The sequence below is a fragment of the Helicobacter sp. 'house sparrow 1' genome (genome assembly GCF_900199585.1).
GTDB lineage: Bacteria > Campylobacterota > Campylobacteria > Campylobacterales > Helicobacteraceae > Helicobacter_H.
Window position 1 is genome coordinate 1 of sequence record NZ_FZQY01000001.1, and the last position, 57,671, is coordinate 57,671.

The window sequence follows — 57,671 nt, forward strand, 5'->3', positions numbered from 1 at the left end:
CTTTAAAATAAAGAGAAAACTTTCTTTCTCTTGCCACCACTTAATTTCTCTTTTTTTCAAAGATTTTTTATAAAACAAATCTTTAACAAGTTACACAACAAACTATACAACAAAATATGCTTTTTTTGAAAGTTTTAGCATATTCATAATGAACTCCTATTAAGTGGTGGTAGGAGAGGGAATTTAGTTTATAAAAAAATTATTATAGGGTTGAAAAAAGGAGGGTGTGTACATAAACTTGTTAGGATGTTAAAAGATAAGTAAGTAATTTAAAATTATTTGATACAAGTGATGTTTAGAATTAAATCCCTTAATTCTTCAAAGGCTTTATAAAGTTTTTCATCTTTGCAGTTGTTTTTAAAATTACCTAAGGATTTTTCCTCAAAAGTTTTTATGGCAACAATAGTTGTATCGTCATTTTGTTTTTTTAATAAATTTAGAGGGACATATCCTTTTATGTTAAAGTTTTGAGGTAAAGAAGAGAAAAAATCTTTATGCTCCTGGATAGATTTTTCAAGATTTTTGGTAAGATATCTATTAAATTCGTTACAAACTACAGGGTTCTTAAAGGCAAAAAGGATTTGATTGTGTTTTATGGTGATAAATAATAAGGCCATTTTTATATTTTTAGGTAAAAAGACTTTTAGCCTTTCAAGCTCATAAAACTGACTTAGTTTTGCTAAGTGAGGTATTTTTGATGCAATGGAGATAAAATTTTGAAAATTTTTCATTTGGTTATTTTAGCATATTTCCTAGTTAGTATTTTTGGCTGCGGTTTTAAGGCTGATCCTTTTTATGGAAGTCTTGATGATTCAATAATAGTTTTACAATGCAAGAAAAGTGTAAATTCTTAATTTTATTTCATAATATAAGAGAAAGATTAGTTGGTTATATAAATATTTATGATCCTGGATATCTAGCACTATTTTATTCCCTTAAGACTTTATTTGCTTCAATTTTAAGCCTTTATATTTGTGTCTATCTCTTTGGTCCAAAAATAGCAATTTGGGCTGGTTTAATGCCTATATATCTGTATTTTCTTAATGTGGCTTTGGTAGAGCAAAAGCAGAGTTTAAGATATTTTATCTTTTTTATTTTTCTTTCAATGCTTTTGTGTATTGTTTTTTCGCTTTTGATTCCATATGGTTTATGGTTGGTGATACCTTTGGCAATCATTGGGTTTTGTGCAGGTTTGGTTGGAAGCTATGATTTAGATTTGCAAAAAGTCTTTAATATGGCAATTTTAAATGGATTGATTGCTTGTATTTATGCAGATTCAAGGACAGGTGTATCGCTAGTTGATGAAGTATTAACTATTTTTATAGGTGGAGTTATTGGTCTGATAGTGTTGTTTTTTATGTCCTTTAAGAAGTATGGAAAGTTTGTTAGAAAGTATTTTCCTGATCTTTTGCTTGATCTTGAACTGATGATAAAAAATTTACATAGAACTAAAAATTTTGTAGTAATAAGAAATCAAACTTCTATGCAAATAGAATCTATTAAAAAGATTCTTAATTCTAAGTCAGGAAACATTAAAGATCCTCATATTATGAAAAATACCAAGCGCGCTTTGTTTTATCTTTACAGAATCGAGGAAATATATCAATGTATTAATGCCATTCATAATGACAAAACAAGAGATAAGCAAACCTTTTCTTTACTAAAGCGTGAAATTATTTTTAATCTAAGAGAAGTTTCAAAAATGCTTGAAGGACATATGCCAAGGCTAAAAACTAGCACTTTGGAAAAAATTTCTACCTCACAAGATTTTGATAAGTCTTTTGTAAATACGATAAAAATTATTTATAACAAGATTGATAATTTTCGCAGGGGAGGTCAGGAAGAGAGCTATTTTATTGAGGCAAAAAAGAAAAAGAGTCTCAATGTAATTTTTAAGTCTTTGCATTTTACTAATGGTTTTTTTCGTTATGGAGTGAAATATAGCTTTGCACTAAGTTTTGCAATTCTTATTGCACAAATGTTTCATCTTGATCATGGGGTTTGGATTGCAATGGCATGTGTTGCAATTATTCGACCAAACTTTGGCGGAGTGCAATATATAGGAAAAGAATATATTATTGGTGTAACTTGTGGTTTAGTTGCTGGTCTTTTGCTCATTGTCTTGACAAAAGAAACATTATTTTTTTATCCCATTTTTATGATTGTAATGTTTTTGTTTGTTTACCTTAAGGTTTATCCTTATGGTGTTTGGGCAAGTTTTATGATGATGGCTTTTATTATGATGTTTTTTGCCGCTTATGGCATCAATTATCTATTAATCTTTGATAGATTTATGGATATATTCTTGGCTTTTGTAATTGTGCTTTTGACATTTCTATTTTGGCCTAAGTATAGTGGGAATGACATTTTGCCAAATATTCAAAAAAGTCTAGATATTCTTTATGATCTTTATGATTTTATTATGAAAGATATAATGGTTTTGCAGAATCATCACCAAAACTTTTATGAAAAACAGAAGCAATTTTTTGATTGCTATAATACTTTGGATCTAGCTATTAGAGAAGCTAAAAAAGAAAAAAACATCATTAGTGATTTAAGATCTGCAAGAGATAGTTTAAAGTTTCTGGATTTTTTAAATCAAGAAGCACTAAAGATTTTTTATTTTTTAATGGAATTGGATCCAAAAATATTACAGGATCAAAAAGAGCTTTATCTTAATGATTTGAATTTGATAAAAACGCGATATGAGATGATGAATAGGGCTCTACAAGGGAGTTCTTTTTATTTTAAAAAAGAAAAGGATGATAGATTCTTGTCACAAGACAATGTATTTTCTGAAATTACAAATTCATCTTTTGAGGTACAAAATCAGCTTTTTGTAAGCTTGCAAGCAAATGTAAAAATAGGAGAGTAGAGGCAATGAAACAATTAGATAAAGAAAAGAAGATTGCACTGTTTATAGATTGTGAAAATATACCGTGCAAATGGATTGATAATATTTTTGAAAGTTTGTTGGATATAGGAGATGTTTGCATCAAAAAAGCCTATGGAGATTGGAGAAATAGATCCTTAAAATCTTGGGATAAAGAACTTATTAGATATTCCATACAACCTGTGCATATTATTACAGGAAATCATCATAAAAGTAATAAGGGAGTTGGAAAAAACTCTTCAGATATTCAACTTGTAATTGATGTAATGAATTGTTTGTATGATGGTATTGTTGATTGCATAGCAATTGCAAGTAGTGATAGTGACTTTGCCCCTTTGGCGCAGGAGATTAGATCAAGAGGAATGCAGGCAATTGGATTTGGTGAAATAAAATCAAGGGAGGATTATCAAAATGCTTTCACAAGCTTTGAGATGTTAAAGAAGCAAAATAGCAAAGAAGATGAAGTTGAAGAATTAGAAAACAATAAGACACTTATTAGAATGCTAAAAAAAGCCATTGATGAAACTTCAAACCAAACGGGCTTATCTTTAGTTTCAGATATTGGAATTTGGATTAAAAAAAATTACTCTCAAAGTGCTAGAACCTATGGAAAAAAAACTTGGGGAGATATCTTTAAAGAGCTAAAAAAGGAATTTAGCATCCACTATGGAGACAAGAATATAATGATGGTAGAGTATAACTATTGGTAATTTAGAGATAATTTACTAAAGACATTTGGTTGATTTTGCTTGTTGAATTTAATACAGCATTGTAATTATTATTGAGGTTGGAAAATTTATTATAAGTTTCTGCAACATCAATACCGATATTTTCTGCCTTCATACTTTCAACCTGTGTTTTTAAAATTTCATTGCGTCTAATGATATTTCCAAAAGTTCTTCCGTGAGAACCATTAAGAGCAATCATTTTTTCTATGTGGTCACTTAAATGATCAAAGGTAAGAATACCATTTTGGATTCCTAGGTTTCTCATATCTGAGTTGTAAGTATCAAATGCACCAGGTCGATAGATATTCCTATCCACCGCATCAATAATTTCATCAATTTGTGCAAAAAAATTGATCTGAGGTTGATCAATAGTGATTGCATTATTGGCATTAAGAGTTAGGGATTTTTTAGCATTTTTAATACCTTTGATAGAAAAATCATCACTATCATCATTGCTAAACATGACTTTCATTTTTGTGTTTGAAGCCATTTTGTCTTGAACAACTACTTTCCCTTGTTGATCAAGATTGATATTTAATCTTGCATTAGATTTATCTAAAAGATCTTCATACGCTTCTTTTGCTTCTTGAGTGATTGTTTTGTGTACCTTCTCTAATTCTTTTGAATTTTGATTGCTGTAGTTAAGTGCGATTGTAATTACATCCATTAATTGCCTATAAGTCACATCATTTGCTTTTGTAGCAGTAACAGTAGGGGGTTCATCATGTGGATCAAAAATTGGAATAATATAATCCTCTTGTTTAGGGTCCTTGTTTGGCAGACTTAAATAAGATCCCTTAGAATCAAGTGTGATTGTTGCATCAAGATCAATACCATTGTGATCTCTTAGTGTTAATTTAAAGCTCTTTTTATCCATATCTGTGCCTGTAACTTCAGACAATTTTGTATCTTCATTTGCAACATCAATACCATCTGCAATACTCTGTACAACATTTCCTACAAGCTTTGAGCCTTGATTTGTAAAGAAGGTTTGATCATATTGTGTTCTAAAGTCTGATGCAAAACCTTTTATGATGTTGCCATTAGAATCTAGGGTTTCAAGGTCGAAAAAAAGATTTGTCTCTCTTTCTTCTTCTTGTGCTTCCTTGTCAATTAAAACCAACTTCCCATTGGTAAATTCTGCATTAACTTCGCTTCCATAAAAATCTTGAATTTGCTTGACAAAATCTTTTATATTTGTATCTTTTGTGCTTACTTTTAGGACATTTTCACTTTGATCACCACTTTTTTTCAAAACAATAAAATCTGTATCATTAGAAACAATATCCCTAAGCATTGTGTTTCTATCTGCTAATGTATTTTTATTTGTAATAAAGGTTGCATTAAAGTCTAGCTGTGCGTGATTATAATAGTTCTTTGTAGAGCGAATTTTATCTAGAACATAATTTGTCATAAAAGGACTTTGAACATAGTTTGTAATTCTTGCTCCAGTTGTGTAAAGCTGTGTGATATCATCAACTTCCGTATCACTAGAAATCATATGAAATTGAATAGAAGAACTTCCAGCTCTTAAGTCTTTGATTTCTATTTGTCCCCAATCATTTAAAGATACATCTACAACCTTGTTTTGAGAAGTATTTCCAAATTCTTCCCCAATTTTATTAAGCAAATCTCTTATTGTTGTAGCACTATTTCTATCTCCATATCCCTTATCAAATGCAAATCTCGATTTAAAAGCGACACCATCAGCTCCTACGCCTCTAATATAAAAATATTCTTTCCCATCATTAGTTGTATCGTTATCATTATCACCAACTAAATCTCTGATTGTATCATTAGCGGTAAGATAGACTTCTTGTGATGGAATAGCATTATTTGGAGCTTCCATTACATTTGGGTGAAGTTTTGATTGATTTAGAAGTTTGATATTTGTTGTAATATGCTTGGAAGTATCCGCATCTCTACTTAAGAATAATTGTTCTCCTGTAATATTATAAGGAACTAAATTGTTTGAACTAATGAGTGCAGATAAGGTTTCATTGTTACCATAATAATTGCCATTAGAATCAAAGGGGATTTTATCAACCTTGCTCCCAGCAAAAATATACTCTCCACCCACAGAGGTATTGGCAAGATTTAGCATATGATGTTTAATACCTCTTAAATCTGAGGCAATTGCTTTTCGTGAGGTTTCTGATTGAACATTATTTGCTGCTTGTAATAATTTTGTCTTAAATTGCACCATTGCTTGAGAAAGTTCACTAAGAGTCTTATCTGTATTTAAGGTTTTTATTTCTGCGTTCTTGGCAACATCAATACTTTGCCCTAGAGTTGCAGTTTCATAATCAAGTTTTAGATCCTGATTATATACACTACTATCCTCATATCCCTGCTGTATTTTTAGGCCAGAGGCGATTTTATTATTCGCACTATTGAGCTTATTTTGAAGGGTATTTTGATGGTAGTTCATCTGATTGTATTTGGTTCCAAAAGTAACTCTCATAAAGCTAAACTTAACTCCAAAATTTATATTGATTTCTAAACCATATGTTTAATTTAGAATTTTTATTCATTTAAGGTAAAAGCAAAAATAATTCCAAAAATACTTTTTCTGTTTATACTTAGAGATTTTTGCTTTCCCTTAGTTTAATAAAACCGCCCAGCAAAATCGTCAAAATTTTATTTTATTTTAATCGGTATAAAAAAAATTGCTAAAATTATGCTTTTAGTTATAAAGCTACTAGAAATTTCAGAAAAAGGATATTTATGAAAATAGTTAATACTTTAAACGCACCTCAAGCAATAGGACCTTATTCACAGGCAATTGAGCTTAATGGATTACTTTATACTTCTGGTCAAATTCCACTTGATAAAGATGGTAATTTTGTGGAAGGGGATATAAAGGTTCAAACAAAGCAAGTATTGCATAATTTAGGAGAGGTTTTAAAAGAAGCAGGAAGTAGTTTTAATAGCGTGATTAAAACAACTGTTTTTCTTTCAAATATGGATGATTTTGTTGCATTTAATGAAGTTTATGCAAGCTTTTTTGGCGACCATAAACCTGCTAGAAGCACAATTGCTGTAAAGACTTTACCAAAAAATGCACTAGTAGAGATTGAGTGCATCGCAAGAATTGGTTAATTTTTAAAGTTTTATGATAAAATAGCGACTTTGTTTCGCGTTACGCGTTTCAATTAGATTTTTTAATGTCTTAATTTAAGGAAAAGCTATGTATGCAGTGTTTAAGAATGGAGGCAAACAATACAAGGTCCAAGAAGGAAGCATTGTTCTTCTTGATAAAATGAGCCTTGAGCCAAAGTCAAAAATAAAGTTTGAGGAAGTTTTAGCTATTTCTAAAGATAGTGATCTTGTGGTTGGAAAACCTTTTATTAATGGTGCTGTGATTGAAGCAGAAGTCATTAATGAGGGTCGTGGTAGAAAGGTTATAACTTTTAAGAAGAGAAGAAGAAAAGATAGTAAAACCAAGAGAGGTTTTAGACGCGACTTTACAAGAGTGCGTATTTTGAAGATTGTAGGATAAGGAGCAGTATATGGCACACAAGAAAGGTCAGGGAAGTACTCAGAATAATAGAGATTCTGCAGGTAGAAGACTTGGTATTAAGAAGTTTGGTTCGCAGTTTGTGCGCGCTGGAAATATTATTGTTCGCCAGAGAGGGACAAAGGTTCATTTGGGTGAAAATGTAGGGATGGGAAAAGACCATACAATTTTTGCACTCATTGATGGGATTGTAAAGTTCCAACAAAAAACAAAAGACAGAAAGAAAGTTTCTGTTATTCCTGCTTAATTTTGCTTCTATCTTCTAGATTCCTCAAATATATGGAATCTAGGAGTTTTGTGAATGATCAAACATAAAGGGAGCTTTTTATCATCTCGCTGGAAAATTTTTAGAGCCAATAGGCGTGCTTATTTTTCGCTTTGGATTTTTTGTATTCTACTTTTTTTATCTACCTTTGCTAATTTTATTGCAAATGACAAACCCATTTTAATCTATAAGAATCAAAAGTTTTATTTTCCTGTAATTTTTCAATACTCTGAAAGAGAGTTTGGGGGATTTTTTGAAACAGAGGCTCAATATAGTGATGGATATTTTAAAAAAGATCTTTTACAAGATTCTTTTGTAGTCTGGCCACTGATTAAATACTCCTATGATAGTATTATTTGGGATCTTCAAGAACCAGCACCAATATCCCCTAGCTTAAAACATTTGCTTGGTACTGATGATCAAGCAAGAGATGTTTTGGCAAGACTTATTTATGCATATAGAGTCTCTTTGTGGTTTGGTATTTTACTTTGCATTTCTAGCGTTACTGTAGGAGTTTTCATCGGTGCTATACAGGGGTTTTATGGAGGTAGGATTGATTTATTTACGCAAAGATTAGTGGAAATATGGAGTGGCATACCATTGCTTTTTTTAATGATGATTCTCTCAAGTTTTGTAACCCCAAGTTTTTGGTGGATTTTAATGATTGTTTTATTGTTTAGTTGGATGGGAATTGTTGGTGTTGTAAGAGCTGAGTTTTTGCGTGGTAGGAATATGGATTACATTAAGATAGCAAAAACCTTGGGTGTTAGTGATTTGAGCATTATTTTTAAACATCTCTTGCCTAATGCAATGGTTGCGACAATTACTTATATTCCTTTTATTATCACAGGTAGTATTGCAACTTTAATTAGTTTGGATTTTTTAGGTTTTGGGATGCCTGTTGGGAGTGCTTCTCTTGGAGAACTTTTACAACAAGGAAAAAATAATCTTTATGCTCCACATCTTGCAATTATTTCATTTTTTGCTGTTGCAATTTTACTATCTATCTTGGTTTTTATTGGAGAGGGAGTAAGAGATGCTTTTAACCCCAAGAAAAATAAAAGATAGCCTAATGATTGAATTTAAAAATTTTACCGCTGGTTTTAGTAAGGGATTTGTATTGCAAGATATTAATCTTTCAATAAACTCTGGAGAATTTCTTGCCCTTGTTGGAGAATCTGGAAGTGGTAAAAGTCTTTTGGCTAGTATGATGTTGGGTTTGTGGAGCGAATTTAGTTATGAAATTTTTAATGGAGATTTATTGATTGATGGAGTGAGTATCAAATCTCAATCACAAAGATTTTTTCATCAAAAAAGGAGAGAATTCTTTGGTTATATCCCACAAAATCCTCTTGAAGCCTTAAATCCTTTGCAGAAGATTTCCAAGCAAATGTTAGAAACTCTAAAACTCTCATTTCCATTTTTAACAAAAATGCAGATCAAGGATAAGATACAAAAAGCTTTCTTATCAGCAAATCTTAGTTTAGATCTATTAGATTCCTACCCATATGAATTAAGTGGAGGACAAAATCAAAGAGTTTTGATATTGCAAAATGTGCTAAAAAATCCTAAGATTTTGATTTGTGATGAACCTACTACTGCTCTAGATAGCAATATCCAAAAACAGGTTTTGGAATTTTTATTTCAAGAATGTCGTGAGAAGAATATCGCACTTTTGCTAATTAGCCATGACTTAAATATTGTGCGCTCTTTTGTAGAAAAGATTTGTGTGATGCATCTTGGTAAGATTGTAGAAATTTCTCAGACAAAAGATTTGTTTGAGACTCCAAAACACTCTTATACAAAAGAATTAATTGACGCATTAAAGTTACCCCAAAAGATTATGGAATCTAATACAAAAAAGATTTTAAAACTTGAAGATTTTGGAGTTTTTGTTTCTAAAAAAAGTTTTTTTAGAAACAAAAAGATTGATTTAATCAAGCCTCTAAGTTTTGAAGTATTTGAAAATGAAATTTTGGGAGTTGTGGGAGAATCTGGCAGTGGGAAGACAAGTCTGATTTTAGGAATAATGAAACTCTTAAAATCTACAGGAAGTTTAGAAGTTTTGGATTGTAGAAAAAGTTTTTATGAAAACTTACAAATTGTGTTGCAAAATCCTTTTGCCTCTCTTAATCCAAGATGGAGAATCAATGAAATTTTAAATGAAACAAAAAAGATTCATAATCAAGAGATTGACTATAATGATATTTTGTCTCAAGTGGGTTTAGAGAGTAGTATTTTAGATTCCTACCCATATGAATTAAGTGGAGGACAAAACCAAAGAATAGCTATTGCAAGGGCATTGCTAGTAAAGCCCAAAATTTTGATTTTAGATGAGCCTACTTCAGCATTAGATAAGAAAAATCAAAAGAATATCTTAAATCTATTATTATCTTTACAAGCAAGGTATCAAATGAGTTATATTTTTGTAACTCATGATTTGGACATAGTTGAGGCTATATGTGACAGAGTGCTATTTATCCATCAAGGAAAGTTGCTTAAAACTTTAAATAAAAATGATTTTTTTACTTCTGATATTCCAGAGATTAAAAGAATGTTGGATTCAAGGCTATGAAAGTATTTTTAATTTGGTTTATTGGGTTACAAACTTTATTTGGATATGTAGTCAAAGACTTTAAGAGTGATGTAGAAATTTCTTCTAGAGAAAAAAAGATAAAAAATCAGTTTATTCTTGAAGTACAAAAAAGTAATAAAAAATTAGATTTTAGCTATCCCATTATGGAAGATTTTGAAGTTTTACCTATCCTATTTAGCATTAAAGATAAGGTCTATAGAGTCTATCTTAAAAATAAGAGGGTTTTTTTTAGTATCTTTGATGTGAAACAAGGGGAAAAATTAGAGATAAAGGTGCAATATAAAACCTTAAATAATCAAAAGTTTTTTCAAACACAGAGAGTTTATATTCCTAAGATGTCAAATGCTTTTAATGCAAAAATTAAAGTTGATATAGATAAAGATTGGGAATTAATTTCTCAAAGTAATTTTTTTAGGAAGAAAGATGGTTTATTTTTGTGGGAAGGGAGAGTGCAAGAAGGTTTTAATGATTATTTATGGCTAAGTGTTAAAAAAGCAAATTGGGATATTTCTATTAAAAATTATATTTATACTTCAGATAAAATTAATAATCTCAATGTATTTCTCCCTAAATATTTTAAAGATAGTGATATTAAAGTTAAAAAAATTGATTTTGATATCAATAGCAAACAGGCTCAGATCTTACAAAAACAAAACAATACTTCAGTTATATTTCGTAATGCTCAAATGCAAGATTTCATTTTAAAGATGAATGCACAGGTTTCTAATACATTAGAGTATTCTTATAAGAATCTTAATCCAAAAGATTTTGTATCAAAACAAAAAACACCAGGATTAAAAAAAATTGCTCAAAAAATTATTAAGGAAAATGCAAAAGAACCTCCTCATATAGCTATTGCACAATGGGTATTTCAACATATAAAATACAATGAGAAATATACCAATATACACATGAATAGTGATCAAATCTTAAGGGTTAAAAGTGGAGTATGTGAGCATTATGCACAACTTTATAATGATCTTTTACAAGCCCTTGATATCCCTAGTGTCTTTGTTACTGGAGTTGGTTTTAATCCCACTAAGAGGGCTTTTGAATACCATGCTTGGAATCTTGTTTATGTTGATAAAGAGTGGAAATCTATAGATACCACTTGGGGACTTTTTGGAGGTAAGTTGCCTATATCACACATCTTCTTTTATATAGGCTATCAACCTTTATTGATGTATGAAACATATGATATTCCCATAGAAAGGACACATACAGAAGTAGAACAAAAAATACGCTTTATTCCTTAATCTTTAATAAAAAATAAAGTAATTTTATTGTAGAATCTGCCTATTATTTTTTTATAAAAGGGTAGAAAATGAAAAAAGATATTCATCCTCAATATGTTCCTTGTAAAGTTACTTGTGTAACAAGTGGTAAAGAAATTGAAGTGATGAGCACAAAGAGCGAATTAAGAATTGATATTTCGAGTTTTTGTCATCCTTTCTATACAGGGAGTGATAAGATTGCTGATGCAACAGGTAGGGTTGAAAGATTTAAGCAAAAATATAATATGAAGTAATCGTGATTACCTTATTGCCAACTCCTATAGGGAATCTAAAGGATATAAGCTTTAGAACTTTGGAGGCCTTGGCAAAGAGTGAAGTTGTGTTGTGTGAAGACACAAGAGTCACAAAAAAACTACTAACTTTATTACAGAGAGATTCTATCATTACTCAGAATTTTCCTAAAATTTTTGAGGAAAAGGTTTTCTTTTCTTTCCATTCTCATAATCAAGAAGAGTTTTTAAGGAAGCAAGATAAGAGTTTTTTTGCAAGGGATGTTGTATTTTTAAGTGATGCGGGTATGCCCTGTATTAGCGATCCTGGGGCATTGCTTGTAAAATATGCACAAGAAAATAATATTGCCTATGATGTCTTGCCAGGCAGTAATGCTTGCTTGCTTGCTTATTGTATGAGTGGAAATATTGACGATGGGTTTATTTTTGGAGGATTTTTACCACACAAGCAACAAGATCGTAGAAAATGTTTGCAAGATTTTTTCTATTCACAATCATTTTTGCAAAAAAAATTAAGCATTATTTTCTATGAGAGTCCTCATAGAATCTTGGAGGCTTTAAAAGATATAGTTTTTGTGGATAGCCAGTGTGAGGTTTTTGCTATAAAAGAAATGAGTAAAAAAAATCAAAAATTTTTTTATTCAACTGCAATAGAAGTTTTAGAAAAACTACAAACAGAGAATCTAAAAGGGGAGTGGGTGTTGATTTTAAAATCAAAAAGACAAAATGATTACAAAAGTTTGAGTTTTGAAGATATATCTAATATGGAAATACCTCCTAAAATAAAAGCAAAACTACTGGCAAAAATGAGCAATCAAGATGTAAAAAAAATCTATGAGAGCTTGATAAAAGGATAGTAATGATTGTTTTTGGAAAACAGAGTGTATGTTATATTCTAGAGAATTTTCCTCATCTAATACAAGAAATCTATTTTTCTAAAGAAATTGATAAAAAGCTTTTTGTAAAATTTTCTCAACTAAAAAAACCTATTTTAAGAATTGATAATAAAAAAGCACAAAGTCTCGCAAAAAATGGTAACCATCAGGGATTTTTTTTAAAAATTACTCCCATATCTTCCACATCTTTTAAAGAAATTAAAACAATGAAAAAGATACTGGTTTTATGCGGTCTGACAGATGTAGGAAATATAGGAAGTATTTTTCGAAGTGCGTATTGTTTTGGGATTGATGCAGTGATATTATCTGGTATTAAGAGCTTTTCAGTTGAGGGGGTAATACGAAGTAGTGTAGGAGCAATTTTACAGATACCTTTTTGTATTATTGAAAATACAATGGATCTCATTCATGAGTTAAAAAGCAAAGGATTTTTTCTATACGGTGCAGATATGAGTGGAAAAGATATTACAGAGTGCGCTATAGCTCAAAAGTATGCCCTATTTTTGGGTAATGAAGCAAACGGTTTAGGAGGTAAAATTTTATCAAAACTTGATACAATAACTTCAATTAGGATGCATAGTGGGTTTGATTCTTTAAATGTTGCAGTTGCAGCAGGTATTTTAATGCATAGAATGTAAAAAATTAGGATATAACTAGGATATAACATGGAAGCTATAGAAAAACTAAAACAAATTGGAATAAAAAGGATCAATCAAGATACAAAGATTTCTGTAAGTGTGATTGAAAATATTCTTGAAAAAAGATTTGACAAAATTCAAAGAGTATGGATTGTTGGATTTTTGCCAATTTTAGAGAGGGAATATAATGTTGATCTTAAGGAATGGTTAGAAGAATATGATACTTATCTTTTTGAAAATCAACAAAAAAATATAGATGATGCTTATCAGATAAGAGAGTTGGAATTAGATACGCAAAAACAAAAATATGATAGCTTTAAAAGAAGCATTTTTAGAGATTCTGCTAAACAGGTTTTTTACACATGTTTAGGTGTATTTTTAGTTGCAGTGATTTACACATCCTTTAAGTTTTATAATTCCTTTAAAAATGCAAGTGGAGAGTATGATGTTGTTGAAAAACCACTGTCTTCTGAAATAGAAGAAAGTCAAGGTATTTATACCAATCTTGGTTTTCAGCAGATAGATGGAAAGAAAGAGATTGATATTGATAAACTTGTAGCTGATAATGAGATAGAAGTTAAAGATGGTGAAGTGTTAATCATCCCAAGAGGAGAATTGTGGTTTCAAGTTTTAAATCTTGAGACAAGACAAAAGCAGGATAGAACCATTAGGGATCCTTATCTTTTGAAGATGCCAGCTCAAAAATCTGTAATTATTTTTGGTCATAAGGGATTTGAGTTAAAGTATAAAGATAGAACACAGAAGTATGATGGGGGTGATCCAATTAGATTTGTGATCCAAGATAATACATTAAAATATGTAAGATATGCAGATTACCTTAAGCTTCTAGGAGTACAAAAAAAGGACGAGCAGGCTACAAAGCAAGAAGCGTTAACAAGTGATAATGCTGATGAAGTACAAGATGAAAAACAACAAGAGCAACAAGGGGATTTGGATTAAGCTTGCAAAAGATTAGACTTTTTATTTTTATCTTTGTTTTTCTTAATATCTGCTATGGTGATTATTTAAGCGATAAAATTAAGAATTTTGTTGGTGAGAATACCTACAGAGTTAATAGAAACTTTATTGAAAAGATTTTTGTCAATAGGCAGGATTTTTTTCAAAATGGTATTGTTGATAGCAAAAAAGTTTTAGAAACATTAAAGAGTAATGGCTTGCTAAGCCTGAAGTTTGACTCTCCAAAGGAAGTAAATATCATTTTTTCTTCCCAGACAAGTCCTATCTTTTTGCTAAGAACCGTAAATAGTGTTTTGGCTTCAATGGGGTATTCCTACTTTGAAGTAAAAAAGGCAGATTATGATAATGGGTTTGCTAGCATTATTTTTGGTTTCACAAGTGAGTATATGATTGACCCTTTGATTGTGCTAGAGGAGATGAATAAAAGGGGATATATTTTTAATGATGTAAGAAAGATTAATGAACAAGCTTGGGAATATGATGTAACACTTTTTGATTCTAGATTGCTTAATGCAAGAAATATAGATTTAGGTGATAGTCTTGAGCTTAGAGAAGTGAGTGGGGAATACTGGCTTCAAATTTCTGATACAAGTGGAAATATTAGTATAGTTGCAAACAGTGCAGAGTGGAAACCAAAAATTGTATTTTTTGATAAAAATTTGCATATTATAGATATTTTAAAAAAACAAACAAGCATTAATAATATTACATTTAATGTTTTAAAGGATGTCAGGTTTATCCTAATTTCTGATCTTAGAAGTCCTACTATTTTAAGAAGTGGAATCCGGGTTGAATTTAGTGAATTTTCAGAGGAAAATTAAGTAGCTTTTTATTCTTATAAGCTTTATGACAGGATTTTTTTGGTTTATTTTTTTATTGGATAGCAAGTCTTTTTAATGTTAAAAATTTTAAATAAATGACATTTTAATCAAGGATTTTATTCTCTTATAAGGTTTAATAGTTTCTTTATTGTAATGGAATTTAATAAAAGTTCTAAGAAAAAAACTTAGAACTTTTTAAAGATCTTTGCAAAGAGCAAGAAATCATCAGACTATCAATGATAGTCTGATGGTATTAGAAACTATAAGAAAGTAGCATCATAGCATGACTTCTATCTTCTTTTATAGATTTTTCAAGGACAGGAGAACCTCTACCTTCAGCTATAGACGCAGGACTTCCAGTAGTGTTTGTCGCTACAATATAGCCAGCATGTGTGGTAACATTTTGCCATTCTAGTTTTAGCCACAATTTAATGTTATAAGGGAAACTATAGCTAAAGCTAACTAATGCAGCTTGCTCATCTGCTCTTGGTGAGAAAGTCATTCTACCAAAAGTTTCCCATTCAAACTTCCCATGCGCTGCACCAAGGAAAATATAGCCTGTTTTTGCATCTTTTGTAATGGCATTTGTTAGAGCACCAAAATCATAGGCAGTATTTGTCCAAAAATCCCAACCGCCAATTGCTGCGTTTCCATAAGTTCCTACATGTGCATTTGCATTTCCAAAATTTTGATACCAGCCTCCACCAAAGTGAAAATTATTTATGTCAAATTGTTGCCTAATCGCAATTGTTTGACCACCTTTTCCAGATAATGATTGATAGCGGTATATATTTTGAACATTAGAGGTATGGAAAGGGGACATAAAGAAAACCTTGGTTGTGGATCTAAAACCCTGACCATCAAATTTTTTATTACTATCAAATCCAAGCTCTAGCATTGGTGCAACATAGAAATCTGGCGAGAAATATACAAATGGTGAAATATATAAACCAGAATCAAAGCTGTATGAAGGCTTGAATGCGTGAATTCCATAATTCCCATTCTTATCAAATGACTTAGGGGTATAGAAAGAATAAATCCACTCTGCATTTGCAAACCCTCTTCCATAAGAACTAAACCACCAAAGGTCAAAATTTTTGTAAGTATATTTCGCTTCAAACCCTTGAGTAAAGCCACTCATAAATTGAGCCTGGCTTGCATACCTACCAATTTTCACTTCAAAATTATGATCATTTTTTTTGGCAGTGTAATCTATATAAGCATTATAGAGCACAAAATTAGCTGTAACATATTGCCCGCCAGATCCATGAATGATAGAATTTCCAGTATGTCTTGAGGAGTCTAAAATGGTTCCCCCTGCCAATGCTCCAACACTTCCTGTAAGTTTTTTGTTTTCATCGTCAATAAAAACCATATCAGTTTGTAAAGTTCCTACAATATTCATAAAACTATCTGTGGGATAGCGATTTGCATTTTTATCAATACTTTGATTGTTAAACCCTACCTTTGAGAATGTTTGTAAACTTCCTGATACTTTATACTCAAAAGCTTGGGCTCCAGTTCCCAGTAATGTCAGTAATACAAAAGAGCTATATACCTTTTTCACATTCTATCCTTAATTTCTTAAAGTTGTAAAAGACCAATCCTGTCTTTGAAACTTATAATATCGTATCATTTACTTTTTGTTAGCTTTTCTAAAAACAAAAAATAAACTAACGTGTAAAAAATACACAATAAGGAAGTAAAAAAGTATCACAATACGCTCTTGTTTATTACTAATTAAAGAAGCAATATTATGTTTATCCACCTAGCCAAAGATACAATGTTCAATTACAGCCATTCTAATTAGTACACCATTTGATACCTGTTCTAAAATCTTGCACCTAGGATCTTTTAAAACTTCATCTGCAATATCAATATTGTGATGAACTGGTCCTGGGTGCAATATAATAATATCTTGGTCTTTTAAAATGTCTTGAGTGATGCAAAAATGCTTTGCATAATCTTGTAGTGACCCATAGACTTGGTAGCTATGTCTTTCAGTTTGTGTCCTTAAACTAATGACAATATCAAGATTCTTAATAGTCTCTTTAAGATTTTGAGTTGTTTTTAGATGTGTTTTAGGTAAAAAATGGGGAGGAGCAATAAGGGTAATATCTAGTCCAAACCTCTCAAGTAGCTCAATGTTACTGTTAGCAACGCGAGAGTTTCTAATATCTCCAACAATACCCACCTTTTTTCCCTTAATATTGCCATCAAAGTGATTATGGATAGTTAGAAGATCTAAGAGTGCTTGAGTAGGATGAGCATGTGCTCCATCTCCACCATTGATAATAGGACAATCAACATGCTGTGCAAGATGCTCTCCTGCTCCTGCATTTTTATGGCGAATAATAATTGCGTGGGGTTTCATTGCATTAAGATTAGCAGCTGTATCCGCCATTGTTTCGCCTTTAGAGGTGGAGCTTTTTGCAATATCTAGTTTAATTACTTCAGCTCCTAAGGTTTTTGCAGCAATTTCAAAACTACTTAATGTTCTAGTAGAATTTTCAAAAAAAGCGGTTATGATAATTTTATCTTTTAGTGATTTTGGTGGAGTGTTGATACGATAAAAATTTGCCTGGTTGAGTATCTTTTGAATTGCTGGTATAGTTAGATCGCTAGTTTGAAACAAGTGCTGCATAATCTCTATGTTCTCCCTTAAAAATTTTGTTATTATTTTAACTAATTAATCAAGATTCCTAAAGAAGTAAATTGAAAAAGATTATTGTATTTTGCTTTCCATTGTTTTTATTTTTTCAAGGGTGCAATAGCTTTTTTAGCAATAATACTTATGCGCTTGATATTGTAGGTGAAAAGAAGGTTCAGGCAAGTCGTAAGGGTGAAATTGTTAAGGACAATAAGGTATTGGTTGTGGCAACCGTTACACATCTTAATGAAGTAAGCGCACTGACATATCGCGGTAGGGAATATTTTTTTGTTGAATTTTATAGTGAAGATGATATTGGCAATTTTGTTGAGTATCATTTGAATAAATTAAAACCTCTTTGGGTGAGAGAGATTACCAAAGATGAGTTTGATGAAGTCTTAAAACCCAATAATAAGTGGAGCAAATGCTATTTAGTTGCCTTTGATTCTATAGGAGGTATTGGGGCTAGAGAAATGATTTTAGGTATGGATGTTGTAGGTTTTGGAATAATGGAATTTGATTTTGGATTTAAAACCCTACCAATGCAGTTTTGATGAGACTTGATTTATTTGTTTCAAAGAAATTTGATATCAGTAGGCAGAAAACTCAAGAAATGATTAAACAGGGTTTGGTTTTTTGTAATCAAATACAAGTTACAAAGCCCTCGCATCAAGTTAGCCAAGAAGATGAAATTGTTTTAAAAGAAAAACCAAGGTTTGTAAGTAGGGCTGGAGAAAAGCTTTTTGGATTTTTGAAGGGAGAGAATTTTAGTTATAAGGTAGTGCTTGATGTAGGATCAAGTACGGGAGGCTTTGCACAGGTTTTATTGTTGCTTGGAGTTGATGAGGTGCATTGTGTGGATGTCGGAAAAAATCAATTATCCCCTTTATTGCGCAATGATAAAAGAATTAAAATTTTTGAAGAGTGTGATATTAGGCATTTTATAAAACAGAGAGATTATGACTTATTAACTTGTGATGTGAGTTTTATTAGTATTGAAAAGATTTTTGGAATCTTAAAAACGATGAGTAAAGAAATGATACTTCTTTTTAAACCACAGTTTGAAGTTGGAAAAGAAGTTAAGAGGAATAAAAAAGGTGTTGTTGTGGATAATGAGCTGATTAATATTGCTCTGAAGAGTTTTCAAAATTATCTTTTGGAGCAAGGTTTTTTAATACTAAGAACTCAAAAATCAGTTTTAAAAGGGAAAGAGGGTAATGAAGAGTATTTCTTTCATGTGCGATCTAAATATTAAAGAAATTGCCATTGGAAAGTTTGATGGAGTGCATTTAGCCCACCAAGAGTTATTGAGAAGATTGGGGGAAAAATCAGGCGTAGTAGTGATTTATCAAGATGATAAGCAACATCTAACAGACTTGAGACTTCAAAAAACCTTATTGCAAAAAAAGATCTTTTTCTTCCGCTTAAGGGATATTAGAGAGTGGAGTGGAGAAAGGTTTGTGAAGTTTTTAACAACCTCCTTTCCTCGACTAGAAAAAATAGTTGTAGGTTATGATTTTTGTTTTGGAAAGGGGAGGGAATATGGGGCTTTAAAATTAAGAGAATTATTTAAAGGACAGGTAGAAATTATAGATGAGTTTAAAATAAATCATCAATCAGTCCATACCCAAAACATTAAAGATTTTTTATGGCAAGGAGAAATTAAAAAAGCAAATCTGCTTTTAGGAAGAATGTATCAAATAAAAGGTAAAAAGATACAAGGACAGGGGATTGGTAAAAAGCTTTTATATCCTACTATTAATCTTGAGAATCTTAATTATTTTTTGCCAAAAAATGGTGTTTATATTACTCTATTTGGCGTACATAAGGCTTTGAGTTTGACTTTTATAGGCACAAGAAGCACAGATCTGCAATTTAGTATAGAGGTGCATTTATTGCAGGAGATAGGAGAGACTCTAAAGGGTGTAATTTTTGATTTATTTTTTGTTGATTTTTTGAGAGATAATAAGAATTTTAAGGATTTAGAGCAATTAAAAAGGCAAATTACACAGGATATAAAACTAGCGAAAAACTATAAAAAATCTTTACTTTTATAGTTTTTTTAAGCAAGACAAAGGCAAAATACAAAGAAAATTTTCTATGACTTTAAAGGAATAAAAAAATGAGCGGGATTAAAGAAAAGGATACCTTGATGCTACAAAGAATGGCAAATACTTTAAGATTCTTATGTGCTGATATGGTACAAGAGGCAAACAGTGGTCATCCAGGTGTTGCTATGGGGTTGGCAGATGTAGCAAGTGTTTTAGGAATGCATTTAAATACTAACCCAAAAAATCCAGGTTGGATTAATCGAGATCGTTTGATTTTTAGTGGGGGTCATGCTTCAGCATTGGTCTATGCACTCTTACATCTTTGGGGCTTTGATCTTACGCTAGAGGATTTAAAGGCTTTTAGAAGAAAAGATTCTAAAACTCCAGGTCATCCAGAATATGGTCATACACAAGGTGTAGAAATTACTACAGGACCATTGGGGCAGGGTATAGCAAATGCAGTAGGTTTTGCTATGGGAGCAAAATATGCACAAAAACAATTTGGCAAAGCCATTTCTCATCAGATCTATTGTTTTTGTGGTGATGGGGATTTACAAGAAGGAATTTCTTATGAAGCCTGTGCCTTGGCAGGACACCACTGCTTAGATAATTTAATTTTAATTTATGATAGCAATAAGATTACAATTGAAGGCGATACGAATATTGCAATGAGTGAGGACATTACACAAAGATTTCTAGCACAAGGGTGGCAAGTTTTAGAGTGTGATGGACATAATTATGCGGATATTGATGAAAAAATTACTCTTGCAAAGCAAGCTTCAAAGCCTGTGATTCTTATTGCTCATACAAAAATAGGAAAAAGTGCAATTGGACTGGAAGGAAGTCATAAGACACATGGCGCTCCTTTAGGAGAGGAAGTTATTAAAAAAAGTAAAGAGGCTTTAGGTTTTGATCCAAATGTAAAGTTTTTTATTCCTGATGATGTCTTGCTTCGATTTAGAAATACTTGCGAGAGGGGCGAATTATTAAATAAGATTTGGGAAGATGATAATAGAGAGGTTACCCAAGAGATTGCAAAATGGAGGGAAAATAATTTTTCAAAGATAGAGTATCCAAGTTTTGAGATGGGAGAGAGTATAGCCACTCGTGTAAGTAATGGAAAAATTTTAGAATCTATTTCAAAACAAATACCCGGGTTTTTAGGTGGAAGTGCAGATCTTGCACCATCAAATAATACTTCTTTAAATTCTCAAGATTTCCCAAATGGAAAAAATCTTCATTTTGGGATTAGAGAGCATTCTATGGGTGCAATCATAAATGGTCTTGCAAATTATGGTTTATTCCTTCCTTTTTGTGCAACATTTTTTGTCTTTAGTGACTATTTAAGCCCTAGTATTCGCATAGCAAGTATTATGAATGCAAAAGTTTTTTATATTTTTACTCATGATAGCATAGGTGTTGGAGAAGATGGTGCAACACATCAGCCAATTGAACAATTAAGTCATTTTAGATCTATGCCAAATTTAAAGGTTTTCCGTCCTGCTGATGCAAATGAAAATGTGGCTTGTTGGAAGATTGCATTGCAAACAAGTGGTCCTTGTATGTTTGTGCTTTCGCGTCAGAATTTAGAAGTTTGTACTCCAAAAGAAAACAACAAGCTAGTAAATGGAGGATATATATTAAAAGAAAGTGAGAATCCAAAGATTACATTGGTTGCAAGTGGCAGTGAGGTAAATTTAGCTCTAAAAAGTGCTCAAAAGTTAGAGCAAGATGGTATAGCTACACAGGTTGTTAGTGTGCCTTGTTTTGATTTATTTATCACACAAAGCAAGGAAGAACTTCAGAGAATTTTTGGTGATACAAGGATACTAGCAATTGAGGCTTCAAGAAGTTTTGAATGGTATAAAATTGCAGATGATGCCATAATGATGGATGGGTTTGGAAAGTCTGCAAAAGGAGAGGAGCTTTTTAAACATTTTGGATTTAATATAGAAAATGTTGTCCAAAAAGCAAAAGCGTTATTGAATGAATAATAAGCTCTATGTTTTCTCTTCAAAGCGTTCTATTGGAGAATTTTATCTCCAATACAATCAGAGTTTTGCTCCAAGAGCAATATCAATATCAGAGTTTTTTGACTTTTGTGTGGGGGTTAGAGGCAAAAAGAAAATCCCTGCCTATATTAAAAAGGTCTTTTTACTGCAAACATTATATCAATATAAAAATACACATAAACTACTCACTTTTGATCAAAGTTTTTTGGCTTATTTAGAGGGAGTAGAATTTTTAGAAAACTTTTTTTCAGAAATTGACTTAAATAATAAAGATATTACAGAAATTCCATATCAAGATATTTATGGAGATTATGAAGATCATTTAAAAATTTTGCAAGATATTTATAAAACTTATCAAGAAAAATTGAATCATTTTGGATTTTATGATATTTATTGTAATCAAGATTATGAAATTTATGATGAGGTTTTAAATCCATTTGAAAGTATTGAAATCTTTTTAGATGGTATTTTGAGTAAGAGTGAGCAAAAAATTTTATTGCAACTTGCGCAAAAAGCTACAATTAATTTGCACTTAAATTGCGATATGTATAACAAAAGGTTTTTGAATTTTTTGGGATTAGAACTTCAGGAAGACTATTTTTATAAAATTAATTTAACTTCTAAAATTATAGAAGAATCAAAAAAGAAAACTCTGAGTCACCAAGTTCAAAGCTATGCTTTTCAATCTCGTTTAGACCAAGTATCTTTTGTAATTTTCAAGGTAAATGAGTGGCTAGAAAAAGGTATAGAGAATGTTGCTTTAATTACACCTAATGAGGATTTTGTAAGGTATCTTGATTCTTTGGATAGCTATAGAAATTTTAACTATGCAATGGGATTGGATATCAAAAAAACATCCTATTATCAAGAAATAGTAGGACTGCAAGAAGAAAAACTAGAGGATTTTGAAATTCTTAAAAAAAGAATAAATGAGATTTTAGAAAAATCAAAAGACTTTACACAAGAAATTAGTCTTTTTAATCAAAAGTTTTTTGCAGGCTTTGAAAAAATACAAGAAGTGATTGAGCAATTTAGTATACAAGACCTATTGGCTTTTTATCTTAGAGAGTTAGAGGGAGTGAAAATTAGTGATACTAAAGGTGGAAAGATACCTGTTTATGGTGTCCTTGAAACTAGGGGAATAAGCTTTGATGAAATTGTTATTGTAGATTTTAATGAGGAAAATATTTTTAATTTTAAGGATAATGATTTATTTTTAAATACAAAAATCAGGAAATCTGTAGGAATGCCAACTTTATTTGATAAACAGAATTTGCGTAAGCATTATTATTATCAACTTATCCAACAAACAAAAAGGGTGCATATTACTTATAAAAGCGAGGATAGATCTACACATTTTTTAAAGAATCTTGGAGCAAAAGCACAGGATTTTTCTCACACAATTTTTAGTTTCAATCAAATGAGGGAATATGTGGAAGATGAGTTTGTGACCCAAATTCCACAAGATTTTATTTTTTCAGCCTCAAGTCTTAAAAGTTTTTTTTCTTGCAAGCGCCAATTTTTCTTTAAATATTTAAAAAAGTTAAAAGCAGATGATGAAAGCGATTCTATAAAAACAGGAAAGTTATTTCATCAACTCTTAAAACAATCTTATGATAACTTTGTAGATGATTTTGATATTTTAAAGGTAAGAGAGTTTTTTTACAAAAAATTAAATGAGAGTATTTATCAAACCAAAATGGAAAAATTTGCTGCAGAAATTGAAGGTAAAAAAATGTTTGGTTTTTGGGAAAATGAGATTGTTTGCTTTTCTGATTCAAAGAGGAAATTTATAAAAGCAGAATATGACTTTAATACTGAAATTTTTGGAAAAAAGATTAGAGGATGTATAGATCGAATTGATTCTTATGGAAATCAGGAAATAATTATTGACTATAAAATTTCAAATAATGTAAAACAATACAAGAGTGATGAAAAATTATGTGATTTTCAACTACCAATTTATAAACTTGCTCTTTGTAATGAAGATAGAGAAGTCTCAGATTGCTATCTTTATGATATAAGAAATGGAAAACTCATTCAAGAAGAACAGATGCAAGAAAAAATTGAAATTTTAAAATATAAAATGGCTAGTCTTGATGGGACAATTCTTTTTGATAAATGTGAAGATTTAAAAGATTGTATGCATTGTGAGTTTAAGATTCTTTGTAATCGTTAATCTTTAAGAGAATCTATTTTTTCTTTTGGTATCAACACAAGGTTTGTATTTGTATTTCTTTTTGTTTTTTTTATCTCTGATATGAGACTAGGGATTGAAGCAGAAAGGGTGGAGTCTATATAGATTGTTTTAAAGGTGTTGGAATTGATTTGAGAAAAAAATTCTGCATTTGTTTTTGCAATAATTACACTGTTGTATTTTGCTTCTGACATAATTTGTATTTTTAGATAAGTTTCAAGTTTATGATTGGTTGTAAAAACAAGAAAAACTTTCTCATAAGTTTGTTTATATCTTAAATAATGCGCATAAGCTTTTTTATCATTTGGACTTAGTTTGTTCTTATCTAGTTTTTGGAGATAAAGCCATAAAAAAGTCATTGTGCAATAGGACCCAATAATATTTTGTTTAAAGAATGTATTATGTATGGGTATGGAATTCATTGCAAGTTTCCAGATACTATCATCAAGATCTGTTGCATAGATATTTAAGATTCTTGTGGTTTGATTTACAATAGCATTGTAGTAATTTTGAAATTTTTGCTCAAAATCTTTTTTATAGAGTTGCTTAAAATCTTCAATACTTTTTTCTAAATTCTTAAGGCAGGGGGTTAATATTTTTAGCTCCTCATCGGATTTACTTACCCTTTGTTTTAAAATTTTTAATCTACTTTCAAGATTCTTTGTATCTTTTTTCCCTTCAATTTTTATATAAATCCCCTTAATTTCAGCCACACTATTTTTTACTCTTGTATTTAGCTCCATAATCCGCTCTTTTAACCCTTGTTGGGCTTTCATTGCAGCACAATAATGTAGTTGTGTTTCTAAGAAATAATCTATAAAGATTTTTGATGCATTAATATTGGTATTTTTAACAAAGTAATTATAGGAATAATTGAGCTTATTAAGAGCTAAGAGCTGATCAGAAAAAGCATCTGTAGTGATATTTTTATCAGTAAATACAAGATAATCAATTGCTTTATTTAAAAATCTTTTTGTTTCTAAATAATTTAGTAAAGCTCTATTTTCTGTGGGTTTTTTATCCATATTAAAATTGATGGTGCTTAGTTCTTGTAAAAAGTATTTTTCAACACTTTTTTCTACACTAAGACTTAAGGGGATTTTTTTGATAGAAAAATAATTTGTTTCTTTAAAAATTTTTTGAATGAGCAATTCTCGCATTTCTTGCTCTTTATACAAAAGCTCTTCATCAGTATCTGATTTCCAAAAATCAGATTCTTTAATAAAAGAATCAGGAGGGAAACTCTGATATACAGAAGCCTTTGCATTGACAATATAGCCATTGCTATTGCATCTAAATTCAATCAACATACCAGCAGTGGGAAGATATCTTGTATCATGCCAACTCTCTTTTCTTAATTCAAAAATCTTTTTTGAGTGATTTGATACGACACCTACACCAGTAGCAAGAGAATATCTCAAAATTTTGCCGTGCAACTAAACCTCCCTAGGTTTTGCCTGTTTCCCAAAATACTACTCATTTTTTTTGATTTTAATTTTGTATAATTCACTTCTAGGAATTTTAACAAAAAAATTTAAGGAAACTAAGATAAAAAGGTTATACAAGTTTATTATAATCGGCGTCTTATTGATTTTTTTATCCAGTGTTACTTTTTTGATGAAAAGTGATATTGTAGGTAAGTTTGGTCAGGGAATAGGCTCCTTAAATTTTCAATTATTTGGATATTTAGCTCCAATATATCCTCTTTTTTTACTGGGATTTTTAATTTTTTTATATAAGAATCCTTTGGCACTGCAAATACCAAGCAATATCAGAAGAATTGTTGGCTGTATTATTTTGTTTGTTTGTAGCTTGTTTTTACAGTGTTTGTGGTTTCAAAAGGGTGAGATTATTATCCCATTGGTTATATTTTTAAGGGAGAGTATCGGGTTATTTGGTATTTTTATTTTACTAACTTCTTTGATTCTTATTTCTTGGATGATGATTTCTTTAGATCATTTAAAAAAAACCTTTGAAAGATTTTTTTTCTTTTTAAATGTGGGGTTGGGCGAGTTTGGTAAAAAAATTATCTTTTTTTATCAAAAAATAAAAATATGGGTTAAAGAGACAAAAGAAAAAATAAAGACTAGAAAAAATCAACAAGAAATTTTATTTATTCCAGAAGAGAAAGAGGAGATACAAAGAGATAATAATGCTTCTCAAAGAGTTAAGGAATCTGAGATAAGGGTTTTTTATGATGTAAAATTAAAAAAACAAGAGCAAAATTTAGAAGTTGGCCTTATAGATACAAAAGACACACAGGAAACAAAAGATTATAGTCAAGCAGTAATTGAACGCAATAAGATAGAATTTGCGCAGCTAAGACTAGAAAACACTCCAAAGAATGATAAAAGTAACATTCAATTTTTGCAAAAACAAAAAAATCAAATATTGGTAGAAAATCAAGAATTGCAAAAAGATGAAGCTTTAGAAGATAATGTTGTTAGCAAGACTGAAGAAAAAGAAATAAAGGAAGAGGAAAAAGAAAATAATTTAGCAACCCCTTTTGTTAAAGAGGAAGTGTCTCAGGATATTAAAACACAGATATTTAAAGAGTTAGAAATTAGGAGTTCTAGCAGAAAAACACCTATTATAAAAGAATTAAGTGAGAATACAATTCTTTTAGATTCTTTAGAGAAAGGGGAGATACAAAAGCCTAGAGACTATATTTTGCCAAGTATTGAGTTATTGCAAAAAAATCCAAAACAAAATAAAGATTTTGATGAAAGCGAGTTGGATGAAAAAATCCAAAACTTACTTTCAAAGCTTAGAATGTTTAAAATTGATGGAGATATCGTAAGGACTTATACAGGACCTTTAGTTAGCACCTTTGAGTTTAAACCAGCAAGTCATGTTAAGGTGAGCAGAATCCTAACTTTAAGCGATGATTTAGCAATGGCATTATGTGCTCAATCCATTAGGATACAAGCACCCATACCAGGAAAAGATGTTGTAGGTATTGAGATTCCAAATTCTAGTATTCAAACAATTTATATGAGAGAAATATTAGAGAGTGAGGTATTTAAAAGCTCTGCTTCTGCTTTAACTCTTGCATTGGGCAAGGATATAGTAGGAAATCCTTTTGTAACTGACTTAAAAAAGCTACCTCATTTGCTTATTGCAGGAACCACAGGAAGTGGTAAATCTGTAGGTATTAATGCGATGATTGTGTCATTGCTTTATAGAAACTCTCCTGAGAATTTACGCTTTATTATGGTAGATCCTAAAATGGTTGAATTTAGTATGTATGAGGACATTCCTCATCTTTTAACACCTATTATTACAGATCCTAAAAAAGCAATTGTTGCGCTAAATTCTGCAGTCAAAGAGATGGAAAGACGCTATAAGCTGATGAGTGTTTTGAAGGTAAAAACAATAGAAAACTATAACCAAAAATGCAAAGAGTTTGGGGAAGAGCCTTTTGCATTTTTAGTAATTATTATCGATGAGTTGGCAGACTTAATGATGACAGGGGGTAAGGAAGCAGAGTTTCCTATTACAAGAATTGCGCAAATGGGAAGAGCTTGTGGGATGCATTTGATTGTAGCCACACAAAGACCTAGCGCAGATGTTGTTACGGGTCTAATTAAAACCAATCTCCCCGCAAGAGTGGCCTTTAAAGTAAGTAATAAAATTGACTCTAGAGTTGTTTTAGACGTAGAGGGTGCTCAAAGTCTTCTTGGTAGAGGTGATATGCTTTTTACACCACCTGGAATTAGTGGGGTGATTAGAATGCATGCGCCTTGGATTAGTGAGAGTGAAATAGAGAGTATTGTGGCTTTCATAAAAGAACAGCGTAGTGTTCAGTATGATGATAGTTTTGTTTTGGAAGAAAGAGAATTAATTTCTAGTGCTATTGAAGAAAGTGAGAAGAGTAATTCTCCTGATTTGCAAAAGGCCAAAGAAATCATCAGAAGCACGGGAAAAACTTCAGCAAGCTTTTTGCAAAGAAGAATGAGTATAGGCTATAATAAAGCTGCTACATTGGTGGAAGAGCTTGAAAAACAAGGCTTCTTGTCAGCACCAAATGCAAAAGGTATTAGAGAGATAATAGGCTAAGCAAAGCTTTTTTATAAAGCATTGCCTTTTCCTCATTAAGTGCTTCAAATCTTGTTACAAGTACAGGAGTTGTATTACTTGCTCTGATTAACCCCCAACCATCTTTAAAGATTACTCTTACCCCATCTATTTCAATAATTTCCAAAATTTCTAGAAAATCTTTTGGTGGGTTTTTAAGCTTTTCTTTTAATTTTTCTATGATAGTAAATTTTTGCTCTTCAGTAGTTGGGATTTTTTCTTCTGGAGTACTAAAAAGCTTTGGTAGTTTTTGGAGAGAGTTATAGATTCCTTCTGGAGTATCATTTAAAAACAGCTCTAAGGCTCTAAGTCCTGCATAGATTGCATCATCATAGCCATAGTATCTATCGTTGAAAAACATATGCCCACTCATTTCTACAGCCAAGTGCGCATTTAGTTCTTTTAATTTAACTTTTAAATTACTATGTCCAGTTTTATACATTATGCTTGAGCCAAATTGATTGATGGTATCATACATAATTTGAGAACATTTTACCTCTCCAATTACAAGAGGAGATTCTCCATTAGAAGCAATTTGCTTAGCAAATAAAATAGCAAGTTCATCACCCTTTAAAGGATAATTTTTATTTAGCAATGCAATACGATCTGCATCCCCATCAAATGCAAGTCCTATGGGAATATCTTTTTCGCTCATGATTTTTTTTAGATCATTAAGATTTTTTTCCTCACTTGGATCTGGATGGTGATTTGGAAAAGTTCCATCAGGAGTAGCAAATAAATCTATAAAATTAATATTAAGATTTTTTAGAATTTTTTGCATTGCCAAGGCACCCACACCATTGCCATAATCCAATGCTACAGGGTAGGAAAAATTTTCCAGTGCTTTAAAGTGCTTGGTTAAAAAATCAATATAAATATTTAATGCATTGAGTTGTTTTAATTTTTGATCATATGCTTGATAATTTAAATCTTTTTGTTCAATTTTCTTTTTAAGCTTTTGAATTGCATCTCCATAAAATGGCTTTTGATCAATTGTGATTTTGAAACCATTATATTGTGGAGGGTTATGGGAGCCTGTAATCATTATAGAGTTTTTACACTCAATAGATTCTATAGTGTGGAAAGTGGAAAAGTAGGCAACGGGAGTAGGAACCATACCAATGCAAAAAACTTCAACTTCACTATGTCTTAATCCATCACTAAGCCATTTTAGCAATACCTCTGAATGCACTCTTGCATCATATCCTATAATGACTTGATTTTGATCTTTTTCTTTAATGACTTGACCTAAAAAAAAACCTATCTTAAAGACAATATCCTGGGTGAGATCTTGTTCAAAGATTCCTCGAATATCATATTCTCTATAAATACTCATTTTACTCCTTTATCAATGTTTTACTTTGATTGCATAATGTCTTCCAAGAAGAATCTATACTAATATCAATACAAGATTGCAGACTCTCCAGAGCCTGTTTATTATTTTTTAGGTTAATTTCAATGTTTGCTTTCATATAAAAAGCCTTTTGTAAGTCTATAGGATCAATTTTTTCTTGAATTAACTCTTGAATAATTTTGTAAGCTTCTTGGTAGTCATTGGCCTTTGTTAAAGCTTCAATTAGTTTAAATTCTGTAAATGGGGTATAGTCTTTGGAATCATATTGCTTTTGTAGCATAAGTAGATTTTTGGCATAGATAATGCTGGAGTTATTAAGGTTTTCTTCCCAGCTAAGTAAAGTGCTATACACTTGCATCATTCTTTTATCATCTTTAAATTTTTCATACAATTTGCCATAAATCTCTTTAGCTCTGTCCTTGGCATTTAAATGTGCTAGATTGGAGAATAGGGTAAATAAAATATCATCATACTTAGATTGGGTGAGATTTTTTGTAAGACTTAAAATATCTTCTATAGCCATAATAGATTCTTTGTATTTCCCTAATGCATTCAGAGTATTGGCATCACGATATAGCCAAGCAATATAGTCTGGATTATTCTTGTCTTGCAACATTGTTTGGGCAACTTGGTGTGCTTGGGTATAAAGATTATTATTATAAAGACAATCAAAAGCCTTAAGCTTATCATCAATGCCTGTAAAATTATTTATTTGTATCAAATAGCTATTGATAGCTTCGCATTTATTATTTTTTATCTTTTTATTAATAAGTCCTAAAAGGGCTTGATGATAGATTGGACTATCTTTTGATAAATAAGGCTTCACTTCTAATGCCTCTTTGAATTTTTCTTGTTTAATTAAAATTTTTGTTTTTAACTCTGCTGCTTTTGTAGCCTCAGGGGTGTTGGGATATTTTTTGATGAGATAGTCATAGTGTCCCAGCTTTGTAGAATCATCACCACTAACATAAAAAAGCATTGCATCATCTCTTTTTTGAACTTCTTTTGCACTGGGTAGTTTTTCATACTCTTTTATAAAATCGAGGTTGCTGATATGTGCATTATCATAATCCCCTGCCTTTTCATAGAGTTCTCCTAGCATAAAGCCAAACTTTTTATGCATATTATCATCATACTTTGTGTTGTAAAAATAATATCTTGCTATATTAGCAGCGCTATCATATATTTTTTTTCTGTAAGAAATGCAATTGTATTTCTTGTCTGTTCGGGATGTGATACAAAATATTTTGGATTTGATTGTAAAATTTTTTCGATTAGGTCTCTAGCATTTTGTGGATGATTGGTTTCAATTTCAAAAAATGCCCAATTAAGAGCAATGATTGTGACACTATCAAGGTCTTTTGCTTCTTGATAGGCTTGAGAAAAATAGATTCTTGCTAATCCAAAGCTGGCTTCTTGGGCAAGATTTTTAGCAATTTCCATTTTAGCAAGAGGTGCGAATCTATTTTCGGGATACTCATCAATAATACGCTTATAAAAGTTTGAAGCTTCACTTGGAAAGTTTATCTTTGTGTAGGTATTGCCAATAATATAGAGGACTTCTGGGACATTTATGTCTGTTGGATAGCTTCTAACCCAATCAGGTGCATTTTCCAACACGCTATCAAAAAGGTTGAGCTCATAAAGTGCCTTGATTTGATAAAATAATAAATCTTTAGCAAAAAAAGTATTTGGAAATTTTCTAAAAGCAGTATCGATGGTCTTTAGTGCGACTTTGTAATATTTTTGCTCCATTAAATCTTTAACTTTTAAATAATCCGTATAGTCGGCTCCAACATTGGAAACTAAAGGTTTCTTATCTATATCAATTTCATCAACATAGTCAAATTTTACTCTATCAAAAGAGATGGGAAAATTGATACCGTTATGATGTTTTTTACTCAAAAATGGCACTTCATCTTCAAATCCCACAATTTGCCAAGTTTTACTTAAAGTTTTTGCGATACCCAAGAAAAGATTTGTGTTTTGGATATTGTCTGGTATATAAAAAAGCTGGAGTTTTTTCTTAGGATAAATTAGGAGTGCAAAAACCCCTTGCTCCATTTTATAGGATATTTTAAAAAAGTTGGTTTCAAAGGGTAAAAAACCATTTTCAGGAATCGCATCTATTTCGCATCTAATATGATTCTTATCGATATTATCTTCAATTTGTTCGCATTTAAAAGATATGTCATTTTTTAATGTAATGATGGAAAAGAGCTTATTTTGATTCTTGCCATAAGACACATCAAGATTTAGTGCTTTTAGCGAGAGAATAAGAAAAAAAAATAAAATAATTTGTCGCATTTATTGCCCTAATATAATCTCTTATTATTTTTATGTGCTTGTAGATATCTAAACAAAACCCCTGAAATCATAACACAAAACTTGAAAAAATAGTGTAGTTGTTTTTGATAGGGGAGAGGGGATGCTAAAAATAAAACTTAAAAGTATCATTTGATTTTTAGGATATCCTTAGAATCTTATGAGGGTTATAAAATACTTTCAAAGATTGCTTTTTAATTAACGGGGGATAAATAGCCTTTAAAATATGATTTGGATATAGCAAATAAGATACATACCCTGTTTGTACAAGAGTATGCATCTAGGAAATAGAAGAACTAAGGTTCAATTACCGTAGATTCTACTATTGGTGGGAGAATAGTATGGAGAGTCTGATAGAGCTCATCAACATTTGGAGTATCTATACATTCTCTAGCGCTAAAATCTAGTGCAGGACCATGGACAGGACTTTTGGGAACAAAGAGGCATAGCCCACCACCATAAGCTAAACTTCTAATTTGCACATTACCTCGATCAGTTGGCAAAAATGAAAATACTGTTTGCATTTTTCCATCTCCTAGATCTTGTGCGCAGGATTTAAATCCAAGAGTTTTGTTATCTAGTAGTGCTAAACAAGTTGTTTCATCAGATGGTTTAACAAGCTGTGCCCAACCAAATGGAAATTCCCTATAAAATGTTTTATCATGCATTTTTTGCTCTTCGGTTAAAGTGATAGATTTGATTACCCAGTTAAAGGTTCTATCTACTTTTATAGCCTTTGCTGAACCAAGATTTCTAATAGTAACAACTTTTGTAAAATCTGGTAAATCCTCAACTAAGGAATCACTAAAAATAAACTGCAGACTAAATAATATTAAAACTATCTTTTTCATCTTTTACTCCTAAAATCTTCTAAATCTTACAGGAAAATGATCAGATGCTAGATAGGATGTCAGCGTTGCAGAGGCTAGTAATGCTACAAGTTGTGGTAGTATAGATGCAGCTCCTGTGCTTGTTCGACCTATGATTCCATAATCTAAAATCCTGTTAGTTCCTCTTGAACCAGCGTGTGTAGCATCCCTAGGTGAAACAATTCTTATATTATTTTCAACTCTTTGAGGTATTCCACTTAAAAGATTGGCAGGTTCGCGATTAAAATCCCCTGCTATAAGATAAGTGATATCAGGCATATTGTTAAAATTATCATGGATTGCTGTAACAAGTGCAGAAGCATCTCCACCACCATTAGCAAGAGCATGAACAGAGAAGAATGCATCATTTCCTATGCGGATACCAAGTGCGGGTCTAGAATTTTCTGGTGCAATGGAAGTTTGTCTAATTACATAAACTTCATCTGCTCTACGATCTGAAACAATTGCCAAATTTACGCGTCTTGCACCAACATCAATATCTGCATGATAGATATAAACTTGTCTAGGTCGTGATCTTGTTCCTGCTTGCCAAATATATTCTCTTACAGGAGTTCCTCCCGGTTGAATATGCCTTTCGGTAGGAGTTGCAGTAGAGGGAACAGCACCTGCTTCTTGAAGCATTAATATGTTAAGAAAATCTGCACTATACATAAGCTGTCTTATAACTACATTCCACTTATTTTCTGAGCTTGCAGAAGCTCCTTGGAGATTCCAGGTTCCAATATTGTAATCACCAATGTCTGCAAATAATAGTTGTGATAATAAAATTGTGATAAAAATAAATTTTTTTCTCATGTTATTTCCCCTGAACAATCGGATTTCCTGGTCTTCTAAAACCAGACATAAGCGCCCATTGTTGATCTAGATTTTGACCTGTTGCACAGGAAGTAAGATAAATTGTGTAGTAAGTTGTGCTCCTTTGTAATGGTGTTTGCAAACATGTTCCATAACCTACATTTTTAATTTGTATAGAGCCATTAGCAAAACGATTAAAAATCCATCTTTGTTGAACCATATCAGGATCGCATTGTACATGGGCAGCACCTTCACTAAAAATATTATCTAGAGCAGTTAAGCATGTTTTTGTTGAAAAGTTTTGGATTACAACAAAGCCATCACGATAAGTATACAGTTGCCATTCCATTAGATTGGATAAACCAAGGGTATCAAGTGCAGTATAGCCCCATACCCAAGTGCCAGGAGAAAGTGACCAAACTGTAAGCATTCCTCCTGAAGCACTCAAGATAGAAACAATACTTGAAACAATAGGTTTTCCTAGCTTAGGATTCTTGGTAGCCCAGCTATTATCTGTAGCCTTTAGATTTGGATTTTTCATCTTACCTGCTGATAAAACTTGAGCAGATGGCATAGGAACAGGTTGAGGGTTTTCTCCAGGATTGCTAACTGGAGGCACGGGTGCCCCTTTGACACTAACAGTTTCTAAAGACTGTACAAAATCAGATAAATCAACCCCGCCTTCTTCTGCAGCACTTGCGACTTTAAACATAAAAATAAATAAACACATACTGAGTAGTATTGATTTAAACATTCTTTTCTCCTTTATTTTGATGATTACTTCCTTTTATTCTCTCTTTAAAGTTTTAGTTCAAGAAGTAAGTAAGATTAATATTTTAAAAGATAGAATACAATATTTTTTTACCTCCCATTTTTTAGTTAAGGTCATAATGATAGCATTTTAAATTATTATTCATGAATAAATCTGATTAATAATTAAAATGAAATTTAGATTTTAAATCAGACTTTATTTTTAGAACAAACTAGTTTGGGTATCCAAAAATAATCTTAGAATGGTAGTTTGCATCCTTATTAAAATAAGGTTACATTTTTACTAATTTTTTTTATATTTCCTTAATTTTTAGCATAAAAATCACAAAAATATAGATTATAATGACGGCTCACATTTTTAAAACTTTTCAAGGTTATTATAATAGAGGGGGATTTTTCAGCAAAATCTTTCACCCCCCTCCCAAAAAATGCCATATATATTTGAAGACTTTTAGAATGTTGTATTGAAAAAGACAAAAATAAGGAGATGGTTAATGGATGTAAAAAACATTCACCTAGAAGAGAGGGTTTCAACTGCTTCTAATAAAACTTTAAAAAATTCTTTTTTTAAACCTATTGTTGCTAGTTCTCTAGCTTTATTGCTTGGAAGTTCTTTGTATGCAAGTGGTAGTCTTGACACAAATTGTGGGGGAGATAACACTTGTGCTCCTATTGCAGGTAATATTACTTTGGAGTGGGGAAAAGTTGATAATGGCAGTGATTTTTCTGTTAGTGGTACAGAAAATGATAAAACTATTACTTTTAATGAGTCTAGTAGCAAAGCAAACACTATAAATTTTAGAGATTCTGCCTTTACTGGTGGTAGTATCTTTACTGGAGAAGCAGAAGGTGGTCATTTAATGACTGTTATTTTCAATGATAGAACCAATAAGATTTTTAATCTTGAAGCTCAAAATGATTTTAAGGGAAATTTAAAGTTAATTGGGGGACACAATCAAAGTGAGTTTAATGGAACATTTTCCAAAAACTTTACTGGAGATATTGATATAGCTAGCTACAATGGTTATACTGCTGCCAAAACAACACTTACTTTTAAGGGCAATTCTGAAAATGTATTGACAGGAAATATAACTGTTGATTCTGGAGTTACTACACTTAATTTTGAAAATAATGGAAAGATAGTAGGAAAGCTTCTAGCTAAGACAACTAAATTTAATGCATTAGCTGGGGGTTCTATTAATGTCAATTTTAAAAAGAATGGGGTTATTGATCTTGCAAATAGCAGTGCTCTTACAGGCGAGAGTGCAACCAATAATTATGTAATTGAGACAGAATATCATAATAATGGAGGAAGTAATACTATTACATTCTCTGGAGAAAACTCTATTAATGCAATTAATGGTGGTATCCTAGCAAGAAAAAGTGGACATAATACTATTATTTTTTCTGGAAAAAATTCTACCAACAGTATTACAGGAGAGATTCTTGCTAGTTCTTATGGGCGTGATATAGGACATAACACCGTTAATTTTTTAAGTACTGCAAAAAGCAATAGTATCTCTGGAACAATCAAAGCAGCTGGAGGGCAGAATCATATCACCTTTGGAAAGACACAGGATCAAGTTACAGTTGGAGGAGTTGCTGCCACCAATGAAGTTTATAATGTAATTGCAGAGCGAGATGCTTACTTTAATAGTGGAAAAAATTTTATAACCTTTGAAAACAATACAACTAATACTGTTACCAATACTATTAAAGGCACGGTTACCGCAACATATGGATTTAATACTATTATCTTTAGAGGAATTGGAAAAAATAGTATTGAAAAGGATGTTATTGCACAAACATCCGCTTATGGTGGAAGAGGGGAGAATAATATAACCTTTGAAGGTGGAATAGAGAATGTTATTAAGGGAAAAATTAGGACAGATAATGGATCTAACAATATAATATTTAAAAATAGTGCAAGTAATAGTATAGGAGTAGTTTCAGCAGGAGTTGGAACAAATAGTATTATTTTTAATGATGCTGGGACAAATAGTGTAGGTTTGATTGAAGTAGGAGGTGATTCTACTGCAGAAAACCAAATTACTTTTAATGGCGGAACAAATACTATCAATGGAAACATCCAAGCAACTGGAGGATATAAATCAGATAGTGGCCCAAAATCAAAGAATGTGAATACTATTACTTTTAATGGTGGGACAAATATAATCAATGGACAAGTTCTTGCAGTGCGATATCTAGGCAAATATGGTAATACTTTGAATATACAAAATGCCAGTTTAACTATAAATAGTAAGTCAGAAGGAACAACAATTGGTAATAATGATGATAAAGTAACTCTCACAGGTTCAATTGTTGCAAATGCAAAAGGCTTTAGTGTGATTAATTTTGAAGGAGAGAGATCTTCTTTAAATCTACAACAACAAAGTCAAAGTGGAGCTGGAGCACAGGCTAGAACACAGACAGTTGGAGAAATTATTAATAATAGTGATGAGAGCACCACGACATTGAATTTCAATGCTAAACAAGCGGATGTCTATGGAAATATTATTAATAAAAAAGGAGCTACTTATCTCAATTTCAATGCTTCTAACGCTACTTTAGATGGAGAAGTTCAGGCACAGGCTGGAACACTTAATCTTTCTTTTAGTAACGATGCTTCTTTTAAAGCAACAAAAATTACAACAGAAAGTGGCGTAACTACAAATCTTGATATCTATAATAACCAAGCTACATTAAGTGGAGATTTAGATTTCAAAGGAACACTTAAGCTTAGTTTCTTTGATAACTCTGCTTTAAACCTTACAGGAGGCACTGCTACTAAAACAATTAGTAATCTTACCACTGTTGGTGATGGAGTGATTAATCTATCAGGCCAAACAAGATGGCAAGAAGATTTAGTTTCAAAAGATAGTTTCCAAACTTTAGAAATTAGTAGTCTAAGTGCTAATAGACCTCTAAGTTTTATTGTTCATGTAAATCCAAATGCAACTGGAGATCAAACTACTAAATCAGATAGAATCATCATTGAAGGAAATAGCGCAAATAGTAGTAAAACTCATTACCTAGGAGTGATGGGAAATCCAGATGAGTTGATTGGAAAAGATCTTTATACTCAAGGAGGTGATAATAACATAGCCCTAGCTACTGTTTCAAATTCCTCAGGAATTACTCTAGAAGCTACAGATTCTATTAATGGCTTTAGTTTAGTTACTTATGACTTTACAAAGGAAACTACTAATAAGGATACTCAAAGTGGATCAGGCTATACCACTTATTTCCTAGGATCTGCTAAATCTAATGGTGCATCTTTAGCAAATCAATTAGCTAGTGCTTCAGCATTGAGTGCAAATTATGATTTATATCTAGCAAATCTAAATTCTTTAAATAAAAGAATGGGAGAATTAAGAAATAATGCTAATTCTCAAGGTGTTTGGATAAGAGTATTTAATGGTATGCAAACTTCTAAATTTGCACTTGAAACAAAGAGTATTTATACTACAATCCAAGCTGGTTATGATTATGCATTTGGCTTTAATGGAGCTAATAATTATGTAGGTTTTGCATTAAGCTATGCAAACTCTATGTCTGATACTAAAAGCATTGATGATAGAGCAAATAATGGTTTAAGTATGACAAGAGGGATTAAAAGAATTAATTCTAATGCAATGGAATTTGCTATCTATAATGCCTATGTTCAAGATGGAGCTAGTAAAGAGAGTGGATGGAAGAATGGACTTTATAGCGATAGCATCTTAAAGTTTAGCTACATCACTTCTAAATTAGATCTTTTAGGACAAATAGATACCTATAGCACTAATAACTTTGCAGTTACTTTCTCTCAAGAATTAGGTTATAGATTCTTATTTGGAAGTTCTAAAGAAATCTTTATTGATCCTCAAGTAGAAGTGGCATTAGGTTATTTAAATCAATCTGATTTAAAACAAAAACTAGGTCAAGCAACTTTAGAGGGTATTCAAGATTCTATCTTTACTCTAAGAACTAGAGTAGGATCTAGCTTTGGATATGACTTTAAAAACTTTACTCAAGATAAGGGCTTTAATTCTAAGATTTATCTAGGAACTTATTTTGTCAATGATTATATTTCTGGTGGAGATGTATCTTTAACAGATAAATATAATGCAAAAGTATCACTTTCTCCATTATCAACTACTTCTAGATTTGTTTTAAATGTAGGAACTAATTTCTCCATTAAAGACAATCATCGAATCTATTTTGATTTTGAAAGAAGTTTTGGAGGAAAGATTATTACAGATTATCAAGTAAATCTTGGATATAGATATAGCTTTGGTGCTTCAAAATATACTCCATATAATGGGGTTTCTACAACAGAAATTAAGCAAGTAGAATCTATTAAAGAAATGGCACCAACCAAAGGATTTTATCTACAAGTATTTGAAAAAGATAAGCTCTCTAAAAAAGAAGAAAATACTCTAAAGAAAATAAAAGATCTTAGAGTTCAAAATAAAGGAAATTCTAAAGTTTATCTAGTAGGTCCATTTAACAGTGAGCAGGATGCATCAAAACAAAAAGATCAAATGCAAGGCATATTAAAAGAATTAAATTCAAATGCTAATGTGATTGTAGTGGAATAAGACTAGATCTAAAAAATAGTAAACCCTAACTCTAAAAATAAGAGTTGGGGTTATTTATCAGATAGAAAAACTAAAAGATGCAATGCATCAATGTTCTTTAAAATAAAGAGAATCTTTCTTTCTCTTGCCACCACTTAATTTTTCTTTTCAAAGATTTTTTTATAAAACAAATTCTTAACAACTTAACATGACAAACAATGCGACAATATGCTTTGAAAGTTTTAGTATATTCATAATAGACTCCTATTAAGTGGTGGTAGGAGAGGGAAAAATAATTATAAATAATAAGCCATTGGTTAAAAAGAGTTTAAGAGTTGATAATATGGCGCGTATTTTTTATTGTTAAGAGAGTGTCTTGATCTAAAAAATAATACTTTTTTGCATATTAATAATCATAGATTGATTTAGATCAATTAGAGACTAATCTTTTTTTGATAAAAATATAAAAAATGAATATCTAAAGGAAAGAAAATGGAACTAGAAAAACAAATCACACAAGAAAATATTGCTAGGTTAATGGATATATTTTATACAAAGATAAGAAAAAATGAACATCTTGCAGATATTTTTAACTCTAAGATAGGTTATGAAGATGAGCAATGGGAGCATCATAAAGAAAAAATTGGTAGATTTTGGAGACAGATGCTTTTGGGAGAAAATGTCTTTGAAGGACAACCACTAAAGAAGCATTTAGATCTGCCTCCTTTTCCTAGAGAATTTTTTGGAGTTTGGTTAGAATTGTTTGAGGAGTCCTTAAAAATGATATATGAAGAAGAGGTTGCACAAGAATTCCTTATAAGAGCACAGATGATTGCACAAAGATTCCAAGTTGCGATTTATGATATGCAAATCCACTCATAATTTTTTTATATACCTATCTTTGAAAGCTTTGATAGGTATATTTTAACCTTCATTAATTATTTATAACTGATTAGATTCTTTTAAGAAATAAAACTTTCTCCTAATGGTAAAAAATGCTACAATAACCTGCAAACAATAAAATTTGAGGAGAGAAGAGTGGAAGAGTTACAGGCTATTGTTGAGAATCAAATTTTAGAGATTAAAAGTAGGGGAGAGGTTTTTCATCGAGAGATTGATAGGGGGTTTGTTGATCTTTTTTTGAAAAATTTAAAGTTGCCAAGTACAATGGCAGAAAGTATTATCAATCTTTTGTCAATTAAGAAGCGCACAAGTATTATTTGGTTGAGCTTATCTGAATGTACAGGGTGTACAGAGAGTTTTTTAAGAAACGAAATTCCAGGTTTTGATTCTTTGATTTTTGAGGTTATAAGTTTAGATTATCATGAAGTTTTGAATGCAAGCGCTGGTTTTAATGCAAGACAGGGCATACAAGATGCTCTAAAGGGCGAGTATATTTTGATTGTTGAGGGAAGTGTGTGTGTCCAAGAGGATTATTTTGCTACTTTTGGAGCAGAAGGGATGAGTGGAAGAGCAGAGCTAAAGCACTTAGCAGATCACGCACTTATGGTATTTGCAGTTGGTACATGTTCAAGTTTTGGAGGGGTTCAAGCTGCAGCTCCAAATCCTACAAAAACCGAAGGGATAAGGGATTTTATCGGCCGTGAACTAGTTAATATACCAGGATGCCCTCCAAGTGATATCAATATCGTTTTAAATTTACTGTATGCGATTATCTTTAGAAAAGCCCCTCAATTAGATGAACTTATGAGACCAGTATGGGCGTATGGAAAGACAGTTCATGATAGCTGTGAGCGTAAAGCAAAGTTTGAATCTGGGGATTTCGTGCAGAGTTTTGATGATGAGAAAATGCAAGAAGGGTATTGTCTTTATAAAGTTGGTTGCAAGGGACCTTATGCATACAATAACTGCCCCAAAGTAAAATTTAACTCAAAGACAAGTTGGCCAATTCAGGCAGGACATGGTTGTATTGCTTGTAGTGAGCCTAATTTTTGGGATGATTTTGGTGTTTATGAAGAGCCTATGAAAAAACAATATACTTATTTTGCTCGACAAAAAACTTTAAGAGAACCGATTGAAACTACCCAAAATATCCAAGATTTGTATGCATTTGATAAAGATAATGTTGTAGGAGTTTTTCTTGATACACAAAAAAGTGAGATTATTTATCAAGGTAAAAATATTTTACAAACAAGTATTGATACAAATCCAAAAAATCTTTTACAGAACTTGGCTAAGAAAAGTAAGCTTACAGGTAGATTAGTAGAGAATTATCAAAATTATTTCAAGTCAATTTATGATAGAAATATGCAATTTAGTGATGAGATTACCCTCTCTGATAATCTTGTAGATGTGCTTGGACTTACGCATTTTTTGGTGAGTGCAGATGATGAGAAAGAGCCAGCAATGCGACTTGTAAAAGAAGCTTTAAGTTTTACATTTCCTCAAATTAGCGATATGGATTTTTCTGTAAAAATTCAAGATGAAAAGATTGTGATTGATGCTTCCAAGGGTATGAGATTACCACTTTGTTACATTCTTGGTGGGCTTGATTATGATGGAATTGCTTATGGTATGTTGGCAACTCTTTGTAAAAGTATTCGTGAGGGGATTGGAAAATTTTTCGTTGATACCAAGATTGAACAAGTTGTATTGGGTGGAAATCTAACACAAAATGCCCTCGTGCAAGAATGGCTGATAAAATCTTAGATGAAGCCCATTATTGTTGCAGGGAATGGTCCGTCTTTAGCAAAGATAGATTATGCAAGGTTACCTAGAGACTTTGATGTCTTTAGGTGTAATCAATTTTATTTTGAGGACAAGTATTTTTTAGGTAAAAAGATTAAGGGTGCATTTTTTAATCCTGGTTTGTTTTTTGAACAGTATTTCACCCTAAAAAACTTAGTGCTATCAGGGGAATATGAAATTGAGAAATTTTATTGTAGCTTGATGCTTTGGCCTACTGAGGGAAGAATACTTAGTGATGATTTTCAATTTTTTTACCCTGATGTGACATTAGTCTATAAATTATTCAAAGAATTTCAAGAACTTCATACTTTTTTAAAATTCAATGATTTGTATTATCACAAGCGCATTACTAGCGGGGTTTTAATGGTCTTGGTTGCTGCGATAATTGGTTATAGGGATATTTTTATCACTGGAATTGATTTTTATGAATCTCAAAACTATGTTTTTATTAATAATCAGCCCAATATCTGTAGCTTAGTTCCCTCGTTTTCTTCTGGGGATGTAAAAACACAAAACCATACAAAAGATATTGATTTGCAAACCTTGGATTTTGCAAGAAAGTATTTTAATTTAAAGCTTTATTCTATTTCTCCAGAAAGTCCTCTTGATCATTTGCTAGAAAAGAAATATTTCAATATAGAATTTGAATTGCTAGAAAAAGAGGAGGGATACACCAAGGATATAATGATTCCAGAGAAGAAAAAACCTGTGCATATTTTTGCAAATAAAGTAGAGGCATTAAGCTATAAATTAGAAAAAATAGATAATAGATTGGCAAATGTTGAGGAGAGAATTTATATTAATTTTTATATAATCTTATACAGAGACTTTAAAAACTTTCTTAAGCTGTTATTAAAAAAAATAAAACTTTAAAGGTAGTCATAGTGCAACAATCCATTATTGTTGCAGGGAATGGTCCGTCTTTAGCAAAGATAGATTATGCAAGGTTACCTAGAGGCTTTGATGTCTTTAGGTGTAATCAATTTTATTTTGAGGACAAGTATTTTTTAGGTAAAAAGATTAAGGGTGCATTTTTTAATCCTCAAGTTCTTAAGGAACAATATTTCACTCTAAAGTGCCTAAGAGATAGAAAAGAATATGAAGTAGAGGATGTTTATTGTAATATTTTTTCTTCTCATTTAGAGAGGGATTTACTCAAAATCTTTCTTTAGACTATTTTCCAGAAGTCAAAAGCACTTACACTTTATTAAGACAAAATAAAGATTTTAGAGAGCTTTTTGCCTTCTATAATGCATATTATAATCAGCATTTTACTTCAGCTATTGTAATGTTGATTGTTGCTATAGTACAGGGTTATAAAGAGATTTATTTGACAGGAATTGATTTTTATGATGGGGGTGGGGTAGATTATGCCTTTAGTGTAAAAAATAAAAAGAATCTACTTGAAGCATTGCCAACCTTTCGTAAAAAGGATTTTAAAGATAGGGTACATAGCAAAGAATTGGATCTTAAGGCAATAGAAATAGCAAAGAAGATTGAAAAAATTAAAATTTATTGTTTAAATCCTAATAGCTTATTGAGTAAGATTGTTCCATTAGCGCCAATAAGGGAGGAATGTTTTATAAAAATAGAAGATAAACCAGAAGATTCCATAAGAGATTTTGTGCAATTACCAAATCAGTCAAAAGAGATATTAGAAACTAACAAGTTATTTAAAAAATTTAAAATATTTCTAAAACAAGAGGGGTTTTTTGATGTTGCAAGTAAAAACTTATTTTTTAGAATTCTTAGAGATTTTGTATTTTTTATAAAGATACTTATGGGATTTGTATTTTTTCTTTTTAGAAGATAATTAATATAAATCTTAAGAATCTTTATATTAAAAAATCTTCCTCTTCATCAATATCTAAAGAATATTTTTCTGGCATTATGTAAGGAATAGGATTGTCATTAAAGCTTGTGGAGGGGTTAAGGGAACAAGTAAGATTGATATAAATTGCTCCATTGATGCAATAGGTTTGATCAAGATCTTGGCGGCGTATTGTGCTTTGTCCTTGGATTATATTACAGAGTTGATTTTTCTTGATAGTGCGTATAAAAATAGGATTAATCTTATTTTTATAGACACTTACCAATCCCTTGCAATTAAATTTAATAAATTTATCATATGCCATTTTAATATGCATTGCATTTCTTAAAGGAGAGGTTGGTTGCAATAAGATCAAAACATCAAAATTCTTTCCTATTGAAGAAAACTTACTTAAGGATTCTAAAACACAATCAATGCTTTTACTTTTATCTTGAGCGCTTTCTTTGCTTCTTAAAAATGGGACACTTGCACCATAACTCTTAGCAATATCTGCATACTCTTGGCTATCAGTACATACAAAAACTTCATCACAAACACCACTTTGTAGGGCACTTTCTATGGTATGTGCCATCAAGGGTTTGCCTTTGAAGGGTTTTATATTTTTGTCTTTTACGCCCTTGCTACCACTGCGAGCAGGAATTAATGCCAAAACTTTCATAAGATATCAATAAACTTTTTTTGGAGTTTTATTTTCCAAAAATCTTTATCTCTTAAAATTTTAATAAACTTATTTGCACTATCTCCTTTTCCAAAATTAAAACTTTGTTTACTATTTTCTAATTTTAAAACCTTATTAATAGCATCAAGGATTTCTTTTTTGTTTTCTTGGACACTGATAATATTTTCTTGTTCTTTAAATCTTCCATCTTGTCTTGAGCCAATATTAATACAAGGGACTCCATATATAGGAGCCTCTCTGATTCCTGATGAACTATTTCCAATAATAAATTTTGCATTTTTAAGTAAAGTTAAAAAAGCTTCAAATTTCACAGATTTAAAGAGTGCAAAATTAGAATGATGATTGAGTTTTTCAAAAGATTTGATGATAATTTGTGAGCCAAGGTCATTATTTGGGTAAATAACAATAAAATTTAACTTTGAAGCCAAGATAGCTTTTATTACTTGTTTAATATTGCTTTTTAATTGTTTGATTTCTGTGGTAACAGGATGATAAATTAAGATTGCATAGTCTTTGCCAAAGGGTTTAATTTGATAATAATAGTTTTGGACTTTTTTGAAACTGGGTAATTTTGAACTTAACATCAGGTCAATATCTGGAGAGCCGATGATGAAGATTCCATTTTCTTTTTCTCCAAGTTGAATTAGGCGTGTTTTTGCTTGTGAATTTGCAACAAAATGAATATGAGAAAGCTTAGAGATGCTATGACGAATTGATTCATCTATAGTGCCACTAATCTCTCCTCCTTCTATATGAGCTACCAAAATATTATTAAAAGCTCCCACAATAGCACCAGCAAGTGCTTCCAATCTATCTCCATGCACAACGATTAAATCGGGTTTAAAATCTTTGACAAAAGAAGAAAATTGCTTGATAGTATCAGATAGAGCCAGATCCATTTTTTCTTGATGTTGATGTGTTTTTGCTAGAAATACTTCATTAAAACCATCTTTGTAAATCTCAATAAAAGTTTTTCCATAAAGATCCAAAAGATGCATTCCGCAGACAAAAATTTTATACTTAAATTTTTTGCTTTTATCTATTTCTTTCACTAGTGCTTTTATTTTTCCCCAATCTGCTCTAGTTCCACTTAGAAAAACAATTTTTTTCATTCCACCATTTCCCAAGAGATATGTAGATCTTTTTTAATATCACATTTTGCTTTCTTCCCAAGAATTTCTTCATAAAATTCTGCCTTAATCTTTCCAATACCAGGTCTTTTTACCCATAAATTATCTCTTGTAAAGATTTCTCCCTTTTTGATTGAAGTGATGCTTACACAAGTTGCAAATGCAAAATCCATAGTTACTTGTTCCTCTTTTAGGGCTTCTTTTTTACCACCTCGCATTACAAAAATTTCTTCAGCAGATTTTAAAAGATCTTTTGCTTCTTCTTCATCCATTGAGCAAATAACATCAGGACCTATCCTATTTTTATGATCTACAAAATGTCTTTCTACAATACTTGCTCCCAAGGCTATAGCGCTCTTGCAGGCATTATTATTAAGGGTATGGTCACTTAATCCAATGGGGATTGAGGGGAATTCTCTCATCATTTCTTGCATTGCTCCTAGTCTCACTAGATGCGGAGGAGTAGGGTAGAGATTAGTGGTGTGTAAAAGTGCAAAGGGCACTTTATAATCTTTTAGAATACCTACAGCTTTGGAAATAGCTTTTAAATGATTCATCCCCGTAGATAATATAATGGGTTTTTTAAAACTTGCAATTTTTTTAAGCAATGGATAATTATTCATTTCCCCAGAACCAATTTTGTATGCACTCACTCCCATTCTTTCTAGTCGTTTTGCAGCTGCTAGAGAAAAAGGAGTGGAAAGAAAAATCATTCCTTGTTGCTCTACATAGTTTTTTAGCTCCATTTCCTCCTCTTCATTTAAGGCACATTCTTCCATAATTTCATAGATGCTTTTGTTGCTATTTCCTGGAATAACCTTTTTGGCTTCTTTGCTCATTTCATCATCAATAATATGAGTTTGATGTTTTATGACTTCTATTCCAGCGCGTTTTGCACTATCTACCATTTCTTTTGCAACTGCTAGATTCCCATTGTGGTTGATGCCTAATTCTGCTATTACAAGAGGTTTATAATTAGATCCAATTTTGCGATCTTGTATTTGAATATAGCTTTGCAAAGCTTTTTTACCTCCTTTTTTACGCTATTTTACCATAGGAGGCTAGAGTTTTTTTGCAATAATGTAGATAGGATGATAGGTAATAGTATTTTTAAATTTATCCTCAAAAATTTTTAGAGATTTTTTTGTGAGTTTATGATTGGAATCAAGAGAATTTACTCCTGTAAATTTAAGGTGTCTAAAAGCTTGTAGTGGGCTTTTAAAATTGATAGGAAAAATCTCCTCTTCCAAATACAAGATTTGCCATTTCTCTTGGAGTAGGCTTTGATATTCTTTTAGGGAAAAATAGGATAGCCCAATAGAAGTGTGTTGTTTGATTTCTTTGAGATTGTCTTTACCAAAACTACCTAAAACCAGAGTAGTCCCTTTGAGACTTATTTTTTCAAGATTTAAAAAGAATTTTTCTTGATCTAGCCACTGAATACAAGCATTGGATATGATAAGATCAAAGGACTGATTAATTTTATGAATCTCATTTGCATCTAAAAGTAAAAAGGAAGCCTCAGAAGGCAGGTAATTCCCATAGTCTTCAAGATCACTACAGATAAGAGAGTCAAATTCTAAGACATTGATTATCTTTTTTGTAAAACTTCCTACACCACAACCAATTTCAAGGATAGAATGAAATTTTTTTTGCAAAAGGAATGCAAGGAGTTTATTTTGCATATGATCTTGTACAATAGCATTCTCTTCATAAAAATCTCTAACTCTAAAAAACTTTTTTGCTATAGATTGCAAAAATCATCCCAGCTTTTAAAATTTAAAAAAACAAAATGGGGTGCATTTTTTTTGATGATTTGGCAAGTTTCCCAGGATCTGATTTGATTTTTTGAGGCAAAAATTTTATCATCAATGCTAACAATAGCTCTGTCCCATTTTTGAGGATAATAAGGGATCGTTGTTAGAGTATTGTAGAGATTTTCTAATTCTTTAATTAAAGACTCTAGATGATGAAAATTAAAATTTACTGCTTGTGGTAAGTCATCTCCAAAGAGGTTTGCCTTAAATTTTTCTAAATCAAAATGTTTGATTGTGTATCTAAACACTGCAGGAGAGATCCCTTTTGATGGGTGGATCCCTTCTAGCGTCCCATTAATAGCAACCCTTTTTTTAATCTCTAAGTTATTTGGCAAGAATCTATTTGCAATAGCAACACCCATAGACCAAGCAACCAGAGTAATCTTCTTGTCTTTTAAAAAAGAGAGATCAAGGCTATTGTCCTGATAATCAGAAACAAAAACAATGGTTTTTTGACCTTTTGTAAGATGGCTAAAAAACTCTTTTGGATTCCCAAATCCAGAAAAAAAGACAATAGCTTCTTGATAGTCTAAAGAATTTAATATTTCTACTTTCATTGCCTCATAAACACTCTAACAAATTTGTAATATTTTGTTGTGTTAGATTAGCAGTTAGAGAAATACGAATTCTAGATTGATTTTCAGGGACACTTGGAAATCTGATTGCAGGAGCAAAGAATCCCTTATCAAATAGCTTTTGTGAGAGTTCTAGAGTTTTTTTGTTATCATAGGTCATCAGGCATATGATATGAACATCCCCAATAAAATCAATGTTTTTGTCTCTAAGTCCTTGTTTTAAAAACTTTGCAAGTTTTAGTAGCTTTTTTTGCTGTGGTTTAAAATGTAAAAGATTTTGAAAAACAAACAAAGAAAAAGCAATATTAGTAGGTGCCATAGCGGTAGAATAAATTAGTGTTCTTGCTTTATTAATAAAATATTTTCTAAAAACATCATCACAAATTACACACCCACCAGATGAACCTATTGCTTTACCAAAACCAAGAATTAAAAAATCAACCATTTCTATCAGGTTGGCATTTTTACATACCCCTAAGAGATTCTTGCCATAGGTTCCAATACTATGAGCCTCATCAATATAAAGCAATACATTTGGATATTGCTTTTTAAATTCTACTAATTGTTTGATATCACAGACATCTCCATCCATACTAAAAATACCCTCGCTTAAAATAACTATATGGTCATATTCACGATGGTATTTCTCTAAAAGCACCCCAAGATCTTGCATATTATTATGAGCGAAGCGTTTAAACCTAGCGTGCGAGATTCTAAGACCATCAAAGACGCTTGCGTGCATAGAGGAATCTGTCAAAAAAAGAGTATTTGAGATTCTTGCAAGACAATCAATAGCTCCCATATTAGCGTGATAACCACTATTAAAAAGAAGAGCCTTTTTTGGAGCATAAAGATGCTGCAGAAAGTATTCAAATCTCTCAAAAATTTCAAAGCTTCCTGTTAGTATCCTAGATGAGGAGCTAGATGGAGGGATTCTGTGTAAATCCAGCTGATCAAAAAACTTTTTGGTAAAGTGCTTACTTTGCGCAATTCCTAAATAATCATTTGATGAAAAATTTACTAGTCTTTTATCCCCAACATAAATAAAATTTTTATCGTGTCTCATAGGGAGAATATCACGATAGCTAAAAGTTTTCTCGAGTTCATCGAGTATGAGTTTTACCTTTTCTTGCATTTTTAACCTTTATTTTTTAGAATTATACTTTGTTAGTGATTAGAAAAAATAAATATTTTTCAAAAATAGGGCACTTTGGTGGTATGAGTATGGGGAAGATAATGCAAGATAATATGACACAACAGGATTTGTTACATATTTGGCATCCTTGTACACAAATGAAAGATCATGAGAAGATTCCTTTAATACCTATTAAGAGAGGTAGGGGAGTTTATTTGTATGATTTTAATGATAAAGGCTATATTGATGGAATTAGTAGCTGGTGGGTTAATTTATTTGGGCATTGCAATCCCTATATCAGTCAAAAGTTAAAAGAACAAATTGATACTTTAGAACATGTGCTACTAGCAGGATTTACTCATAGTCCAATTATTGAGCTTTCTTCTAGAATCTGTAGTTTATTACCCAAAGAATTAACTAAATGCTTTTATGCAGATAATGGATCTTCGGCAGTTGAAGTTGCCTTAAAGATGAGTTTTCACAAAAATTTATTAAATGGTAAGAAAAAAGATAAATTTATTGCCCTAGAAAATGCTTACCACGGCGAAACCCTGGGAGCTTTGAGTGTAGGGAATGTTAAGCTTTATAAAGATACTTATAAAGATTTATTATTAGAATGTTTTCATACACCTGTTCCAAATACACAAGACTATGAACTAGAGCTAAAAAAGTTTAAAGAACTAATTCAAAAACATCATCAAGAAATTTGTGCTTTTATTCTTGAACCTATTGTGCAATGTGCAGGTAATATGCATATTTATAGTGAGGATTTTATAAAAGAGAGTGTGCAGTTTGCACAAGAGTATGATATTGATGTGATTTTTGATGAGATTGCAGTGGGGTTTGGAAGAGCTGGGAGTATGTTTGCTTTTGAGCAATGTGGAGTGGTTCCTGATTTTCTTTGCCTATCTAAGGGGATTACAGGAGGATATTTACCACTTTCTGTTGTTGTAACAAAAGAAAAAATTTATCAACACTTTTATGCCCCTTATGAAGAGCAAAAGGCTTTTTTGCATTCTCATAGTTATACGGGCAATCCTTTAGCTTGTTCTTGTGCTAATGCAGTTTTAGATATTTTTGAAAAAAATAATGTGATAAAAGAAAATCAGAAGACTGCAACATATATCTTTTCACAACTGCAGAAATTAGAATCTTTTCATCAAATATCAAATCTAAGATATAAGGGGATGATTTTTGCATTTGAGTTAAAAAGTACAAAGTCTAATCGTGTAGGAATAGAATTTTTTCAAGAGGCCCTAAAAAGAGGAGTGATATTGCGACCATTGGGTAATACAATCTATTTTATGCCTCCATATACCATTACAAGACAAGAAATAGATTTTGTAGTAGATTGCATCATTGATATTGTGCAAAAGGTGGTTTTTTAGGTTTCTTTGGTTATAATCACGGTATTTTTTTACCTCATAGAATCTTCGAAGGAACAAGGATGAAAAGTATTAAGTTAAAACTAACACTAATATTAGTGTTAGTTATGGTGCTAGCATTTGCAATTATAGGGACACTATCTTATAAATCTACAAAAAATATAGCTTTAGCTCAAACCATCAAAGATCATACCAATACACTTAAGATGGCAGATATCCCTTTAGAGTCTGCAAATCTTAAGGTTATTGCAAGTATTCAAAGATTATTTAAACAGCTTGATAGTGTCCCTGAAGATGTTTTTTTCAATCAGAAAAGAGCTCTAGATGCAATAGGGCCTATGTTAAAGCCCTTTAGACAGGGTGGAGATTTTCTTGGTGTGTATTTTGCTCTTAATAATGGAGAGGTGATTATTAGCAATAAGGATATAGATGATAAAAATCTCTTGTATGGAATCTTTGGTAAGTCTGATAATTATGATGCAAGAACAAGAGAGTGGTATAAAAATGTTTTAAGAAAAAAGAAATTAATTGTCACTCCTGCATATATTGACAATGCTACCGGTGAGTTTTGCTTTACCTATGCTGTTCCTATTTATAGAAATGGCAAGTTATTAGGAGTATTGGGAGTAGATGATGGGATTTCTGCACTTCAGAGAAGTTTTGACAAGATGCCAGGGCATTTAGTTGCAATGGATAGAAATAAAATGCCTTTTGTATCTACACTTAAAGATGAAATATTAAAAGAAAATAAGGATTTTGCTTCACTTTATAATATGGCGATGAAGCGTGAGAATCTAAAGCCATTTGTTTTTATAGACAAAGATAAAAATAAAATGATGGCAATTTGTCAGCGTTCAAATTCTAGTGGCGATCAAGGAATGCGTGTTGTTTGTAGCATAGAGAATCTTACAAAGGTAATGGAGCCCATTGAAAGAGATGCAAGAATGCAAATCATACTCGCAGTAATGATAGCAACTATCGGAGCTCTTTTAGTATATGGAGTTGTTTATTATCTTCTAAAGCCAGTAGGGATAATACAAAGTGGTCTCAATGAGTTTTTTGATTATTTAGGACACAAAAAGCAAAATGTTGCAAAGATACAAGTTAGCACAAATGATGAATTTGGAGATATGGCAAGAACTCTAAATGCCAATATTGATGAAACAAGAAAAATGTTAGAGCAAGATTCTAAGGCTGTGTTGCAATCTGTGGAGATGGCTAAAAAGATTGAAGCAGGTGATCTTAGTGCTAGAATTATTGAAAAGCCGGCAAATCCTCAACTCATAGAGTTAAAAGAAGTTTTAAATGAGATGCTTGATATATTACAAAAGAAAGTAGGAAATAATTTAAATGAGATTTCACGAGTTTTTGATTCTTATATGAAGCTTGATTTTACAACTGAAATAAAAGATGCAAAAGGAAGCGTAGAGCTTGTTGCTAATGCTCTAGGAGATGAGATAAGAAAAATGCTACAAGCATCAGGAGAGTTTGCAAAGAGTTTAAATGTAGCTTCAAATGATTTGTTTAAAGCAATCCATAGCTTAAACTCAGCTTCAAATATGCAAGCACAGTCACTCACACAAACAACCCACTCAATTCAAGAGATTACCCAAGCAATGTTGCAAATCAATGAAAAGACAAATCAAGTTATTACGCAGTCTGAGGATATTAAGCTTGTGATTGGGATTATTAGAGATATTGCAGAACAAACTAATCTTTTAGCACTTAATGCAGCAATTGAAGCAGCCAGAGCAGGAGAACACGGAAGAGGTTTTGCTGTAGTAGCAGATGAAGTGAGAAAACTTGCAGAGAGAACACAAAAAAGCCTAGGAGAAATTGAAGCCAATACTAATATTCTCATAGAATCTATTAATGAGGTAGGAACTTCTATTTCAAATCAATCAAATAGTATTTCTCAAATTAATGATGTAATCATACAGCTACAAAATACAACACAAGATAATCTTAGCATTGCAAATGATTCATCAAAAATCAGTACGCAAGTAAATCAAATTGCAGAAGAAATACTTGCTGATATTAACAAAAAGAAGTATTAAAAGACTTTTTTAATGCTTCTTTAAAACTATTTTTTATTTCATTAAGGTTTGCTTCATTATAAAAAGGTAGGTGAATGATTTTGATATCCACCTGCTTTTTTATAAAATCATCCATCTCTTCATCTATATCCCCACTTATTATTAAAGACAGAATTTTTATATTCTTATTTTTTAAGGCATTGATACTTAAGAGTATATGATTGATAGATCCAAGATAGTGACTCCCTACAAGTATAGTTTGAAGTTTATGTTCTTGGATAAAATCAATCATACAATTTTTAGAATCAATAGGAGTATAAAGCCCCCCAGCAGTTTCTATAATAAGATTCTTGCTTGGTGGCAAAGAAATTTTAAGACCATCATAGGAAATATTTTCAACTTTCATTCCAATATGTGGAGATGCAGGAGTTTGAAGTAAAATACCTTCGGGATAAATTGATGTATTTGGTGAAAACTTCTTAATCACTTCAGAATCCTTTGGCAAACCTGCTTGAATAATTTTAAAATAATCATATTTTAAAACAGAGCAAAGCATTGCACTTGTATAAGTTTTACCAACATTGGTATGGCAACCAGCAACACAAATTTGCATTTTTATTTCCTTTTTAATTTTTAAACAAGCAATTTTATAAAAATATTTTTGTTTTTAATTTTTTAAACCTGTTGTATTTATTGGCGCATTCTATAGAAGTTAAAAAATAGATATAATTTAAGGAATTTTAAATAAAAGGAGCAGAGAGATGGGTATCAAGACTCTAGGGGTTGATATAGGGATTGCAAGCATAGGTTGGGCATTAATTGAGCAAAATGAAAAAGATATTGATATTATTGATAGTGGAGTTAGAATTTTCACCAAGGCAGAACATCCCAAGGATAAAAGCTCTCTAGCTCTACCAAGAAGGATAGCAAGAGGTGCAAGAAGAAGAAACCAACGCAGAAAAGCCAGAATCTTACAGGTAAAAAAATATCTAATAAAGGCATTAAATTTACCATCAAATCTTTTCTTTGCAAAAGAAGATTCCTTGCCTCCTATTTTTGAAACTTCTAAAGACTTTATATCTCCGTGGCAATTACGACTAGAGGCCTTAAAAAGAAAGCTAAAAAATGAAGAATTAGCTAGAGTGATTTTGCATATCACAAAGCGCAGGGGATATGATGATATTACCTATGGACTAGAAGATTCAGATAGTGGTAAAATCTTAAAAGCAATTAATGAAAACAGAAAAGAACTATTAGAGGGAAAATATGAAACCATTGGTTCAATGATGTGTGAGAAGTATTTTCAAAAAAAGCGCAAGGATTCTTCAAAGTTTGAATTTTGCAATGTAAGAAATAGAGGTGAGGAAAATTATAATCGTTGTATAGGAAGAAGCGATCTTAAAGAAGAGTTGGAAATCATTCTTGAAAGACAAAAAAAATTTGGCAATGAAATGATTACTCAAGAATTTGAAAGAGAATTATTAGGAGATAGGGATGCTAAAAGTAAGCAGAAGTTAGAAGGGCTTATTTTTTACCAGCGTCCTTTAAAGAGTTTTGAAGACAAGGTGGGGAAATGTCAGTTTTTTGCGACAAAAGAGAGAGCTTGTAAAAATTCTCCTAGTGCAGAAAGATTTGTTGCTCTAACAAAAATTTTAAATACATTGCTTTATATTAGTAAAGAAACGGGGATTGTATGGGATAAACCAGCAATGATTGCTCAAATTTTAGAGAAAGCAAAATCCAAAAAAAGAGGGATAAATTATCAAGAGCTTAGAGAAATGTTAGAGCTTCCACAAGAATTTCAATTTAGGGATTTAGTATATGAGAGTGATAAAACAGAAAGCAAAACCTTCATAGCTTTAGAAAATACCCTAAAGCTTTTAGCAGCAAATCCAGATATTTGCCTCAAAACTCAAGATGAGATTGCACAGATTTTAGGAAAAAATAAGGATTGGGAAAAAATTGCTAGGGATTTGGCTAGTTTGGGATTAACAAAAGAACAGATACAAAACATAAAGACTGCCAAACTTAGTTTTAGTAAGCATTTAAATCTAAGCTTAGAAGCATTAGGGCATTTGATTCCATTGATGGAAAAAGGAATAAGATATGATGAAGCACTAAAGATTTTAGAGGATCAAAAAATTATCATTCCACGCAAGGCTTTGGAGCAAGATTTTCTTCCTCCTTTAAAAGAGATTGCAAAACAAGATAGTTATTTTGATATTACAAATCCTGTGGTAAATCGTGCTTTGAGTGAGTTTAGAAAGGTTTTTAATGCCATTGTAAAAAAACACGGGAGCTTTCATTATCTAAATATTGAGCTTGCTAGAGAAGTGGGATTGAGTAAAAAACAAAGAGGTGATTTAGAAAAGAGCCAAAAGGACAATGAGGCGATAAATTTACAAGCAATCCAAGAAATGAAAAAACATAATCTCACCAAAAATGACATTTTGAAATTTAAACTTTGGATTTTACAAAATGAGCAATGTATCTATTCTGGAAAAAAAATTACAATACAACATCTGCTTGATGAAAAAATGTTAGATATTGATCACTATTTTCCATTAAGTCGTAGTTTGGATGATTCTCAGATGAATAAAGTATTGTGTTTTAGAGATGAAAATCAAAATAAGCTAAATAAAACCCCTTTTGAGTTTTTTGGATCTGATGAAAAAAGATGGAATGAGTTTGTGGCTCGTGTATTTAGCACTAAATATGATAAAAAGAAGAAAATGAGAATTATTAGTAAATCTTTTAAAGAGAGAAAGAGCGGAGAAAAAATAGATTTTCTTACAAGGAATCTGGTAGATACAGGATACATCAATCGAGTTGTTAGCCTTTATGTAAAAAATTATTTTAAGTTTTTGCCATTAGATTCTAAGAGAGATCGCATTAGGGTTGTTTCAGGCTCTTTAACCTCTGCAATGAGAAGTTATTGGGGTTTGGTGAGTAAAAATAGAGATCATCATCTGCACCATGCACAAGATGCTATCATTATTGCTTGTATTAATGATTCTGTAATACAAAAATACTCTAAATTTTTGCAAGATAGAGAGCTTGCTTATAAAGAAACTGATTATAAAATCCAAAAACTTAATAAAGATGGGGATTATATGACAAAGCTTAAGTTGCGTTATCCCATACCAGACTTCAAAATAAAAATAGAAGAAAGTATCAAAAAAATTATAGTATCACATAATGTTTCTCAAAAAATTAGTGGAGCATTGCACAAGGAAACAATTAGAAAAAGAAGTGAATACTATAAAAGATTTGGTGGAGAGATAGGATTACAAAAAGCCATAAAATATGGCAAAGTAAGGGAGGTTAATGGAGGAATTGTAGATAATGGGGAGATGGTAAGAGTAGATATTTTTAGAAGTAAGGATAGGGGATTGTTTTATGTAGTGCCAGTTTATACTTTTGATTTTGCCAAAAAAATACTGCCAAATAGAGCAATTGTTTCAGGAAAAAATAAAGATGGAGTAATAAAAGATTGGATAGAGATGAATGAGAATTATGATTTTTGCTTTTCACTTTTTAAGAATGATTGTGTATTGATTCAAGCAAAAGGTATGCAAGAGCCAATTTTGGCAATTTATAAAAGTACAGATACTAGAAATGCATCTCTTTCTTTTGAACATTTAAGCAAATATGAGCTTAAAAATGAAAGCGAAGAGATATTTTTTAAAAAAGAAAATAAAAAACTTTTTTCAAAAACAGAATGTGGTATCCAAAAACTACAAGTCTTTAAAAAAGTAAAAATTTCTCCACTTGGAGAAATAAAAGAATTGGGAGAAATGAAGAGAGTGGGGATTATTAACAAAAATGTTTGAAGAATCCTACCGCACTCTTTTTCTTAGCACCCCTGCTAAGCTCTCTTGTAAGAATAATTCCTTGCAGATTCTACAAGAGGGTAAGGTTGTTGTAATTCCATTGAAAGATATTTCAGTAATTGTGATAGATACTCCCCAAATTGCTTTAAGTTCTAGTTTGCTAAGTATTTTTGCAGATTATAAGATTTTAGTTTTTGTAAGCGATGCTTCACATATTCCAAATGGGATTTTTATGCCATTTCTTCCGCATTATAGAGGTGCAAAAGTATTGCAAGATCAAATTAAAATAAAACAGCAATTAAAATCAATCTTGTGGCAAAAAATTATTCAACAAAAAATCTATAATCAAGCACAGCTTCTTATTTTAGAGAATAAAATTGCAGTGGCACAAAAGATTTTGTTGTTACAAAAAGGAGTAAAGCTAAATGATAGCACAAACAACGAATCTAAAGCTTCTATGATCTACTTTCCTGCATTATTTGGTAGGGGTTTTAGTAGAGGGGATTTTTGTGCTATTAATTCTGCGTTAAATTATGGTTATGCAATTATTAGAGGAATCCTTGCTAGAAATATTGTAGCATCAGGTTTGCTACCATCATTAGGGTTAAATCATCATAATCAATTTAATCCCTATAATCTTGCAGATGATTTGATAGAGCCTTTTAGAGTCTTTGTGGATTCTAAAGTAGCAAGAATGAAATTTTCTAATATATTGAGTTTAGAAAATAGGGTAGAGTTGGTAAATATCATTAATGCAAAAGTTTTACTAAATAAAAAATTTTATCCGATGTATAGAGTAATTACGCGTGTAGTATGGAGTTTGGCAAAGTCCATACAGGAAAAAGAAAATTATTTAGAATTGCCTATTTTTAGCAAGGATAGCAATGGAAGAGAAATTTATGAGAGTTTTGGTGATGTTTGATATACCTACAAAAACAAAAGAAGAGAGAAAAGCAGGAACTAAATTTCGTCAAAGACTACTTAAGGAAGGCTTTTTTATGTTGCAATTTTCGGTATATCTGAGGATTTGCAAAGGGATTAAAAGTGCAAATACCTATATGCAAAAACTAGAGAGCTTTGTACCAAAAAAAGGTCATATTAGAGCAATTATTATTACAGAAAAGCAATTTGACAATATGAAGATACTTTTGGGAGAAAGAAGTCTCACAGAAAAGGCTCAAGAGCCAATCCAGCTAACACTTTTTTAGTCTCTAGTTTTTTGGGATGCTAAGCAGTTACCCTGCGGAGAACTAGAAAACTCCTTATTTTAGCCACTTCATAAATCCTATTTTGGTAAATCTCATAGTCCCTAAGAACCTTTACATCTTTGTTTTAGCCAAGGGTATTTTACCATAGAAAGATTTATGAAGTGGCTAAAATTGTCTATTTAAATATTTAATCTTCCCTGCTATTTTACCATAGAAAGATTTATGAAGTGGCTAAAATATACTATCATTTAAAAATATAGAATACCCAATTTTACCATAGAAAGATTTATGAAGTGGCTAAAATTCTTCTGCATCTACGGATAAATCATTTGAATTTTACCATAGAAAGATTTATGAAGTGGCTAAAATGTTCTAGGTCTTAGCAAACTTTGTATGCAAATTTTACCATAGAAAGATTTATGAAGTGGCTAAAATATAAATAGTAGATTTGTCTTGTTGTTCATTATTTTACCATAGAAAGATTTATGAAGTGGCTAAAATCAAATTACTAAACAAGTATTTTAAATCGCAATTTTACCATAGAAAGATTTATGAAGTGGCTAAAATCCCAGTTGTATTGCTTTTGCAAAACAACAAATTTTACCATAGAAAGATTTATGAAGTGGCTAAAATCAAATATCCATCTACATCAAAATTTATATTATTTTACCATAGAAAGATTTATGAAGTGGCTAAAATCCCACTTAAAACTAAAGTCTTTAATCCATAATTTTACCATAGAAAGATTTATGAAGTGGCTAAAATCTACTTTTTCTAATCCCTCTTTAA

General features: G+C 31.3%; 47 protein-coding genes, 1 pseudogene and 1 CRISPR repeat array (1 of these 49 running past the window's edge). Of the genes and pseudogenes, 30 read left to right on the forward strand and 18 right to left on the reverse strand.

The genetic code is table 11. From position 1 onward, the window contains the following. Window positions 1-275: 275 nt before the first annotated feature. The gene (locus tag C6H31_RS00005; RefSeq protein WP_104696764.1) at window positions 276-731 is read right to left on the reverse strand and encodes a hypothetical protein; all 456 of its coding nucleotides are present in this window, start codon (window positions 729-731) and stop codon (window positions 276-278) included. Window positions 732-829: 98 nt separating this feature from the next. On the opposite strand from C6H31_RS00005, the gene C6H31_RS00010 reads away from it, so the two are divergent. Both C6H31_RS00010 and C6H31_RS00015 read left to right on the forward strand, forming a co-directional pair. After that, window positions 830-2,875, forward strand: coding sequence for an FUSC family protein (locus C6H31_RS00010; RefSeq protein ID WP_104696765.1), 2,046 nt, complete (start codon window positions 830-832; stop codon window positions 2,873-2,875). Window positions 2,876-2,880: 5 nt separating this feature from the next. After that, on the forward strand, window positions 2,881-3,603 hold the full coding sequence (locus C6H31_RS00015) for an NYN domain-containing protein (protein WP_104696766.1): 723 nt from the start codon (window positions 2,881-2,883) through the stop codon (window positions 3,601-3,603). Between the two features lies 1 nt (window position 3,604). On the opposite strand, the gene flgL is transcribed toward C6H31_RS00015, so the two are convergent. Then, a complete protein-coding gene (gene flgL, locus C6H31_RS00020) occupies window positions 3,605-6,085 on the reverse strand; it encodes a flagellar hook-associated protein FlgL (protein ID WP_104696767.1) in 2,481 nt (826 codons plus the stop codon). Window positions 6,086-6,348: 263 nt separating this feature from the next. Here flgL and C6H31_RS00025 point away from each other — a divergent pair, with 263 nt between their 5' ends. The 11 genes from C6H31_RS00025 (at window position 6,349) to C6H31_RS00075 (ending at window position 14,860) form a co-directional block, all read left to right on the forward strand. After that, a complete protein-coding gene (locus C6H31_RS00025) occupies window positions 6,349-6,723 on the forward strand; it encodes a RidA family protein (RefSeq protein WP_104696768.1) in 375 nt (124 codons plus the stop codon). A gap of 88 nt (window positions 6,724-6,811) precedes the next feature. Continuing rightward, complete coding sequence (gene rplU, locus C6H31_RS00030) at window positions 6,812-7,123, forward strand: 50S ribosomal protein L21 (RefSeq protein WP_104696769.1); 312 nt, start codon at window positions 6,812-6,814, stop codon at window positions 7,121-7,123. Window positions 7,124-7,133: 10 nt separating this feature from the next. Next, entirely contained in the window at window positions 7,134-7,388 is a 255-nt protein-coding gene (gene rpmA / locus C6H31_RS00035; RefSeq protein ID WP_104696770.1) for a 50S ribosomal protein L27, read from the forward strand. Between the two features lie 54 nt (window positions 7,389-7,442). Further along, window positions 7,443-8,474: an ABC transporter permease gene (locus C6H31_RS00040; RefSeq protein ID WP_104696771.1), complete on the forward strand. Its 1,032-nt coding sequence runs from the start codon at window positions 7,443-7,445 to the stop codon at window positions 8,472-8,474. Next, window positions 8,443-9,981, forward strand: a complete 1,539-nt coding sequence (locus tag C6H31_RS00045) for an ATP-binding cassette domain-containing protein (protein WP_104696772.1) — start codon at window positions 8,443-8,445, stop codon at window positions 9,979-9,981. The genes C6H31_RS00040 and C6H31_RS00045 overlap by 32 nt, the downstream gene beginning before the upstream one ends. Further along, window positions 9,978-11,258 carry a transglutaminase-like domain-containing protein gene (locus tag C6H31_RS00050; RefSeq protein WP_104696773.1) on the forward strand — a complete coding sequence of 427 codons (1,281 nt, stop codon included), beginning with the start codon at window positions 9,978-9,980 and terminating at the stop codon, window positions 11,256-11,258. The genes C6H31_RS00045 and C6H31_RS00050 overlap by 4 nt, the downstream gene beginning before the upstream one ends. 68 nt (window positions 11,259-11,326) lie before the next feature. Further along, window positions 11,327-11,530, forward strand: coding sequence for a 50S ribosomal protein L31 (gene rpmE, locus C6H31_RS00055; protein WP_104696774.1), 204 nt, complete (start codon window positions 11,327-11,329; stop codon window positions 11,528-11,530). A 2-nt stretch (window positions 11,531-11,532) separates the two neighbouring features. After that, window positions 11,533-12,384 (forward strand): 16S rRNA (cytidine(1402)-2'-O)-methyltransferase, encoded by an 852-nt coding sequence (gene rsmI, locus C6H31_RS00060; RefSeq protein ID WP_158654747.1) that lies wholly within the window; start codon window positions 11,533-11,535, stop codon window positions 12,382-12,384. Continuing rightward, window positions 12,381-13,061 (forward strand): 23S rRNA (guanosine(2251)-2'-O)-methyltransferase RlmB, encoded by a 681-nt coding sequence (rlmB, locus tag C6H31_RS00065; RefSeq protein ID WP_199768133.1) that lies wholly within the window; start codon window positions 12,381-12,383, stop codon window positions 13,059-13,061. The genes rsmI and rlmB overlap by 4 nt, the downstream gene beginning before the upstream one ends. 27 nt (window positions 13,062-13,088) lie before the next feature. Further along, window positions 13,089-14,021 (forward strand): hypothetical protein, encoded by a 933-nt coding sequence (locus tag C6H31_RS00070; RefSeq protein ID WP_104696777.1) that lies wholly within the window; start codon window positions 13,089-13,091, stop codon window positions 14,019-14,021. A gap of 2 nt (window positions 14,022-14,023) precedes the next feature. Then, window positions 14,024-14,860, forward strand: a complete 837-nt coding sequence (locus C6H31_RS00075) for a hypothetical protein (protein ID WP_104696778.1) — start codon at window positions 14,024-14,026, stop codon at window positions 14,858-14,860. A 253-nt stretch (window positions 14,861-15,113) separates the two neighbouring features. Here the strand turns inward: C6H31_RS00075 and C6H31_RS00080 are convergent, their stop codons facing one another. Together C6H31_RS00080 and C6H31_RS00085 are read right to left on the reverse strand one after the other, a co-directional pair. Continuing rightward, window positions 15,114-16,427 (reverse strand): outer membrane family protein, encoded by a 1,314-nt coding sequence (locus C6H31_RS00080; protein WP_104696779.1) that lies wholly within the window; start codon window positions 16,425-16,427, stop codon window positions 15,114-15,116. 201 nt (window positions 16,428-16,628) lie between these two features. Then, a complete protein-coding gene (locus tag C6H31_RS00085) occupies window positions 16,629-17,504 on the reverse strand; it encodes an aspartate carbamoyltransferase catalytic subunit (protein WP_104696780.1) in 876 nt (291 codons plus the stop codon). A gap of 71 nt (window positions 17,505-17,575) precedes the next feature. On the opposite strand from C6H31_RS00085, the gene C6H31_RS00090 reads away from it, so the two are divergent. From C6H31_RS00090 to C6H31_RS00110, 5 genes are all read left to right on the forward strand, one after another. After that, window positions 17,576-18,064, forward strand: coding sequence for a hypothetical protein (locus tag C6H31_RS00090; protein WP_104696781.1), 489 nt, complete (start codon window positions 17,576-17,578; stop codon window positions 18,062-18,064). Beyond that, on the forward strand, window positions 18,064-18,765 hold the full coding sequence (gene tlyA / locus C6H31_RS00095) for a 23S rRNA (cytidine-2'-O)-methyltransferase TlyA (RefSeq protein WP_104696782.1): 702 nt from the start codon (window positions 18,064-18,066) through the stop codon (window positions 18,763-18,765). The genes C6H31_RS00090 and tlyA overlap by 1 nt, the downstream gene beginning before the upstream one ends. Continuing rightward, entirely contained in the window at window positions 18,728-19,567 is an 840-nt protein-coding gene (locus tag C6H31_RS00100; RefSeq protein ID WP_104696783.1) for a bifunctional riboflavin kinase/FAD synthetase, read from the forward strand. The genes tlyA and C6H31_RS00100 overlap by 38 nt, the downstream gene beginning before the upstream one ends. A 65-nt stretch (window positions 19,568-19,632) precedes the next feature. Continuing rightward, entirely contained in the window at window positions 19,633-21,555 is a 1,923-nt protein-coding gene (gene tkt, locus C6H31_RS00105; RefSeq protein ID WP_104696784.1) for a transketolase, read from the forward strand. Next, entirely contained in the window at window positions 21,548-23,752 is a 2,205-nt protein-coding gene (locus tag C6H31_RS00110; protein ID WP_104696785.1) for a PD-(D/E)XK nuclease family protein, read from the forward strand. Before tkt ends, C6H31_RS00110 begins: the two co-directional genes overlap by 8 nt. Here C6H31_RS00110 and C6H31_RS00115 read toward each other — a convergent pair. After that, window positions 23,749-25,206: a hypothetical protein gene (locus C6H31_RS00115; protein WP_104696786.1), complete on the reverse strand. Its 1,458-nt coding sequence runs from the start codon at window positions 25,204-25,206 to the stop codon at window positions 23,749-23,751. The two genes, C6H31_RS00110 and C6H31_RS00115, sit on opposite strands and share 4 nt — an antisense overlap. Before the next feature lie 181 nt (window positions 25,207-25,387). Between C6H31_RS00115 and C6H31_RS00120 the strand changes: the two genes are divergently transcribed. Then, window positions 25,388-27,829 (forward strand): DNA translocase FtsK, encoded by a 2,442-nt coding sequence (locus tag C6H31_RS00120; RefSeq protein ID WP_104696837.1) that lies wholly within the window; start codon window positions 25,388-25,390, stop codon window positions 27,827-27,829. Here C6H31_RS00120 and C6H31_RS00125 read toward each other — a convergent pair. The 6 genes from C6H31_RS00125 to C6H31_RS00150 form a co-directional block, all read right to left on the reverse strand. Next, window positions 27,810-29,183, reverse strand: coding sequence for a phosphomannomutase/phosphoglucomutase (locus C6H31_RS00125; RefSeq protein WP_104696787.1), 1,374 nt, complete (start codon window positions 29,181-29,183; stop codon window positions 27,810-27,812). The two genes, C6H31_RS00120 and C6H31_RS00125, sit on opposite strands and share 20 nt — an antisense overlap. A gap of 1 nt (window position 29,184) precedes the next feature. Further along, a complete protein-coding gene (locus C6H31_RS00130; protein ID WP_104696788.1) occupies window positions 29,185-30,324 on the reverse strand; it encodes a tol-pal system YbgF family protein in 1,140 nt (379 codons plus the stop codon). 38 nt (window positions 30,325-30,362) lie between these two features. Further along, on the reverse strand, window positions 30,363-31,508 hold the full coding sequence (locus C6H31_RS00135; protein WP_104696789.1) for a DUF7494 domain-containing protein: 1,146 nt from the start codon (window positions 31,506-31,508) through the stop codon (window positions 30,363-30,365). Between the two features lie 314 nt (window positions 31,509-31,822). After that, complete coding sequence (locus tag C6H31_RS00140; RefSeq protein WP_104696790.1) at window positions 31,823-32,377, reverse strand: hypothetical protein; 555 nt, start codon at window positions 32,375-32,377, stop codon at window positions 31,823-31,825. A 9-nt stretch (window positions 32,378-32,386) separates the two neighbouring features. Continuing rightward, window positions 32,387-33,211 (reverse strand): cytolethal distending toxin subunit B family protein, encoded by an 825-nt coding sequence (locus C6H31_RS00145; protein ID WP_104696791.1) that lies wholly within the window; start codon window positions 33,209-33,211, stop codon window positions 32,387-32,389. Window position 33,212: 1 nt separating this feature from the next. Further along, the gene (locus C6H31_RS00150) at window positions 33,213-33,965 is read right to left on the reverse strand and encodes an RICIN domain-containing protein (RefSeq protein ID WP_104696792.1); all 753 of its coding nucleotides are present in this window, start codon (window positions 33,963-33,965) and stop codon (window positions 33,213-33,215) included. A 511-nt stretch (window positions 33,966-34,476) separates the two neighbouring features. On the opposite strand from C6H31_RS00150, the gene C6H31_RS00155 reads away from it, so the two are divergent. From C6H31_RS00155 to C6H31_RS07115, 6 genes and pseudogenes are all read left to right on the forward strand, one after another. Continuing rightward, entirely contained in the window at window positions 34,477-38,565 is a 4,089-nt protein-coding gene (locus tag C6H31_RS00155; protein WP_158657707.1) for an autotransporter outer membrane beta-barrel domain-containing protein, read from the forward strand. Between the two features lie 471 nt (window positions 38,566-39,036). Beyond that, window positions 39,037-39,426: a group III truncated hemoglobin gene (locus C6H31_RS00160; protein WP_104696793.1), complete on the forward strand. Its 390-nt coding sequence runs from the start codon at window positions 39,037-39,039 to the stop codon at window positions 39,424-39,426. Between the two features lie 156 nt (window positions 39,427-39,582). Next, window positions 39,583-41,214, forward strand: a complete 1,632-nt coding sequence (locus C6H31_RS00165) for a hydrogenase small subunit (protein WP_104696794.1) — start codon at window positions 39,583-39,585, stop codon at window positions 41,212-41,214. Then, a complete protein-coding gene (locus C6H31_RS00170) occupies window positions 41,215-42,126 on the forward strand; it encodes an alpha-2,3-sialyltransferase (protein WP_104696795.1) in 912 nt (303 codons plus the stop codon). Window positions 42,127-42,137: 11 nt separating this feature from the next. Next, a complete protein-coding gene (locus C6H31_RS07110; protein WP_104696796.1) occupies window positions 42,138-42,425 on the forward strand; it encodes an alpha-2,3-sialyltransferase in 288 nt (95 codons plus the stop codon). Between the two features lie 41 nt (window positions 42,426-42,466). Then, window positions 42,467-43,066: pseudogene (locus C6H31_RS07115) on the forward strand (alpha-2,3-sialyltransferase); the annotation flags it as partial. A gap of 22 nt (window positions 43,067-43,088) precedes the next feature. On the opposite strand, the gene C6H31_RS00185 reads toward C6H31_RS07115, so the two are convergent. From C6H31_RS00185 to C6H31_RS00210, 6 genes are read right to left on the reverse strand one after another with little or no spacing between them, the layout of a single operon-like run. Next, window positions 43,089-43,742, reverse strand: coding sequence for an acylneuraminate cytidylyltransferase family protein (locus tag C6H31_RS00185; RefSeq protein WP_104696798.1), 654 nt, complete (start codon window positions 43,740-43,742; stop codon window positions 43,089-43,091). Then, window positions 43,739-44,875 (reverse strand): UDP-N-acetylglucosamine 2-epimerase, encoded by a 1,137-nt coding sequence (gene neuC / locus C6H31_RS00190; protein ID WP_104696799.1) that lies wholly within the window; start codon window positions 44,873-44,875, stop codon window positions 43,739-43,741. Before neuC ends, C6H31_RS00185 begins: the two co-directional genes overlap by 4 nt. Continuing rightward, entirely contained in the window at window positions 44,872-45,900 is a 1,029-nt protein-coding gene (locus C6H31_RS00195; RefSeq protein ID WP_233709988.1) for an N-acetylneuraminate synthase family protein, read from the reverse strand. The genes neuC and C6H31_RS00195 overlap by 4 nt, the downstream gene beginning before the upstream one ends. A 54-nt stretch (window positions 45,901-45,954) precedes the next feature. Then, window positions 45,955-46,650, reverse strand: coding sequence for a methyltransferase domain-containing protein (locus tag C6H31_RS00200; RefSeq protein WP_104696801.1), 696 nt, complete (start codon window positions 46,648-46,650; stop codon window positions 45,955-45,957). Then, entirely contained in the window at window positions 46,638-47,267 is a 630-nt protein-coding gene (locus C6H31_RS00205; protein WP_104696802.1) for a pimeloyl-ACP methyl esterase BioG family protein, read from the reverse strand. The genes C6H31_RS00200 and C6H31_RS00205 overlap by 13 nt, the downstream gene beginning before the upstream one ends. A gap of 4 nt (window positions 47,268-47,271) precedes the next feature. Next, complete coding sequence (locus C6H31_RS00210; protein ID WP_104696803.1) at window positions 47,272-48,420, reverse strand: aminotransferase class I/II-fold pyridoxal phosphate-dependent enzyme; 1,149 nt, start codon at window positions 48,418-48,420, stop codon at window positions 47,272-47,274. 101 nt (window positions 48,421-48,521) lie between these two features. Between C6H31_RS00210 and C6H31_RS00215 the strand changes: the two genes are divergently transcribed. Together C6H31_RS00215 and C6H31_RS00220 are read left to right on the forward strand one after the other, a co-directional pair. Next, the gene (locus C6H31_RS00215) at window positions 48,522-49,808 is read left to right on the forward strand and encodes an adenosylmethionine--8-amino-7-oxononanoate transaminase (RefSeq protein ID WP_104696839.1); all 1,287 of its coding nucleotides are present in this window, start codon (window positions 48,522-48,524) and stop codon (window positions 49,806-49,808) included. Window positions 49,809-49,867: 59 nt separating this feature from the next. Then, window positions 49,868-51,862 carry a methyl-accepting chemotaxis protein gene (locus tag C6H31_RS00220; protein WP_104696804.1) on the forward strand — a complete coding sequence of 665 codons (1,995 nt, stop codon included), beginning with the start codon at window positions 49,868-49,870 and terminating at the stop codon, window positions 51,860-51,862. On the opposite strand, the gene bioD is transcribed toward C6H31_RS00220, so the two are convergent. Beyond that, on the reverse strand, window positions 51,843-52,454 hold the full coding sequence (gene bioD, locus C6H31_RS00225; RefSeq protein WP_104696805.1) for a dethiobiotin synthase: 612 nt from the start codon (window positions 52,452-52,454) through the stop codon (window positions 51,843-51,845). The two genes, C6H31_RS00220 and bioD, sit on opposite strands and share 20 nt — an antisense overlap. A 148-nt stretch (window positions 52,455-52,602) precedes the next feature. Between bioD and cas9 the strand changes: the two genes are divergently transcribed. The 3 genes from cas9 to cas2 are packed head-to-tail and all read left to right on the forward strand — an operon-like array spanning window position 52,603 to window position 56,882. After that, on the forward strand, window positions 52,603-55,674 hold the full coding sequence (gene cas9, locus C6H31_RS00230; RefSeq protein ID WP_104696806.1) for a type II CRISPR RNA-guided endonuclease Cas9: 3,072 nt from the start codon (window positions 52,603-52,605) through the stop codon (window positions 55,672-55,674). Beyond that, window positions 55,667-56,596, forward strand: a complete 930-nt coding sequence (gene cas1 / locus C6H31_RS00235) for a type II CRISPR-associated endonuclease Cas1 (RefSeq protein ID WP_104696807.1) — start codon at window positions 55,667-55,669, stop codon at window positions 56,594-56,596. The genes cas9 and cas1 overlap by 8 nt, the downstream gene beginning before the upstream one ends. Further along, on the forward strand, window positions 56,559-56,882 hold the full coding sequence (cas2, locus tag C6H31_RS00240; protein WP_233709985.1) for a CRISPR-associated endonuclease Cas2: 324 nt from the start codon (window positions 56,559-56,561) through the stop codon (window positions 56,880-56,882). Before cas1 ends, cas2 begins: the two co-directional genes overlap by 38 nt. Window positions 56,883-57,018: 136 nt before the next feature. Further along, window positions 57,019-57,671: a CRISPR direct-repeat array (repeat unit 36 nt; unit sequence ATTTTACCATAGAAAGATTTATGAAGTGGCTAAAAT) (it continues 702 nt past the right edge of the window).

Excerpts from the sequence above, each read along its gene's own strand:
- C6H31_RS00170 (WP_104696795.1), top strand. The coding sequence starts at position 41,215 with ATGAAGCCCATTATTGTTGCAGGGAATGGTCCGTCTTTAGCAAAGATA.
- C6H31_RS00025 (WP_104696768.1), top strand. The coding sequence starts at position 6,349 with ATGAAAATAGTTAATACTTTAAACGCACCTCAAGCAATAGGACCTTAT.
- C6H31_RS00160 (WP_104696793.1), top strand. The coding sequence starts at position 39,037 with ATGGAACTAGAAAAACAAATCACACAAGAAAATATTGCTAGGTTAATG.
- C6H31_RS00220 (WP_104696804.1), top strand. The coding sequence starts at position 49,868 with ATGAAAAGTATTAAGTTAAAACTAACACTAATATTAGTGTTAGTTATG.
- C6H31_RS00185 (WP_104696798.1), bottom strand. The coding sequence starts at position 43,742 with ATGAAAGTTTTGGCATTAATTCCTGCTCGCAGTGGTAGCAAGGGCGTA.
- bioD (WP_104696805.1), bottom strand. The coding sequence starts at position 52,454 with ATGCAAATTTGTGTTGCTGGTTGCCATACCAATGTTGGTAAAACTTAT.
- C6H31_RS00050 (WP_104696773.1), top strand. The coding sequence starts at position 9,978 with ATGAAAGTATTTTTAATTTGGTTTATTGGGTTACAAACTTTATTTGGA.
- C6H31_RS00070 (WP_104696777.1), top strand. The coding sequence starts at position 13,089 with ATGGAAGCTATAGAAAAACTAAAACAAATTGGAATAAAAAGGATCAAT.
- C6H31_RS00015 (WP_104696766.1), top strand. The coding sequence starts at position 2,881 with ATGAAACAATTAGATAAAGAAAAGAAGATTGCACTGTTTATAGATTGT.
- tkt (WP_104696784.1), top strand. The coding sequence starts at position 19,633 with ATGAGCGGGATTAAAGAAAAGGATACCTTGATGCTACAAAGAATGGCA.
- C6H31_RS00045 (WP_104696772.1), top strand. The coding sequence starts at position 8,443 with ATGCTTTTAACCCCAAGAAAAATAAAAGATAGCCTAATGATTGAATTT.
- C6H31_RS00215 (WP_104696839.1), top strand. The coding sequence starts at position 48,522 with ATGCAAGATAATATGACACAACAGGATTTGTTACATATTTGGCATCCT.
- cas9 (WP_104696806.1), top strand. The coding sequence starts at position 52,603 with ATGGGTATCAAGACTCTAGGGGTTGATATAGGGATTGCAAGCATAGGT.
- C6H31_RS00130 (WP_104696788.1), bottom strand. The coding sequence starts at position 30,324 with ATGCATAAAAAGTTTGGCTTTATGCTAGGAGAACTCTATGAAAAGGCA.
- C6H31_RS00010 (WP_104696765.1), top strand. The coding sequence starts at position 830 with ATGCAAGAAAAGTGTAAATTCTTAATTTTATTTCATAATATAAGAGAA.
- cas2 (WP_233709985.1), top strand. The coding sequence starts at position 56,559 with ATGGAAGAGAAATTTATGAGAGTTTTGGTGATGTTTGATATACCTACA.
- C6H31_RS00155 (WP_158657707.1), top strand. The coding sequence starts at position 34,477 with ATGGATGTAAAAAACATTCACCTAGAAGAGAGGGTTTCAACTGCTTCT.
- C6H31_RS00110 (WP_104696785.1), top strand. The coding sequence starts at position 21,548 with ATGAATAATAAGCTCTATGTTTTCTCTTCAAAGCGTTCTATTGGAGAA.
- rpmE (WP_104696774.1), top strand. The coding sequence starts at position 11,327 with ATGAAAAAAGATATTCATCCTCAATATGTTCCTTGTAAAGTTACTTGT.
- C6H31_RS00100 (WP_104696783.1), top strand. The coding sequence starts at position 18,728 with ATGAAGAGTATTTCTTTCATGTGCGATCTAAATATTAAAGAAATTGCC.
- rplU (WP_104696769.1), top strand. The coding sequence starts at position 6,812 with ATGTATGCAGTGTTTAAGAATGGAGGCAAACAATACAAGGTCCAAGAA.
- C6H31_RS00135 (WP_104696789.1), bottom strand. The coding sequence starts at position 31,508 with ATGCGACAAATTATTTTATTTTTTTTTCTTATTCTCTCGCTAAAAGCA.
- C6H31_RS00040 (WP_104696771.1), top strand. The coding sequence starts at position 7,443 with ATGATCAAACATAAAGGGAGCTTTTTATCATCTCGCTGGAAAATTTTT.
- C6H31_RS00145 (WP_104696791.1), bottom strand. The coding sequence starts at position 33,211 with ATGAGAAAAAAATTTATTTTTATCACAATTTTATTATCACAACTATTA.
- C6H31_RS00140 (WP_104696790.1), bottom strand. The coding sequence starts at position 32,377 with ATGAAAAAGATAGTTTTAATATTATTTAGTCTGCAGTTTATTTTTAGT.
- C6H31_RS00085 (WP_104696780.1), bottom strand. The coding sequence starts at position 17,504 with ATGCAGCACTTGTTTCAAACTAGCGATCTAACTATACCAGCAATTCAA.
- C6H31_RS00005 (WP_104696764.1), bottom strand. The coding sequence starts at position 731 with ATGAAAAATTTTCAAAATTTTATCTCCATTGCATCAAAAATACCTCAC.
- C6H31_RS00125 (WP_104696787.1), bottom strand. The coding sequence starts at position 29,183 with ATGAGTATTTATAGAGAATATGATATTCGAGGAATCTTTGAACAAGAT.
- tlyA (WP_104696782.1), top strand. The coding sequence starts at position 18,064 with ATGAGACTTGATTTATTTGTTTCAAAGAAATTTGATATCAGTAGGCAG.
- cas1 (WP_104696807.1), top strand. The coding sequence starts at position 55,667 with ATGTTTGAAGAATCCTACCGCACTCTTTTTCTTAGCACCCCTGCTAAG.
- C6H31_RS00205 (WP_104696802.1), bottom strand. The coding sequence starts at position 47,267 with ATGAAAGTAGAAATATTAAATTCTTTAGACTATCAAGAAGCTATTGTC.
- flgL (WP_104696767.1), bottom strand. The coding sequence starts at position 6,085 with ATGAGAGTTACTTTTGGAACCAAATACAATCAGATGAACTACCATCAA.
- rpmA (WP_104696770.1), top strand. The coding sequence starts at position 7,134 with ATGGCACACAAGAAAGGTCAGGGAAGTACTCAGAATAATAGAGATTCT.
- C6H31_RS00120 (WP_104696837.1), top strand. The coding sequence starts at position 25,388 with ATGAAAAGTGATATTGTAGGTAAGTTTGGTCAGGGAATAGGCTCCTTA.
- C6H31_RS00150 (WP_104696792.1), bottom strand. The coding sequence starts at position 33,965 with ATGTTTAAATCAATACTACTCAGTATGTGTTTATTTATTTTTATGTTT.
- C6H31_RS00210 (WP_104696803.1), bottom strand. The coding sequence starts at position 48,420 with ATGCAAGAAAAGGTAAAACTCATACTCGATGAACTCGAGAAAACTTTT.
- neuC (WP_104696799.1), bottom strand. The coding sequence starts at position 44,875 with ATGAAAAAAATTGTTTTTCTAAGTGGAACTAGAGCAGATTGGGGAAAA.